This is a genomic window from Alterinioella sp. B-7 (assembly GCF_056857775.1).
In genome coordinates, this window is sequence record NZ_JBSXNT010000018.1 from 1 (window position 1) to 54,747 (window position 54,747).

The following is a 54,747-nucleotide window of genomic DNA, read 5'->3' on the forward strand; positions in this document are numbered from 1 at the left end:
GCAGGACAAACCAATGCGGGCGGGGCTCAAGCCCGGAGACGATGTCTTTGAAAGCTCAAAGCATCTGGATATTTACGAGCTCCCGCCCGCAACCATCATCGCATAATCCAAACGGACTGGATATTTTCGGAACAAAGAAGGTTCGCGAAAAGGGAAGGGGAGAGCGGGGTCAGGCCTCCAGCATCCGGCGCAGCAATTCGGCATCCTCGGCGATCTGGCTGTCGAGCGAGATCAGCTCCTCGATCTTGCGCACCCCGTGCAGGATGGTGGTGTGGTCGCGGCCACCGAACTTGCGCCCGATCTCGGGCAGGGACCGGGTGGTCAGTTTCTTGCACAGATACATCGCCATCTGCCGGGGGCGCGCGATGTTGCGGGCGCGCGACGGGCTCATAAGGTCGGTCTGGCGCAGGTGGTAATGCTCGCAGGTCTTCTTGATGATCTCCTCCATCGTGACCTTGCGGTCGGAGGCGCGCAGGATGTCGGACAGGCATTCCTGCGTCATGTCCATGGTGATCTCGCAACCGATCAGGTCGGCGAAGGCAAAAAGCCGGGTCAGCGCGCCTTCCAGCACCCGTACATTGGAGGAGACGCGATGTGCGATGAACTCCATCACGCCGGGCGCGATCTTGAGGTCGGGGTGGCGTTCGCGCTGTGCCTCGACCTTTTGTTGCAGGATGCCGAGGCGCAATTCATAATCGGTCGGGTGCAGGTCCACCACCAGCCCGCATTGCAGCCGCGAGGCGATGCGGTTGTCGAGCTCCTCCATGTCCACCGGGGCGCGGTCGCCCGAGATGATGATCTGCTTGCCGAGTTCTATGAGCGCGTTGAAGGTGTGGAAAAATTCCTCCTGGGTGGAGTTCTTGCCGGCGATGAACTGCACGTCATCGACCATCAGCACGTCGATCGAGCGGAAGGTTTCCTTGAAGCTGATCGTGTCCTGGTCGCGCAGGGCGCGGATGAAGCGATACATGAACTGTTCGGCGGAAAGGTAGATCACCTTGAGCTGCGGCTGGCTCTGCCGCAATTCCCAGGCAATGGCGTGCATCAGATGGGTCTTGCCGAGGCCGACGCCGCCATAGAGGAAGAGCGGGTTGAAGGACACGGCCCCGCCTTCGGCAACGCGGCGGGCGGCGGCATGGGCCAGTTCATTGGGCTTGCCGACGACGAAATTGGCGAAGGTATGGGCGGGGTTCAGGGCGGATTCGGGCAGGTCCTGCGGCGCGGCCTGAACCGCCCTGCGGGACTGTGGCGCGGGGGCCGGGGCGGGCGTCGGGGTCGGTGCGCTGTTGGAATTTCCCGCGTTCGAGGCCACGGCGGCGGCATTCACGGCAAACTGGACCCGGTCGACATCGACCCCGGCCGAGATCAGGTGGCGCAGGATGACATCGGAAAAATGCTGCGTGACCCAGGTGCCGATGAAATTCGTGGGCACATTGAAATGCGCGGTGCGGTTCTGGACCGTATTGAAGGTGATCGGCTCGATCCAGGCCGAAAAATTGTTCTTGCCGACAGACTTGAGCAGCTCGCCCCGAACCTGGCCCCACGTATCCTGAGTCATTCTATTCCCGTCTTCTTTTCAATTGACGCGGGCGGCCCCGGCCCTGAGCAGCCGATCCTCCGCGCGGGCGATGCGTGCGCCGCCCTGGTTGTCCCTTCGCCTTCCAACTGTTCCGCATCATCCGCGCGCCGGTCCGGGCCTGGTGCCGTTTGCCGACACGCGTGTTGCCCCACCGGGATCCGGTGCGCTGGCCGGTCTTCCGCGACGGAAAAACCAAGAAGCTCCGCCCGACAGACGCCAACCAGCCCCCGGACCCTTCGGCCCGAGCGATTCTGGTGCGGCGCCCCGAAGGGCAAAGGTCTCTGGACATCTCGGAACCTCGCCAGCGCCGACACGTGGCCGGATAGCGAAAGGACCAATGCGATGCGGATGGCCCTGAAGCCCCCGATCACACGGCTTTCCGACTGCGCCTGACCGGACCTTTCCGGTCCGATTGCCCGGTCTCTCTAACGCAGCATGGCAGCGCTGTCGTGGACCCGGTCAATTCTGTCATGACGCAGCTGAATGTCCCCCCAGACAATGTGAATCATTGATCTCAAGCTAGCGGGACTCGGACGCTTGTCGCAATCAATCATTGCGCTTGACTCGGGAGGGGGGTGCAACGAATCCCCGAGGGCCCGGATAAAGGTGCCGAAGATCAGGGAAATTCCGGAAAAGAAAAAAGGCGCCCCGGGTGGGACGCCTTGTAAACAAGGGGTTTGAAGGCCCCGATCAGGCCCCGAGCGCCTTCACGCGCGAGGACAGGCGCGACATTTTCCGCGCAACGGTGTTCTTGTGCAACACCCCCTTGGTGACGCCGCGCATCAGCTCGGGCTGAGCGGCGCGCAGGGCGGCCTGGGCAGCGGCCTGGTCGCCGGAGGCGATGGCCTCCTCGACCTTGCGCAGGTAGGTGCGGATGCGCGAACGGCGGGCTTTGTTGATGGCGAAGCGCGCTTCGTTGTGGCGGGCGCGTTTCTTGGCTTGCGGCGTATTGGCCATATCTCGGGTTCCCTTCGGTGGGCTGTCAGGTGACTGTCGAACGCGAAAGCGATGCCCACACCGGGTTTCTTAAACCGGCCGAATCTGGTCAAGCGGACCTCGCACGCATGTATGGCGGGCCGTTTAGGGGATATTGCGGCGAAAGGAAAGCCCGGAATCGCACCCCCCGCGTCACTTGTCGCGGAACTGTGCCTCGCGCTTTTCGAGGAAGGCGGCCATGCCCTCCTTCTGGTCCTCGGTCGCGAAGAGCGAATGGAACACCCGGCGCTCGAACAGGAGCCCCTCGGAGAGAGTGGTTTCATAGCTGCGGTTGACCGCCTCCTTGGCGGCCTTGATCGAGGCCATGGATTTCTCGGCGATGCGGGCGGCGGCGGCCATTGCCTCGTCCATCAGCTTTTTCGCGGGCACCACGCGGCTGACCAGCCCTGACCGCTCGGCCTCCTCGGCATCCATGAAGCGGCCCGTCAGGTTCATGTCCATCGCCTTGGACTTGCCGACGAACCGTGTCAGGCGCTGGCTGCCGCCCATACCGGCGATGACGCCCAGGTTGATCTCGGGCTGGCCGAACTTGGCGCTGTCGGCGGCGATGATGAAGTCGCAGGCCATCGCCAGCTCGCAGCCGCCGCCAAGCGCGTAGCCCGCCACGGCGGCGATTATCGGCTTGCGGATCGCGGTCAGCCGGTCGGTGCTGTCGGCAAAGAGGTTCTCGTTGTAGACTTCGACGAAGCTCTTGGTCGACATCTCCTTGATATCGGCCCCGGCGGCAAAAGCCTTTTCCGATCCCGTGATGACGATGCAGCGCACCTTGTCATTGGCATCGGCCTTCTCCAGCGCCGTGCACAGTTCCTCCAGAAGCTGCGTGTTCAAGGCGTTCAGCGCGTCGGGCCGATTCAGCTTGATCAGGCAGATGTGGTCCTTGTTCTCGACGTTCAGGGTCTCGTAGGCCATGTCGATCCGTCCCGGTGTTTGGTGTCCTCAAGGAGGCAGGGTTATCAGCCCGCGCGTCCGGTTCAAGCTATCTTTGACAGCCGGGGCAGTAAAAGCTGGAGCGGCCCGATTGCACGATGCGCCGAATGCGCGACCTGCATCCGGGTGTGGCGCAGGGCATGCCCTCGCGGCCATATACCTGAAAACTATGCTGGAAATAGCCAAGCTCTCCGCTGGTCTGGCGATGGTCGCGCAGGGACGATCCGCCTGCGGCAATGGCGTCGTTCAACACATCGCGAATAATCGGGACTAACGCCGCGGCACGGGGGGCTGCGAGTCGGCCCGCGTGGCGTTTGGGCGAGATACCGGCGCGGTAGAGCGTTTCGCAGACATAGATATTGCCCAGGCCCGCCACGATTCGCTGGTCCAGCAGGGCGGATTTGATCGGGGTGCGGCGGCCCTTGAGGGCCGCGGCCAGGTAGGGGCCGTCAAAGCGGTTGCCCAGGGGCTCGGGCCCGAGGCTGGCCAGCAGCGGATGCGCCTCGGCGGTGGCGGTCGCCATCAGGTCCATAGCGCCGAAGCGGCGGGCGTCGTTGAAGGTGATCCGCGCGCCGCCCTCCATGTCCAGCACGACGTGGTCATGCTTGGCGGGGGCGGGCAGGGCGTGAAAGAACGCGGCCAGGGGTTGATCCGCGCCGCGGGTCGAGATCAGCATCCGCCCCGACATGCCGAGATGAATGAGCAGCGTCTCGCCGGTGTCCAGATCGACCAGGATGTATTTCGACCGGCGACGCAAGCGCTCCACCCGCGCGCCCGTCAGCCGCGCGGCCATGTCCGCAGGGAAAGGCCAGCGCAGATCGGGGCGGCGGATATCGGCGGCGGTGATGCGCGCACCTTCCATCACCGGGGCAAGGCCACGGCGCACGGTCTCGACCTCGGGCAGTTCGGGCATCGGCCTTTACCTAACTTTGATACAGGAGGGTCAAAGCGCCATTCCCTAGCAGCACCGGGCGCGCTGCGGCAATTGATGATTTGCCCCTCTGGGCGCAAAGGTATACCCCCGATCTGGATCGGAACAGGGCAGTTTCAAGATGACGAAAGACGACAGGACAACCCATTTCGGGTTCCGCACCGTAGGCGAGGAGGAAAAGGCCGGGATGGTCCACGGCGTCTTTTCCAGTGTCGCGTCGAAATACGATGTCATGAACGATGTCATGTCGATGGGTATCCACCGTGTCTGGAAGGATGCGATGATGGATTGGCTGGCCCCGCGCGACGGGCAGCGCCTCTTGGATGTTGCGGGCGGCACCGGCGATATCTCGTTCCGTTTCCTGCGCCGCGCGCCCGTGGCGCACGCGACCGTGCTGGACATGACCGAAAGCATGTTGGTCGAGGGTCAGAAACGCGCCGAGGCCGAGGATTTTGCCGACCGGCTGGACTGGATCGTCGGCGACGCGATGGCGCTGCCGTTCGAAGCCGGCAGCTTCGACGTCTACACGATCAGCTTCGGCATCCGGAACGTCACCCGCATTGCCGACGCCCTGTCCGAGGCGTTCCGCGTCCTGAAACCCGGTGGCCGGTTGATGGTGCTGGAGTTCAGCCAATTGCCCAACGAGGGACTGCAGAAGCTCTATGATCTCTATTCCTTCAACGTCATCCCCAAGATGGGGCAGGCGATAGCGGGCGATCACGACAGCTATCAATACCTGGTCGAAAGCATCCGCAAATTCCCCGATCAGGAGATCTTCGCAAGCATGATCCGCGAGGCGGGGTTCAGCCAGGTCAAATATCGCAACCTCTCGATGGGCATCGCGGCGTTGCATTCGGGCTGGAAGATCTGAGCGATGCGCGGACCGCATAATATCTGGCGCCTCATCCGCACCGGGGCCACGTTCGAACGCACCGGCGCCATGAAGGTGGCGTTGGAGGCGATGCAGGCCCCGCCCTTCGTGCGGGCGGGCGCGCGGATCCTGGGCTGGCCGTTCAAGTGGCTCGGGCTGAAGGGGGATACCAACCTGCCGCCCGTCACCCGCGCGCTGACCGCACTTGGCCCCGCTTATATCAAGTTCGGGCAGATCCTCTCGACCCGGCCCGATGTGGTCGGCGAAGAGCTGGCGCTGCAATTGCGGGTGTTGCAGGACAAGCTGCCGCCGTTTGACACCGATGTCGCCAAGCGCATGGTCGCGGAGGAGCTGGAAGCGCCGCTTGAGGAGCTGTTCACCGCGTTTTCGCCGCCCGTCGCCGCCGCCTCCATCGCGCAGGTGCATCGCGCGACGCTGCGCGAGACGGGCCAGGAGGTCGCGGTGAAGGTTCTGCGCCCCGGTATCGAGCGTGCCTTTCGCCGCGATATCGACGCCTTCTACCTGATCGCCACGGTGATCGAGACGCTGTCGCCCTCGTCGCGGCGGTTGCGCCCGCATGACGTGATCGAACATTTCGAGGGCGTCGTGCTGCGCGAACTGGACCTGCGCATCGAAAGCTCGGCCGCCGGGGAATTTGCCGCCAATACCGCCGAGGATGACGGGTTCAAGGTGCCGCAGGTCAACTGGTTCCTGTGCTCGCGCCGGGTGATGACACTGGATTGGGCCGAGGGCGCGCCGATGGGCGATGTCGCGGCCATCGACGCGGGCGGCCATGACCGGACAGTGCTGGCCGAACGCGTGTTGCAGATGTTCCTGCGCCACGCCCTGCGCGACGGGTATTTCCATGCCGACATGCACCAGGGCAACCTGAAGGTGGACGCAAGCGGCAATATCGTGGCGCTGGATTTCGGCATCATGGGGCGGCTGGACGAGTTTACCCGCCGCATCTATGCCGAGATCCTGATGGGCTTCATCCGGCGCGATTACCGCCGCGTTGCCGAGGTGCATTTCGAGGCCGGTTACGTCCCTGCCGACCGCGATGTGGGTGAATTCGCGCAGGCCCTGCGATCCGTGGGCGAGCCGATTTTCGGCATGGATGCCAGCAAGATTTCGATGGCACGCCTTCTCAGCTATCTCTTTGACGTAACAGAACAATTCGGGATGGAGACGCGGACCGAGCTGATCCTGCTGCAACGCACCATGGTGGTTGTCGAGGGGGTGGCACGGTCGCTCGATCCCAATATCAACATCTGGAAATCGGCGCGGCCCGTGGTCGAAAGCTACATCACCGAGAATCTCGGCCCCAAGGCGATGGCCCGTGACCTTGTGCGCACGGCGCAGATCCTGGCACGCTTCGGCCCGCGCCTGCCGCAACTGGCCGAGGCGGCGCTGCTTGGCCAGGCCAAGACCCTGCCGCGCCATCCGCCATCCCCCTGGCGGCAACGCATCCCGGCCTTCCTGGTGGGCATCGCTGTCACCGGGGCGGTGGTGATCTTGTGGGAACTGTTGGGCTGATCCGGTCCCCTTGCGCGCGCGCCCCGAGACGGTCCAACCCCCCGGTCGGTTCAAAAATAAATGAGTCGGAAAAATCAGGATTTCGGGGCATAATGCCCGCAATGAATTTTTGATTTGGGAGTTTTCCGCCGTGTCGCTGCTGCGTGGTCTTCGGGCTGAAGCGCTGTCCGTCATCCTGTCAGTCCTGGCCGGACTTGCCCTTGCCGGGGCCGCCAGCGCGGAGCGGGTAGCACTTGTCATCGGCAATTCCAGCTATGCTGCGAACCCGCTGATCAATCCCGTCAACGATGCCGAAGACATGGCCGCCCGGCTGCAGGAGATCGGGTTTCGCCTCTATGGCGACGGCCCTTTGCTGGAACAGGATCTGCGGTCGATGCAGATCGCGATCCGCGACTTTACCCGCACGCTGAACCCCGGCGACCTGGCAGTGTTCTACTTTGCCGGTCATGGCGTGGAATACAAAGGCACCAATTACCTGATCCCCGTCGATGACGAGGAGATCGAGTTCGCCGATGACGTGCCCGACTGGTCCTACCCCGCGCCGCGCTTTCTGGAGCGGCTGGCCGCGACCGGGGCGACAGGCGTGATCATCCTGGATGCCTGCCGCAACAACCCGCTGCCAGAACGCGGCGGCGGCCGCGAGATGGGCACCGGCCTCAGCCCGATGGAAACGCCCGCCGGTGCCTCGGCCTTCATCATGTATGCGGCCGCGCCCGGTCAGACCTCCTCGGACGGGGAGGGGCGCAACGGCCTTTTCACCAGCGCGCTCTTGCGGGCGCTGGAACGGCCCGAGCGGCGCATCGACGACATCATGTACGAGGTCTCGTTCCAGGTGCGCACCGCCACTGGCGGGCGGCAGGTGCCCTGGCTGGAATTCGCCTTCGCCGGGGAGATCCCGCCGCATTTCCAGCCCGGCAACAGCCATGACAACAGCAATGAAGCGCCAGTTCGCGCGGGCGCAAGCCTGCCCACCGGGACCAAGCCGGGGCGCGGCATCCTGACGGGCGGGGTGCCGGCCTATGGCGTGGTCGATCTGGACGGACCGCCGCCGCCGCAGGGGTTGCACCTGAACCTGCTGGCCGGGGGGTATGAGGATTCCGCGCAACTGGATGGCCAGTGCAGCGGCTTTGTCGCCAGCAACCCCGATTACCAGCTGAACTGGACCCCGGAGATCGGCCCGATCAGCCTGCGCACCGCCAGCGACGGGCCCACGACCCTGATGCTCTACGGCCCGGACCAGACCTGGATCTGCACCGCGGGTGCCGCGGATGGTGGCGGGCCGGTGCTGGACCTCGATCAGCAGACGCCGGGCTCCTACCGGATCTGGGTCGGGACCAGGGGCGAGACCGAGATCGCGCCGCCCGCCACGCTGATCATCGAAACGCTGTCCGTCGCGGCGGCCGTGCCTGACGGCGCGGGGGCCGAGGTCAACAACGCGCCCGAGAATCGCGGGTTGCGCAGCGGCGAGGCTTTGGGCTGGAACGTCATCTCCGAAGCGGGCCCCGGCGCGCGGTAGGGGTTTCGAGATTACAGGGCCGCATTGGCGGCTGTCGATGCTGATTGGGAGGTGCAATCACATGTTTACAAAAGCAATTGCGGTTGGGGCCATTGTTCTGGCGTCCTGGACCTTCTTTGCGGGTCGGGCCGAGGCGCAGGAGTTCTGTTCGGGCGACCGGGTGATGGGCGGCTGTCCCGTCTCGATCGGGGATTTTCCCTGGATGGTGTCCCTCAACCGGGCCAATGCGCGCAGCCGGTTCGACGGCCATTTCTGCGGCGCGACCGTGATCGCGGATCGGTGGGTTCTGACGGCGGCGCATTGTGTCGACACGGAATCGCCCAACAATCCGGTGGCGCTGGAAGTCTACGCCAACTCCTCCAGCCTGTCGGGCGGCGGAATCGCCTATGACGTGGACCGGATCTATGTCCATGCCGGGTATCAGGGCGTCGGCATCAACGACATCGCGCTGTTGGAGATGGCGCGCCCGATGGCGGTGACGCCGGTGCGCCTGTCGCAGGCGCCCACGGCGGCGACGGTCGAGGCACCGGGCGGGCAATCGGTGATCATCGGATGGGGCCTGACCCCGCCGCCGAATATCGCGCGCGGGCGCGGTCCGCTGACGGTCGAGGAACGCGGCAGCACCTCGGCCCCGTCACTATGGGACACGTCAGAGGTTCTGTTGGGGGCGGCGGTGCCCATCGTGCAGAGCAGTCTCTGCGATCCCTCCGCCGATGACACCATCATCTGCGCGGGCTTCCGCGAGGCGGTGGCCGATGCCTGCCGGGGCGACAGCGGCGGGCCGCTGCATGCCTATGATGCGCAGGGCTATGTGCAGGTCGGGCTGGTCTCGGGCGGCACCTATTGCCACCAGGACGGTGACCATTACGGCACCTATACCCGCGTGTCGGCCTATACCGACTGGATCAACGCCACCATGGCGGGCGAGACGCCGCAGGTCGATCTGCGCGCGAGCGAGCCCGATTACACCCTGCCGCCGACCTTCGGTTTCGTGCAGCTTTCCGCCGGGTTCCAGCCCGATCCGCACCGTCAGCAATTGCTGGCGGGGGGCAGCCTGCTGGCCTCTTCCGCCGGACAGGGCTGCGTCGGGCACGTCGCGGAAGCGCCGGATTTCCGGGTGCAATACCAGGGCAGTGGCGCACCGCTGAGCTTCGAGGTAACCAGCCAGTTTGACACCACGCTGCTGATCAACGCGCCGGACGGGCGCTGGTATTGCGACGATGACAGCGCGGGCGAGTTGCAGCCCAACATCACCTGGGGCAGCCCGTTGCAGGGTCAGTATGACATCTATGTCGGCACCTCAGCCCCCTCGGATGAGGTCGGCTATCCGCAGGCGGAACTGATCATCGGTGGCGGCGCTGGCGGGCAGGGCGGCACCGCGCCCGATCCGACCAAGTAGACGCGGATAGAAACCGGGGCGGGCATCGCGCCTGTCCGCGCTTGCCTCAGGCGGCCTCGCGCATTGCCTCGACCAGCGCCGATCGCACCTGTACGCCGCCCGGCATCGACAGCCAGACCTCGCCATCCACGATCTGCGCCTCCTCGATCGTGGCGTAGCCTTGCGCGGGCTGGACGCCGATCGGCTCATCCTCGCTGAAGTATTCGACATGGAAGCCATAGACTGCCTGCGGCAGGGGGCTGCCATCGGTGGTGACTCCGGCCCATTCGAAAGGCGTCTCGCTGGTCGGGACGCGCAGGCGCTGCATCTCGTTGCCAGCCCCGTCGGTGACGATCAGCTCCATCCGGTCGGCCAGCGGGTGGCCAGGGGCATAGAGGGTCAGCGGCTCGCCCTGGAAGGCCATCGGCATCTCGGCGCGGGCGTCCATTCCGATCCAGTTCGCGACCTGGCTCATACCCCCCTGCGCCATGCTCTGGCTGAGGCCGGTCAGCAGGTCATTGGTGCGCACCTGCTGTTCCACCCCGGAAAAGGTGGCAAGCTGCGAGGCAAACTCGGTCGAGTCCATCGGGTTCAGCGGATCCTGGTTCTGCATCTGCGTCGTCAGCATGGTCAGGAAGGTCTGGAAATCCGAGTTGATCATGGTTTGACCGGTGCTTCCCGCGCGGGCGGTGGCCGGTGTGGATGCGGGGGTGATCTCCATTTGCTGGGTCTCCTTCAGATGCGGATATCGAGGCCGGTGGCCGCGAGGGGGGGCGTGTCGGTGGACAGGCCGGGGGTGTCCGAAACGGCCCGCTCAGGCGCGCCGGAACCAGTGCCGTGATTGGCCTCACCGCCGCCCCGGCCTGTGAAGCTGAAGCCGGAATGCTCCAACCCCTGGCGCTGGAACTCCTGCGTCAGGAGGCCCGCGTGGCGGCGCATCAGGTCCAGTGTTTCGGGCCGGTCCACCGTCACCGCCAGAAACAGACCGTCATCGCCCTGACTGACCGAGATGCGCAGCTTGCCAAGCTCCGGCGGATCGAGGGCGATTTCCAGCGGTCCATTGCGATCCGGTGCAGCGGCGGACCCGGAGAGAGCGGCGGCCACCTGGGCCGCGACCAGCTCTGCCCGCGTGGGCAGAGGCGTGGCGGTCGGGGCTTGTGAGGTCGCTGTCGGCATGTCGGGCAGTTCCGCCACCGGGGTTGAGAACAGAGTGCTGATCTCCACGGGATCGACCGATGCCGACAGGCTGAGCGTCGGGGGGGGCGATGGGGGAAGAGGCGCGTCCTGTGCCCCGACCGTTTGCAGCTGGATCGGGGGCGACGCGGCCCGCTCCGACGCTGTCACCGAGGCCGTAATCGGCGCGGGTGTCGCCGGGGGCGGGAGGTCGTGATCCGGTCCTGCCGATGCGCCGGGTGTCATTGGCAGGGGCTGCGTCTGAGGGCGCGGTATCCGGGTGGCGCCTGTAGGACCAGGTTTCGGACCGTCCGTCGCGACGGGCGGGATGGCTTGCCGGAACGGCTCGGGTGTAGCGGCAAGGGTCTGGGGGCCGCGCATCGCCGGGGCCACGACCGGGGCGGGCACCTCCGCGGAAATCGCAGCCGGGAGCGATGCGGCCCGCGACAGAATCCTTTCTGGGGCCGGTGCCGCGGAAGGGCCTGCGGCATCGGGATCGGGGGGCACTGACTGGACAGGCCTGAAGGGCGTATGCCCTTGAACGGGTTGCGCGCCCGCGCGCGGCTGTGGAGGCGGCAAGACGTCGGTTCCATCTGGCGCGGATCGTGCGAACGAACTGTCAGCGGCGGCGGGGAGCGCCCCCGGTGCCAGGGCTGGTTTGATCGCCAAGTCAGATGGATGCGGAGGGGACGTCGCCGCTGTGGTGCCGGTCGGGGACAATGCCGCGTGTGCGACGGGTTGAACAGGGGCCGAGGCTGGTGCGACAGGATCGCGTGACAGGGCAAAGGGATGGGTCGCGGCGGGGGCCACGCCCGATGGCGTGGCGCGCGGCAGGGGGGCGTCTGCCTGCTGTGTCATGGCGCGCGGTGACCCGTCGGGGCCTGGCGGCAGGGCGGTGTAAGCCCCCGTATCGACAGCTATGTCGCGTGCCGTGACAGCATCGGACATCCCCTCGGTCGTGGCTGAAGGTGTCGGACCCGACCCGGGCGGGGACGATTCGTCTGCCGGGGGCATTTGCCGGACCTCTTCATGAGGACGGGCAGCATGACGCGCCTCCGGCACGGGGATCTGTTCAATCATCCTCGCGGTCGGGGACGGGGGCACGTTCGTGTTCCCCGCGCGGCGCAGAGCGGACAGGCCGTCACCAGGCGCGATACTGTCGCGTCCGGCTTCCGGTGCCGAGGCGCGATGCTCCTGCCCCGCTGGAATCGGGGCTGGCTGTTGCGGCGCGGGATGGTCTGGTTCGTCCTTCAAGCCAGCACTGGTCAGCCGACGCGGCTGTTGTGTGGGCGGCGTATCTATCCCGGGCGCTTCAGTCAGCAGGTCGGCATCCGGCGCGGTGCCGGCCAGTGACTGGCTTGCCGACGGGATTGATAGGGGGGCAAGTGGCGTCTGACCCGGCAAGTTGACCGAACCGGGGCTCACCTCCGCCGATCCGGCAGTCGGGAATGGCAGCGCGCGCTCGGAGACCGGGGGGGGCGGCTGGTCCGTGATCATCAGACCGGACGGCTGAATGCGGTCGGAGCGATCAGGCAGCAAGAATGACAGGAACGCCCCATCGGACAGGACGCGCGGCACGGTGCCCGACGGGCCGGGGGCCGACAGGAACGGATATTGGGGCAAGGGGACAATGCCGGCTGTCATGCGGTCTCAAATCCAGGCTTCTTCCAGAACTCCGGGGCAGAATTGACCAGATAGCTTACCAAATCTTTACGACCGCGGCGGATAATCGCTCCAACTTGAGGAGGTTTCCCCGTGACCGAGATTGCACAATCCGTCGCCGCCGGACCGCCCCCCACCCCTGAGCGAACCGCGCAATTGCGCCAGGTCGCGCAGGATCTGGAGGCATCTTTCCTGGCCGAGATGCTGCGCCATGCGGGCGCGGGGGCCGCGCGCGATACGTTCGGCGGTGGCGTGGGGGAGGAACAGTTTTCGTCTTTCCTGCGCAATGAACAGGCCCGCGCAATGGCCCAGGGCGGCGGTATCGGCCTGGCCGAATCGCTCTTCCAGGCGCTGGTCGCGCGCGAAGGCGGCGGGCCATGATGCGCGCCGATCCGCTCGAGACGCTCGAGGCCGCGCTGGAGGAGCAGGGCGCCAGGATCATTGCGGGTGCCTTCGACGGCCTGGCCGAGATCGAGGCCCGGTTGACCGGCGCGCTTGCCGCCCTCGCCGCGCATCCGCCCGACAGGGCGCAGGGCGGTCGGCTGGACCGGATCAAGACACGCGCCGCGCGGCAGGGGCAGCTTTTGCAGGCCGCGCTGCGCGGGGTGCAGGATGCGCGCGCCGCACGACAGGGCGGGCGCGGCTTTACCAGCTATGACAGCCTGGGGCGCGCTGACCGGATCGGCGGCACCCGCCCGCGTTTCGAACGGCGCAGCTGAGCCCCGCGATTTTCGCTAAAATCCACGGGAAAAACCATTTTTCCTTAGGGGGTTGTTAGAGCTTTCCGACCCAGTGTGACCCTGCACCTGACCCAGGTGGCGTGACGGACCGAACGAGGACGTTACAGGCGTCAGAAGGACGTTTCGAGTGAGCCTGCGAAAGCAGGTCGGATCAATGGGCGCGGAACCTGCGCCCGGCAACTTGAAGGAAGGGCACTCCATGTCCAGTATTCTGACCAACACCAGCGCCATGGTCGCGCTGCAGACGTTGAAAAGCGTCAACACCGACCTCAACAAGACCCAGACGGAGATTTCCACCGGCAAGCGTGTCGATTCGGCCAAGGACAATTCCGCCGTCTGGGCGATTTCCAAAGTGATGGAGTCCGATGTGAAAGGCTTCAAGGGTATCTCGGAGAGTCTCTCCTTGGGTGAATCGACCGTGGCGGTCGCGCGCAACGCGTCCGAAACGGTCACCGACCTTCTGACTGACATCAAGGGCAAGATCGTCGCCGCGCAGGAGGAGAACGTCGACCGCGCCAAGATCCAGACCGATATCGACGCGCTGCGCGACCAGATCAACTCGGTCGTCGGTGCGGCGCAATTCAACGGGCTGAACCTCGTCAAGGGCACCGATGACGTGAACATCCTGTCCTCGCTGGACCGGTCGGAGAACGGCTCGGTCTCGGCCAGCAACATCACGGTGAACCGCCAGGACCTGACGGCCACGGCGGGCGTCTATGGCAGCGGCGCGTCGCTGGCGACCAACATCACGGCGGCGGCAGGCAGCATCGACAGCACCGCGGCGGCCAATTCCGTGGCGCTGACCTATGCCAACACCTCCGGCGCCGATTCGCTGGAACTTTCGATCAATGGCTCGACCGTCACGGTGGCCTTCGATACCGATGCGGCAACGATGATCGATAATGCCGAGGGGCAGATCAACGCGCTCGGCCTGACCGGGATCACCGCATCCTCGAACGGATCGGGCGTCCTGACCCTGTCGAACACCAACTCCTTCGAGGAATTCACCGTCGGCTGGAACTCGGGCGGCACCGATACAATCGCGATGGCCAATGCCGGCACCGGCGACTCCGCTGTCGCGGCAACGGGCTCCGACACCACCAACCTGACCTATCGCGCCGAAGCGGTGGCGCTGGACACCCAGGCCACCGTCAACGATGGCGACAGCTACCGCATCTCCGTCAACGGCAACGACTACGACTATGTCGCGGGCAAGGGTGAGACCATGGAGGACGTGGCGCGCGGGTTGAAGACCGCGGTGGATGCGGGCGGCGAAACCGGTGTGACCACCAAGGTCACGGGCAACGCCACCGATGGCTGGAACGTGCTGGTCGATTATGACGGCAGCGACGCCACGGGGGGTGCGACCATGACGTTGACCGATAACGGTCAGGCGGGCGGCACCGCCTCGGGCGGGCTCTTCGGTCTCGACAATATCGACGTGACCAGCGATGCCGGGGCCGATTCGGCGCTGGATAACGTGGAAACGCTGATCCAGAACTCGATCGACGCGGCGGCCTCCTTCGGCTCGGCGCAGGGCCGGATCGAGACCCAGACCAACTTCATCGATTCCCTGGTCGATTCGCTGAAGGCGGGGATCGGCACGCTGGTCGATGCCAATATGGAGGAAGCCTCGGCCAAGTTGCAGGCGCTTCAGGTTCAGCAGCAGCTGGCGACGCAATCGCTGTCGATTGCCAACCAGGCGCCGCAGTCGATCCTCTCTCTCTTCCGGTAAGGCCGGGTTCGGGCCGGGGCATGATCCCCGGCCCGGATTTCGCATCCGTGCCCCTGACCTGACCCCCATCGGAAGGACCCCTCGCCGTGACATCCTCATTCCTGGCCCAATCGGCCTACGCCTCCGTCAATTCCGCCGTGAAGACCGAACGCGGCACCGAACACGCCGCCTTTGAACGGGTGACCGCGCAGCTTTCGCGCGCCGCCGGACCCGAGGCCAGCATGGCGGCTCGCGCCGCCGCCCTGCATGACAATCGCAGGCTCTGGACGCTGATGGCCGCCAACGTGGCCGATGCCGAGAACGCCCTGCCGCAACCCCTGCGCGCGCAGATCTTCTACTTGGCCGAATTCACCCTGCAACACAGCCGCAAGGCGCTGAAGGACGGTCTGCCCTTCGCGCCGCTGATCGAGATCAACACCGCCGTCATGCGCGGGTTGCGGGGGGAGGCGCAGGCAGCATGACCGGTCTTGTCCTGAAACTCAGCCCGAAGGAGCGCGTGCTGATCAACGGCGCGGTGATCGAAAACGGCGACCGGCGGTCGCGCCTGTCCATCATGACACCCAATGCCAACATCCTGCGCCTGCGCGACGCCATCCACCCCGAGGAGGTGACAACGCCGGTCCGGCGGGTCTGCTATATCGCACAACTTGTTCTTTCAGGGGACGCCGATGAGGACGAGGCGCGGATGCAGCTTCTGCGCGGGATCGAGCAATTGAGCCAGGTTTTCACCGACCCCGACAGTCGCGGGCAGCTGGCCATCGCCACCGAACATGTCGTGGGCGGCAATGTCTACCAGGCGCTCAAGGCGTTGCGCGTCCTGTTGCCGCGAGAGGAAAGGCTGATGGCGGCGCGCCCGTCGTGAGCTACACGCCCGTCATCCCGCTTGGCGGTTACACCGGCTGGCAATTCCTGCAACGGACCCAGTCCGATCAGAGTGCGGCATTGGCGAACACGCCGTCCCTGCAACGCGACATGCAGTATTTCCGCGACAATATCGGCACGGTCGCGACCGGCGAAGACCTGGTCAAGGATTACCGCCTGCTTCGCGTGGCGCTGACCGCGTTCGGGTTGCAGGACGATCTGCCCAACAAGGCCTTCATCCAGCGTATCCTGGATGATGGCGTTGTCGCGGACGACGCATTGTCCAACCGGCTGGCCGACAAGCGGTATCGCGAGTTTTCCAAGGCGTTCGGGTTCGGCACCGACCTGCCGCCGCTCTCGCGCCTGCCGGGCTTTGCCGACCGCATCCTCGACCGCTTCACCGAGCAGAGCTTCGAGCAGGCCGTGGGCGAGGTCGATGGCGACATGCGCATCGCGCTCAATGCGGCGCGCGAATTGCCCGAAATGGCGGCATCCGGCGGCAGCGAGTCCACCTTGTGGTTCCGCGTCATGGGCAACACACCGTTGCGCACCGTCATGGAAACCGCCTTCGGCCTGCCAAGCTCGATTGGCGGGCTGGACCTGGACCGGCAGCTGGAGATCTTCCAGGATCGGGCCGAATCCGTCCTCGGTTCAAACTCCATCACGCAGTTTTCCGACCCCGAAGCGATGGATGACCTGATCCGCGTGTTCCTTGCCCGCAGCCAGGTGGCGCAGTTTTCCGTCGGCACAAGCTCGGCCTCGATCGCGTTGACGCTGTTGCAGGGCGTCTAACCGGCGGCGGCCAGCACGTCCTGAAGCGCGGCGAAGGCGGCTTCCGGCCCGTCGCTGTCCGCGGTCAGGAACGCATCCAGCCCCGGCCAGACCTTGATCGCGGCGTCGATGGCCGGGTCGGAGCCATCGGCGTAGAGGCCGGCCTGCAGCATCAACTCGGCCCGGTCATAGGCCCCCAGATGCCGGCGGGCGGTGGCGATCTGCAGGTTTTCCTCGGCGCTGGCCGCGCGCGGCAGGCTGCGCGAGACGGAGCGCAAGAGGTCGATCGCCGGGAACCGCCCGCGTTCGGCAATTTCGCGGCTCAGCACGACATGGCCATCCAGCACCCCGCGCAGCGTGTCGGCGACCGGCTCCTCCATGTCAGACCCCGCGACGAGGACCGAGAGGATCGCGGTGATGTCGCCCTGACCCTCTGCCCCCGGGCCGGCGCGTTCGCAAAGCGACATGACGGCCTGCGCCATCGAGGCGGGATAACCTTTGAGCGAGGCGGCCTCGCCCGAGGCCACCGCGACCTCACGATGGGCCTGCGCAAAGCGGGTGATGCTGTCGGCCAGGAGCAGCACATTGGCCCCCTGGTCGCGAAAGAACTCGGCCACCGCCATCGTCGTCCAGGCGGCGCGCTGGCGCACCAGCGGCGAGCGGTCCGAGGTCGCGGCGATCACCACCGCGCGTTGCAGACCGTCTTCGCCAAGTGTTTCCTCGACGAAATCGCGCACTTCGCGGCCGCGTTCGCCGATCAACCCGATCACGATCACATCCGCCGAGACCCCGCGCGCGAGGCGTGACAGGAGGTGCGATTTGCCGACGCCGGAGCCCGCGAAGAGGCCAAGCCGCTGACCTTGCACGATGGGCAGAAGCGTGTCGAACACCGCCAACCCCGTCGGCAGGCGCGCGCCCATGGCGCGGCGGCGCGTGGCGGGTGGGGGCGCGGACTGCAGGCTGCGCGGGGTCGGCCCGGGGAACAGGGGCCGTCCATCCAGCGGCGTGCCATCGGGGTCGATCACCCGACCGATCCAATGCACCCCCGGCGCGATCATGCGTGGCCCCAGGTGACGCACGGCATCGCCGGGGCGCAACCCCTCGACCGGGCCCTCGGGCAGCACCTGCGCACGGGTCCGGCCCATGCGCACGATCTCGGCGCGCATCCCTCCCGCGATCTCGACGCAATCGCCAATGGCCGCAACGCGGTTCAGCCCGGTCACCCAGAGGCTGCCCGACTGGAGTTCCACCACCTGGCCCATCGAATGAACGGGCCGGATGCGCCCGAGCCGGGACAGGAGCGGATCGAAATAGGGCTGCTGCATGGAGACTCTCCGACAAGGCAAATGGGGCGCACTTACGGTTTCTAAACGAATCAGGGTTAAGCCTTGGTGTAGTCAGATCGAGGGAGAAGCCCCGATGTTCAATAATCTGGAAATTCTGGGGCTTGCCCAGGCCCGCGCCCGCCATGCGGCTGCGCGTCAGGCGCAGGTTGCCACGAATATCGCCAATGCCGATACGCCGGGATACCGGGCGCGCGATGTCGCGTCCTTCGATCAGGTGTTCCGCATCGACGGGGGCAGTGCCCGTCTCACGCTCAGGACAATCGACGCGGGCGGCGTGCAATCCCCGAACGGCAATACCGTCAGCCTCGAGACCGAAATGGTCCGCTCGGTCGAGGCGCAGCGCGACCATTCCCGCGCGCTCATGGTCTATCGCTCGGCGATGAACGTGATGCGCGCCGGACTTGGCCGGTAGAGGGGGCGTGACGCATGAGTGAATTCAGCAGCGCGCTTTCGATTGCCGCCAGCGGAATGCGCAGCCAGACCGTGCGGCTCTCCCATGTCTCGGAGAACATCGCCAACGCCGACACGCCCGGCTATCGCCGCAAGCTGACCAGCTTCGAGCCCGGTCGCCGTGACGTGCCCGGCGCCGTCACCACCGGCCCGGTGCGTCTGGACCGGACGGAATTGCCGCAGGTCTATGACCCGTCGCACCCGTTGGCCGATGCCTCGGGGTATTACAACGGGTCGAATGTGGACCTGATCGTCGAGATTGCCGACGCAAGACAGGCACAGCGCAGCTACGAGGCGAATATGCGCGTCTTCGACCAGGTGCGGCAGATGTCATCTTCGCTCAACGATCTCTTGCGCCGGTAAAGGAGGGGTAGATTGGATATCAGAACGTCACTCGCGGCCCAGGGCTATGGCCAGGCCAGGCAGGCCACACATGCGCCGCCCGCACAGCCCGACGCCGGAAATGCCTTTTCCGAGGCCATCCGCAACTTTACCGACACCGTCCAGCAGGGCGAGCGCATGGCGACCGCGGCGATGACCACCGGCGCCGATCCGCACGCTCTGGTCACCGCTCTGGCGCAGACCGAGCTGGCCGTGGAAACCGCCGTAACGGTGCGTGACAAGGTGGTCGAGGCCTACCAGGAGATCCTGAGGATGCCGGTCTGATGGATGAAGCGGTCTTCTTCGACACGCTCCGTCAGGGGCTGTGGGTGGCGGTGATGATTTCCACCCCCATCCTGACCGTGGCGTTGGTTGCGGGCCTGGTCGTGGGCCTCTTCCAGGCGCTGACCTCGATCCAGGAAATGACGCTGACATTTGCGCCGAAACTGGCAGCGATCCTGGCCGTCTTCTGGGTCTCGATGGGGTTCATGACGCAATCTCTGGTCTCCTATTTCACCGACACGCTGGTGCCGCTGATGGAGGGGATGTGATGGATAATTCCGGGATCGTCACCCTGACGCGGCAAGCGGGCCTTCTGCGCGAGATGCAGACCGTGGCCAACAATATCGCCAATATCTCGACCGCCGGGTTCCGCGCCGAGGGCGTGATCTTCGCCGAATATGTGGCGCAGCTTGAGGGGGCGAATGGCGGCAGCCTGTCGATGGCCAATGCCTCGGGGCGCATGATCCGGATGCAGCAGGGCGATATCGACCCCACCGGCGGCAGTTTCGACTTCGCGATCGAGGGCGAGGGGTTCTTCCTGATCCAGACGCCCGAGGGCGACCGCCTGACGCGCGCGGGCAGTTTCTCGCCAAGCGCGACGGGGGAGTTGGTCAATCCTGACGGTCACATGTTGCTGGATGCGGGCGGCGCGCCGATCTTCGTGCCGCCGGACGTCGAAAATGTCAGCCTGGCGCGGGATGGCACGCTGTCTGCCGATGGCCGCCCGCTGGCCCTTCTCGGGCTGTGGCAGCCGGTCGATCCCGCCGATCTCAGCCATCGCGGCGGCGTGCAATTCGCGGTCGATGGCGAGATGCAGCCGGTGCTGGAGGGGGCGACGATCCTTCAGGGCTTCATCGAAAACTCCAATGTCGATCCGGTCGGCCAGATCGCCCGCATGATCGAGGTGCAGCGCGCCTACGAGATGGGCCAGGGCTTCCTGGAACGCGAAGACGAACGGGTGCGCGGGTTCCTGCGTGCCATCGGGTCCACCCAGTAAGGTAGAAGGAGGTCCGCCGATGCGCGCCTTGATGATTGCGGCCACGGGCATGAGCGCCCAACAGATGCGGGTGGAGGTGATCTCCAACAACCTCGCCAACATGAACACGACGGGCTACAATGCGCGGCGCGCCGATTTCGCCGACCTGCATTACCAGCAGGCCACACGGGCCGGCACGATCAGCGCCTCGGACGGGTCGGTGGTGCCCGCGGGCGTGCAGCTTGGCCTTGGCGTGCGGCCCGCCGCGGTGTCGGTGAATGTGGCGCAGGGCAGTCTGAGCCAGACCGGCGGCGACCTGGATGTGGCCATCGAAGGGCGCGGCTATCTTGAGGTGACGCTGCCATCGGGCCTGCCCGCCTATACGCGCGACGGGTCCCTCAACCGCACCGGCGACGGACAGATCGTGACCTCGGACGGCTTCACCGTCGCCCCCGGCATCACCGTGCCGGATGATGCGCGCAGCCTCTCTATCAACGCGCAAGGCGAGGTCTATGCCTATTTCGCCGACCGGGTCGAGCCTGAGCTTCTGGGGCAGTTCACGCTGGTGAATTTTTCCAACGACCGGGGGCTGGAGGCGATGGGGTCGAACCTCTTCCTCGAGACCGCCGCGTCGGGGGCCGCGATCCAGGGCGATCCCGGCGAGGATGGACTCGGCACGCTGAGGCAAGGCTATCTTGAGGACAGCTCGGTCGATTCCGTGCGCGAGATCACCGACCTGATCGAGGCGCAGCGCGGCTATGAGCTCAACGCCAAGGTCATCACCGCCGCCGACCAGATGCTCGGCGCGACGACGCAGATCCGCTGACATGCGCTGGTTGATCGCTCTCCTCTTCGCCGCCACGCCCGCACTGGCCGACACGGTCGTTGCCAATGGCACCATCCGGTCCATGAGCGTGATCGGCCCCGCCGATGTGCGCCTTGTCGCAGGCGACACGCCGGGCGCGATCCTCGACCTCGCGGCCGCCATCGGCATGGAGGCGCGGGTCAACCTCTATCCTGGCCGCCCGATCCGCCCCGGCGACCTGCGCGAACCGGCGGTCATTAACCGCAATGAAATCATTACTTTGCAATATGACGCCAACGGCCTCCTGATCGTGACCGAGGGGCGCGCGCTGGATCGTGCGGGCATCGGCGAACGGCTCAGGGTGCTCAACCTGTCCTCGCGCACCACCGTCACGGCGACGGTTCAGGGCGCGGGTCTCGCCACGGTCGGCCCCAGCTACTGATGAGGAATTCCATGAGATTTCATACCGCCCTGGCCATCGGCCTGATGATCCTTGCCACGATGCTGGTCGGCTGCGGGCGGTTGGCCGATGTCGGGCGCAGGCCGGATTTCAACACAGTGACCGATGGCAATGAGTTCTACGCGATGAACGTGATGTCCTTGCCCCTGACGCTGGAGGATGAAGGGCCCAGCGCCGCCTCCTCGCTCTGGTCGGGCGGGCGGCAATCGCTCCTGGGGGATCGGCGCGCGATGCAGCGCGGCGATATCCTGACCGTGGTGATCGAGATCGACGAAAGCGCCGAGATCTCCAATTCCTCGGACCGGTCCCGGTCGGGGTCGGAACAGATGGGCGTGCCCAATTTCTTCGGTATTCCGCAACGCATCGACCGCGACCTGCCGGAAGGGGCCAGCATGGCCGATGCGGTCGGGCTCAGCTCCTCCAGCCAGTCGGGCGGCCAGGGGTCGGTGCGCCGGAACGAGGAACTGACCTTGCGTATCGCCGCCACGGTGACGGATGTCCTGCCCAACGGCGTCTTGCGCATCGAGGGCAGCCAGGAGGTGCGGGTGAATTTCGAGCTGCGCGAATTGCTGGTCTCGGGCTATGTCCGCCCCGCCGATATCTCGCGCCAGAACGAGATTACCTATGACAAGATCGCCTCGGCGCGCATCTCCTATGGCGGGCGCGGCCAGATCTCGGATGTGCAGCAGCCCCGCTATGGCCAGCAGATCGCCGATGTCCTCCTGCCGTTCTGAAGGGCGCGCGCCATGATCCGCCTGCTCATCCCCGTGATCTTGCTCATTCTCGGCCTTGGCGGCGGCGTCGGGGCCGGGATGATGCTGAACGGCGATGCGGGGGGCGGGGACAGCCAGGTCACCGACGGTGATCGCGCCGACGCGGATAGCGATGGCGAGGAGGCCGCCGATGAGGGTGATGGGGATGGCGGCTATGGCGAGGAAGCCGACCCCGACAGCCCCTATGAATATGTCCGCCTCAACAACCAGTTCATCGTGCCGATCATCCGTCACGGCAGCGTGCGCTCGCTGGTGGTGATCTCGCTGACCGTCGAGGTTCTGAATGGGGAAAATACCCTGGTCTATTCGCGCGAGCCGCGCCTGCGCGATGCCTTTCTGCGGGTCATGTTCAGCCACGCCAATGTCGGCGGATTCGACGGCAGTTTCACCACGGTCGAAGCGATGGCCCCGCTGCGCACCGGCCTGCGCGAGGCGGCGCAGCAGATTCTGGGTGAAATCGTCCACGACGTTCTGATCGTCGATATCGTGCGTCAGGACGCCTGACCGCTGAGCTTGTCCAGAACCTGGCGGCGACCCTCTTCGTAGCGGGCCCTGTCGCGCGCGACCTCCAGGCTCGCGCGCGCATTGGCCATGCCGCGCGACCGCGCCTGCAGGTCGGCCTCGCACCCCACCATCCAGCGCGCCGCCTGCAGCGCGGTTGCGGGATCCTGCAGTGCCGGTTCGATGGCCGCTTTCCGCTTCCTCAATCTGTCGATATCGGCCTGCCGGTCCTGGACCTGTCGCAGCTCGGTCGCGGCCTCGGCCTTGGCGCGGGTGGCCTTGATCTCGGCGATCCCGGCCAGCAGGGCCAGACGTTTCCGGGCCGCGGAAGTCATGTCAGGGCCCGCGCAATCCGGCGCATCCGGTCGGCAAAGCGGATTGCGGCGGCCACGGCGCGGTAGTGATCGGGCGCAATACCCTGGCCGACCTCGATCGTGGCATGGAGCGCGCGGGCCGTGGGCGGGTCGCTGTAAATCGGCACACCGGCCTCCGAGGCGACCTCGCGGATGCGCGCCGCGGCGTGGTCGACGCCCTTGGCGACGCAGACCGGCACCTCGCCCTGGTCGCGTTTCCAACTCAGCGCGACGGCGTAATGTGTCGGGTTGACGACGACCACGTCGGCCCCCGGCACATCGGCAAGCATCTTGTTCAGCGCGATATCGATCCCCTTCTCGCGCCGCTGCTGTTTCATATGCGGATCGCCCTCGGATTTCTTGGTCTCATCGACCAGTTCCTGCCGGTCCATGCGGTGTTTTCGGTGATGCGCGCCGACCTGCCAGACGTAATCGATCAGCGCGAGGAAGGCGGCCAGCATCACGACGGCGGTCAGGAACTCCAGCGACAGCCGCCCCAATTCGCCGGTGATCTGCCCGCCGGAGCTATGTGGTGTCGCAAGAATCCGGTCGCGGCGCGACCAGAGCATCCAGGCCAGAAGCGCGCCGTAGAGGCTGAGCTTGGCCGCGGCCTTGGCGAATTCGAACAGGCCATTGCGCCCGAACTTGTTCTTGGCACCGGACAGGGGCGAGATGCGCGAGAGCTTCGGCGTCAGGTTGGTGGGCGTGAACAGGATCGCCCGCTGCGCGAAGAGCGACAGGATCAGAAGTGCGCCGGGCACGACCAGGATGATCCCCGCAGGCACCCCGATGGCCAGTAGCACGCCGCCGCCCGTGGCCTGCCCGCCGCGCGACAGCATCAGGCGCGACAGGTCGGGGGCCTGGTCCAGCAGGACCGCCAGGCGCGATCCGATCTGCTGCCCGAGCGTGGCGCCGAAAAGCGCCAGCACCAGGAGAAACCCGCCATAGACAATGGCGGTGTTCAGGTCGCTCGACCGGACAATCTCGCCCTTCTTGCGCGCCTCCTCCAACCGCGCGGGCGTCGGGTCATATGGCTTGTCGCCGGGGGGGGTATCCTCGCTCATGGGGTCATCGGGGCGGCCAGAACGGCCTGCATCATCCGCATCCAGACCGGCAGGATGATCGGCGTCGACAGGAACAGGATCGCGAGCCCGCCGAAGGTGATCGCGGGCGCGCCGACAAAGGCGACCATCAGCTGCGGCATGGCCTTGTTGATGACGCCGAGCGCGACATTGTAGAGAACCGAGGCGACCAGGAAGGGCGCGGCCAGCGAAAAGGCCAACCGGAAGGAGGCGGCGACCCTCCCGATGCCCCAGGTGGCGAGGTCGCCTGCGACGGGAACCTCTCCCGCGGGCAAGATATCGTAGCTTTCAAGCAGCATCCGCGCGACATGGACATGCAGGCCCAGAAGCACCGCCAATGCCATGCCCGCAAGCATCAGGAAACCGGCGATGGCCGGTTGCGGATCAGGCGCCGCGCCGCCGGCGATCTGGCTGAGCGATGTCGCCTGCGCGGCCATGGAGCCCGCGATTTGCAGCGCGTGGACCATGAGCCGGATGGCGATGCCAAGAAGCAGCCCCGCCAGCGGTTCGGTGAAAAAGACCCGGGCGTCCAGACGTGCCGCGCTGTCCGTCAGGCTCGGGGCCAGCGCGGGGGCCAGCAGCACCGTCATCGCCACCGCCACGCCAAGCCGGACACGGGCGGGGATGTATTGCTCGGCGATCGTTGGCAGCACCAGGAAACACGCGCCGACGCGCAGGAAGACGAGCAGCGCCAGGGCCAGCCAGGTCTGCGACGTGCCCAGAAGTTCGGCCAGCGCAAGGGTCATGGCGCGGCCACGCCGACGAGGGCGGGTTTCGCCTCCAGCCCGATCTCCTCGAAGGAGAGGACCGGGTTCAGGATGCCGCGCGATAGCAACACGGTGCGCAGAAAGCGGCGGCGCAGGGCCGAGGTGACGATGGCGGGATAGGTGCCGTTCTCGCTGGCCTGTGCGATCTTGTCACCGATGGACCGCGCGAGGGAGTTGAAGGTGTCGGGCGGCAGCGCGATCTCGGGCAGCCCCCCCTCACCGCCGATCTGGTATTCGGCAAAGATATCCTCCCACTGGCCGGCAAGCTGGACCAGCGGCAGGGTACCGTCATCGCGCTTGAGACCCGAGACCAGTTGGAATCCGAGCCGCTGGCGGACATGTTCGCATAGCAGGTTGGGTTGCTGGATCGTGGGCCGCGCCTCGGCGATGGCCTCAAGGATGAGCGGCAGGTTGCGGATCGAGACCTGCTCAGCCAGCAGGAGGCGCAGCACACCATGCAGCACGTCCATCGGCACCTTGTCGGGCACCATTTCATTCAGCAAGCGACGGTTGCCCTCGGACCGAGTCGGGTCGGATAGTTCCACGAAAGCGTCAAGCTGGCGTTGCAGCGCCTTGAAGGTCAGCAGGCGCGAGAGGTTCTTTTTCAGCGTTTCCATCAGATGCGTGGCCAGAACCTCGCCCGGCGCGACCACGGTGGCCCCGGTCATGGCGGCGCGGTCGCGGTCTTGCGGCACGATCCAGCGCGCGGGCGCGCCATAGACGGGTTCGGACACGTCACGGCCCGGTGGCAACGCGCTTTCATCGCCCGATTTGAGCATCAGGAACCCCTCGATCTCCAGGCTGGAGCGGGCATGTTCGACGCCCTGTATACGGATCGAATAGGTGCCGGACGGCAGGTCGTCGCGGTCGGTCAGGCGGATCTCGGGCAGGATCAGGCCGAAGCTGCGCGCGATATGGTCGCGCATGTTGCGGATGCGCGCATCCAGTCCGCTGCCGGGATCGAGCGCCATGGAGACGAGGTCCGGCGCGAATTCGACATGGATATCGTCAAGCTCCAGCACGTCGCCGATGCGTTCCGACGGCCCGGCCGTATCCGTCCCGGTCTCCACCGGGGCAGCCTCACCTTCGCGGCGCAGAGTTGCCGCGCGGAAGAACGCCGCCGCGGCCAGCCCCGCCGCGCCCATCACGAAGGGCAGGAAGGGCAGGCCCGGCACGACCGCGAAAAGCGCCATCAATGCCGCCACCGTGGCCAGGGCCGTGGGGTGGCGGCCAAGCTGCGTCAGCAGCGCCACATCGGTCGCCCCGGATGTGCCGCCGCGCGCCAGCAGCAGCGCCGAGGCAATCGCGATGATCACCGCCGGAATCTGGCTGACCAGCCCGTCGCCCACGGTCAGGACGGAATAGGTTTCAAAGGCCTGTGACAGCGGCATCCCGTGCATGGCAGTGCCGAAGATCAACCCCATGACAAGGTTCAGAAGCGTGATCAGAAGGCCCGCGATCGCGTCACCCTTGACGAATTTCGACGCCCCGTCGAGCGAGCCGAAAAAGGTCGTCTCGGCCTGTTCGACCTCCCGCCGACGCTTGGCCTCGGCATGGTCGATGGCGCCCGCCGACATATCGCTGTCGATGGCCAGTTGCCGCCCCGGCATCCCGTCGAGGGCAAAGCGCGCGCCGACCTCGGCCATGCGGGCGGCCCCCTTGTTGATAACGATGAAATTCACGATCAGGAGGACGCCGAAGACGACCAGCCCCATCACCACGTTGCCGCCCATGACGAACATGGCAAACCCCTCGATCACGCCGCCCGCGGCGGAGGTGCCAGTATGGCCGTTGCCGATAATCAGCTTGGTCGAGGAGACGTTGAGCGAGAGCCGCAGCATCAGCGAGGCGAGCAGCACGGTGGGGAAGGCCGAGAAATCCAGGGGCCGTTCAATGAAGAGCGTGACCGTGAAGATCAGGATCGCGAGGCCGAAGGACATGGCGAGGCCGATATCCAGGACCCAGGACGGGACCGGCAGGATCATCATGACGATGATGGACATCAACGCGAAGGCGAAGAGGATGGTCGGCTGAAAAATGTCCCGGATGCTCATCAGTTTCGCTGGCCTTTCTGACCGAACTCGAACCGGGCCTTCAGCCCCTGCCATCTAGGTATAAAATCAGAGGGTTACCAAAAGCTTAGCTTCCGGGCTCGGCTGTGGTGAGAAGCGCCTGAACCGCGGCACGCCGGGCGCGGCTTTCCTCCAGCAGGGTCGTGATCTCCTCGCTGCCGGTCGCAGGCGCGGGTGGTGGGTTCACCGGGGCGATTCCGGGGTCGGGCGCTGGCCGGTCGGTCCCATCCCGGGTCAAGCGCTCGAAGGCGCGGGTCAGAATCTCCCGATCGGCGGCGCGGTCGGTGCCGCCTGCCATGATGACGTCGCGGGCAAGGTCGGGCAGGCCGTTCGACAGGAAATACTCGGCGACCTGGCGGCGATAGGCGGGTGACGGGAAATGGCCGAACTGGCCAAACTGCGGTGAGGAGAGCAGGATCAGAAGCTGCGCGGTCTGGTCCTGATCCATCAGGATATCGACCACGTCCGTGAAGATCGGCATCGCGGCATCGGCGTCGCGCTGCATCGTCGCCGAGAGGTGCTGCATGATCGGGTCGAGATTGCCGTCGAGCGCATGGGCCAGCGCCGTGACATGGACCAGCCCGTTCCGGTCGGGTTGCGGGTCGGTTTCCAGGATCAGCGCCTCGGCGGCGATCAGGTCGGCGGGGTCGGCACGGCCATCGGTCTCGATCTGGGCGCGCAGACGATGCGTCATCGCCGAGGCCGCATTGCTGGCGCTGACATGGGCGGGCGGGGCGGTCGGAGCGGCCAGTCCGGGGGCGGCCTCGGCCAGGTCGAGATCGAGAAGGGTCAGCGCCTCGGACGGCAGGCGTCCGCCCCGCCCGATATTCTCCCGCACCTCCATCGCGGCGGCGTCATCGCCGGTTTCGACGAAATTGCGGGCCAGGTCCGGGCCGAAGAAATCGCGCAGGATCGCGGGCAGAGCGTAGAAATCCGCGAGGATCCGCGCGCGGACCTCCTCATCCGGCCTGCTTTCGGACGGAGCGGTCAGAAACAGCCAGAAGGCCATCGCAGGCGCGCAACTGTCCTGCATGTCGAAGCTGCCAAGCGTGCCGCGTCGACCCTGTTCGAGATATTGGGCGAGACCGGCATGAAACGGCGCGTCCAGTCCGGCCTGCGACAGCCAGAAGGCGGCCTCGGCCCCGAAACCGTGATAGAGGTAGAACTCTGCCAGCAATTGGGCCTGACCCGCAACCAACTGACCGCGATCGTCATAGAGCCCGACGCGCAAGGCCCCGATGCCGTTGGCGAAACTCATCCCGTCGGACCAGTCCGCCACCGGTCTGGCAGGGGGCGCGATGCAACTGGTGGTCGCAGGGGGGATCAGCCGCTCGGGCACGGTATTGGCATTGAGGTCGAAGGCGTTGGCCATTTCAAGCGGGGGGGCAACCGTGGCCTCGGGCGCGGGGGGGTGCGGGTCGGGCGGGGTGGCCTCGGACGGCTCCGGTTCAGGGGGCGCGACCGCGGGATCCGGGTCGGCGCTGGCGAAGGGCTGGCCGGGGGCGATGTCCAGAAGCCCGGCGGCGGTTGCCCGCGCCAGTTGCTCGGCCAGCGCATTGCCAGCATCGGTGATGTCGATGCCGGGAAACTCCGCGGCAGCGAGAGGCGCAGGAGGCAACGGGGACAGGTCGGGCGCGGCCTCGGCCTCGATGACGAAGGGTAGGCGCAGTTGCGGGGCGGACATGCCGTCGGGGGTCGGCGCGGAAGGCGGAGCCGCAGCCACCTCCGGCTCGGGCTCGGGCGGCGAATAGGGCGTGTCGTTGATATCGATGATGAGGAAATGGTCCTGGTAGCGCTCCAGCGTGACGGTGCAGGCGCAGGCAAGGTCCAGGCGCAAACCGTCCCCGGCGCTGATCTCGGTCAGGCGATTGCGTCCGATCAGGGTGAAGACGCCGGACAGATCGAACCCCGGCGCATCGGGTGTGAACCGGATCAGAACGCTGTCGCCCGTTCGCGTCATCTGCCAGTCCCGATCCGCGCCGACCCGCGCCACCAATCGGGTGAAGCCCGCATGATCGCCCGAGCGTATTGAAATGGCCTGCGCCATGGTCTGCTGTCCGGCCAGGAGCAGGCAGAAGGCGCAGAAACAACCGATCAGCGCCCTCATGCCGCGGCCTGCCGCAGACCTTTGAGCGCGTCCTCGAGATCGTTGAAGGAGGGGCGAATATGGCCCGGCGTGTTCTGGCGCCCGACCTCGATACAGATATTGGTCGCGTGATGGTGCAGATTGGCCACCAGAACCTCGCGGATCAACCCGTAGAAATGATGCTCCTCCTCGATCACGGTCTTGACCTTGGCGGCGAAGGGGCCGACCAGACCATAGGCCAGGAACACGCCCAGAAAGGTGCCGACAAGCGCGCCGCCGATGAGTTTGCCAAGAATTTCCGGAGGTTGGTCGATCGAGCCCATGGTCTTGATCACCCCCAGAACCGCCGCGACGATGCCAAGCGCGGGCAGCCCGTCGGCAATGGTCTGCAACGCGTGCGAAGAGTGCATGGCGTGATGCAGGCTGGCCTCCATCCGCTTTTCAATCACATCCTCGACCTGGTGCGGATCGTCGTAGTTCAGCGAGGCCGAGCGCAGCGTGTCGCAGATCAGATCGACGGCCTCACGGTCGGCGAGAATCCGGGGATAGGTGCTGAAGATTGAGGACTCCGCGGGGTTCTCGGTATGTTCTTCCAGCGCCACGGCGTTTTCGCGCCCCAGGCGGATCAGTTCATAGAGAAGGCAAAGCAGGTCGCGGTAATCCTCGTGCTTCCATTTCGGCCCCTTGAAGACCTTGAACACGTCCTTGACCGTATGCTTCACGCCCGAGAAATCGTTCGACAGGAGGAACGCCCCGACCGCCGCACCACCGATCATGGTCATCTCGTAGGGCAGCGAATAGAGGATGATGTCGAGATTCCCGCCCGAGGCGAGGTAGCCGCCGAAGACCATCCCGAAGATGACCAGGATACCGATAATTCCTATCATGCTGAACCTTCTGTTCCTGCTGATCCGTCAGGGTTGCGTTGCGGGCGGCGTGGCGTTGCGGGTCGCCAGCAGGACCGAGATCGAATAGGCGACGGCGGGGTCCAGCTCGGCCAGCACTCCGGCCGCGGCATCGGACTGCATCCGGCCCAGGAAACCGGCGGCAAAGCTCGGGTCCATCTGGGTGAAGAGGGCGGCGGCGTCGCCCGCATCCATCGTCTCATACATCTCGGTCAGGCGTTCCAGGTCCGATTCGGCGGCCGTATCGGACAGCGACAAAAGCGCCTCCAGGCGAGCCTCGGTCTCCTCCAGCGCGGCGAGCTGGCCGGTGACCATGGCCTCGGCCTCGGCCACGGCCTGCGCGCGGGCGTCAATCGCGGCTTCGCGCGTGTCCAGCCGTTCGGCCCGGCCCTCGACGCGCGAGAGCGCCAGTTCCAGCGGTTCGATCGCGGCGCATTGGCCTGGATCGGATGAATTGGCGGCGGTCTCGCGCTCGGGGTCGCCCGCTGATGCAAAGGCGATGTCGAGCGTGCCGATGCGCAGGGCACCTGAGGCCATGAAAAGCGCGAAGAATGTCACCAGACCGATGCGTTGCCAGAGCTTGCGACGCGGTTTTCCTGTCGATTTGCCCATGGCTCAGCCGATCTCCGCAAGGCGGGATTTCTTTTGCAGAAAGAGAGGGATGGCGTCGTCCTTCTCATCCTCGGGCGGATGGCGGCGCGAGCCGAATGTCACGACCGGTTCGACCGGCTGCACTGTCTTCTCGATATCCCATGCTTCCAGGTTCGCCTCGGTCGGTCGGGCGTCTTCGGGCGGGGCGAGGTCATGGCAGGCCGACATGGTCAGTTCCAGTTCCTCCAGCAGGCGCTGCGCCTCGGCGTTGAGCTCCTCCAGCCGGGTTGCGGAGCCTTCCGAGCCCGATCTCGTCTCGGCCAGTGCCTTGCTCATGTCATCGACCTGCGCCGACAGCACGGCGATGGCACCGCCGAGCCCGTTGTCGATGCGCGACAGCCGGGTCAGGCGGCGCGACAGGATCAAGCAGAACGTCCCCGCCCCCAGGGTCGCAAGGATCAGGAGGATATCGGCTGCGTTGCTCAGGATCAGGTCCATTCAGTTCACCACGAATTCAGTCACGAGAAGGTCACGCACCAGCACATCGCCGGTGACGATCTGGATGCGGCGCAGAAGCTGCGCGCGCAGGCGCACGAGGGTGCGGGGGTCGTTCAGCTCCTCCATGTCGATAACGCGCAGGTAGCTGTTCAGCACGTCGAGGACGCGCGGCAGGAGATGCGTGACCTCTTCTGCATCGTCGGGTGCGACCTCAAGCTCGGCCGAGAACATCAGGTGACGTCCGGCGGTGCCGGGGCCGAGCGAGATCACCAGCGGTTCGAGCGGGACGAAGGCGACCTCCTCCAGCTCGGGGCGGATATGGGTCACGACTTCGTCTTCCTCTTCGTCGCCCTGCCCGTCATCCGAGGCCGACTCGACCGATCCGGCCAGGGGGCCGCTGGTCACCGCCCAGTAGCCGCCCGCGCCGCCGCCGCCCGCCAGCACAAGGCCGACAAGCAGCGGAATCAGAAGACCTTTCTTCTTTTTCGGGCCGTCTTCGGCTGTATCTGTCTCGGCCACGGTCCGCACCTCCTGCGCTTGTCTGGCAATCCGATCATTAGCCGCTCAGCACTAACCAAATCTTAAGCGGCTTGCGTTTTGATCGCCCTCATCAGGCCAGAACGGCTGAGAGGAGATTTCATCGGTGCAGCAGCTCATTGATACCTGGGGGGGCCTGGATCTGCGGCGTCGCGCGACCCTGCTCGGGGGCATAGCGGGTCTTGTCACGATGCTTGTTTTCCTGTCGCGCATGGCCATGGCCCCCAGTTTCGCGCTGCTCTATTCCGGCCTCGATCCCGCCGCCGCAGGTGAGGTCATAACCGCGCTGGAGGCGCGCGGCGCGCGCTATGAGGTGCGGGGTGATTCGATCCATGTCGAGGCGGTGGACCGCGACGCGCTGCGCATGAGCCTGGCGGGTGAGGGGCTGCCCGCGCTTGGTGCGGCGGGCTATGAACTGCTCGATTCGCTGTCGGGGTTCGGCACCACGTCGCAGATGTTCGATGCCGCCTACTGGCGCGCGCGCGAAGGCGAATTGGCCCGCACCATCGCCGCAAGCCCGCGCATCCGCGCCGCCCGCGTGCATCTGGCCACATCCGACAATACGCCCTTCCAGCCCGAAGCCGAGCCGACCGCGTCGGTCAGCATCCGGCCCGTGTCGGGCGGCATCACCTCCAGCCATGCACAGGCGCTGCGCTACCTCGTTGCCTCTGCCGTGCCGGGGTTGCTGCCGGAAAACGTGACCATCATCGATTCCGATTCGGGCCGCGTTCTGGCCGGGACTGACAGCCAGAGCCCGACCTCGGACGCGACCGGGCTCGCCGACGGGCATCGCCGCAATATCGAACGTCTCCTCAATGCGCGCGTCGGCCCCGGCAACGCGGTGGTTGAGGTCAGCGTCGAATTGATCAACGCCTATGAAACCGTCTTCGAGCGCCGGATCGACCCTGACAGCCGCGTCATTATCGGCACCGAATCCGAGGAAATGACCAACAGCTCCTCGGAAAATGGCAGCGGGGCGGTGACCGTCGCCTCCAACCTGCCCGAGGGCGACGCGGCAGGGGGCGAGGGCGGCCGGTCCACCCTGCAGAACTCCGAAACCCGCGAAAGCGTCACCTATGACGTGTCGGAAATCCAGCGCGAAACCGAAAGCGGCCCGGGCACGATTCGCCGCATCAGCGTGGCGGTGCTGGTCAATGCGGTCTCGGCCCCCAATGCGGATGGCATCCTGGAAACCGCACCGCGCGATGCCGCCGAATTGGCCTCGCTGCAGGCGCTGGTGCGCTCGGCAATCGGCTATGACGAGGCGCGCGGCGATGTCGTGACCATCGAATCGATGGCGTTCGAACCGGTGCCGAACCAACTGCCCGATGATGTGGCCGGTGCGGGAATCTTCGCGCGTTTCGACTTGATGAACGCCCTGCAATTGCTGGTCCTGGCCATTGTCGCGCTGACCGTGGCCTTCGGTGTCATCCGACCCCTCTTCGCGCAACAGCCGCGGGGCGAGGGCGGGCCCGACAGCCCCCCCGGTACATTGGCCGGACCCACCCCCGCCCTCGGCATTGCCGCACCGCCCGACAGCACCACGGCCCCCCGCGCCGCGCTGGCCGCGCCCGCGCAGGAGCAAGCCGCAAACGCGCCGGCGCGCGAGGCCCCTCCGCTGGAAAACGCCCCCGCCCTGGTGACGGAAGAACCCCCCGACCCGGTCGCGCGTCTGCGCCGCCTGATCGAGGAACGAGAGGAGGAAACGGTTGAAATCCTGCGCTCCTGGATGGCCGAGGATGAGGAGGCGACATGAGATACCGTGCCCTGAAACTGGAGGTCTTCGGCGCAACCCCTGTAGCCGCCTCGGCCCCGTCCGATGTCGATGTCGAGGAGGTCCGGCTGGCCGGGTACGAGACCGGCTACCAATCGGGATGGGACGATGCGACCACCGAGCGGGAGAAGTCCGACCAGTTGATTGCCGCCGACCTGGAACGCAACCTGCGCGACATTTCCTTTACCTATACCGAGGCGCGGAACGAGGTCCTGACGGGCCTCGGCGGGCTTTTCTCGTCGATCCTGTCGCAATTCCTGCCCGCCATCGCCGCCGAAGCCGTCGGTCCGATTGTCGATGCCGAGCTTGCGGCGCTGACCAACGATCTGGGCGAGGCGAGGTGTGAGCTTCTGGCGGCCCCGCGCACGGTTGAGCAACTGGGCTGGCTGGCCGAACGGCATATGGAGATCGACCTGCGCCTGACCCCAGAGCCCGCCTTTGCAGATGGCCGCGTCGCGTTGCGCTTCGCGGGCGAGGCGCGGGAGATCGACCTGTCCGCCATGGTGGACGCCATGGCGACGGCGATCCGCGACTTCACGCAGCAAGAACCCCAAGAAGAGGAGCGGCGGAATGCCTGACCTTCCCGAATCCCGGAGCGCGGGCCAGACCCGCCTGCGCTCCGTCCCCGTCGAGGTCCGCGTCTGCGTCGGCCATGCCCGGCCCACCGTGGCCGAATTGCTGGAGCTGCGCCAGGACGCGGTGCTGCCGCTCGACCGGCGCATCGAGGATCCGGTGGAACTCTATGTCGGCGACCGGCTGGTCGCCTATGGCGAGTTGGTGGAACCCGACAGCTCCGGCACGGGCGCGCTTGGCGTGCGGCTGACCGGCCTGGTCGATGGCGGTGCGGCATAAGCGTGCGCCCGCCACCGCTGTCCCTGATCCTGGTCCTCCTGATGCTGGCCGCCGCGCCGGCGGCAGCACAGGATATTTCCATCGACCTGGGCGAGGGCGGGTCGCTGACCGCGCGCACCTTGCAGATCATCGCGCTGATCACCGTGCTCAGCCTGGCACCGGGGCTGGCGATCATGATCACCTGCTTTCCCTTCGTGGTCACGGTCCTGTCAATCCTGCGCCAGGCCATCGGCTTGCAGCAATCGCCGCCCAACATGCTGATCGTCAGCCTGGCGCTGTTCCTGACCTATTTCGTCATGTCACCCGTGTTCGAGGCCGCCTACCAGGCCGGGATCGGCCCGCTGATGGAGGGCGACATGGACACGATGGAGGCCCTGGCCCAGGCCTATCAGCCCTTTCGCAGCTTCATGATGGCCCGCGTCGATCCCGACACGCTGCAATCCATGGCCAGCTTGCGCGAGGTCGCGGACCTGGGCGCGCCCGAGCCTTCCATCCTGATCCCCTCCTTCATGCTGAGCGAGGTGGAGCGCGCCTTCCAGATCGGGTTCCTGATCTTCCTGCCGTTCCTGATCATCGACCTCGTGGTAGCGGCGATCCTGATGTCGATGGGCATGATGATGGTGCCGCCCGCGATTGTTTCCTTGCCCTTCAAGCTGGCCTTCTTCGTGGTCGCGGATGGGTGGGCGCTTGTCACCGGCGCATTGGTGCGCAGTTATTTCTGAAGAGGGAGATCCCATGCAATCTGAAGCGTTGAAACAGAGCACCCCGGCCCGAAGCGACCGTTTTGCGCGCAAGGCGCGGGTGCTGCTGGACCTGATCGGCCCCGGCGGGCTGGAACGTCTGCAGGGCGCAGGGCTGGAGCCCGAGATCCTGGCCGCGCTGGAACAGGCCGCCGACGAGCCTGCGAATCCCGGCACGGCCACCTTGCCCGATCCGACCGGCCTGCTGCAGCGCTTTCGCGAGCGTGGCATGCTCGACCGGGAGGTGCCGCCGCTTCGCCCCGCGCCATCGCCACCGAAGGCCGATATCGCATCGACCCTCGGTCAGCGCATCGCGGCGCATCTGCAGGATGACGCGTTGGAGCAGGAGAACCCCGCCGTCATCGCCTATATCCTGCGCGCGCAGCCCAAATCGGTGCAGGCGCGCGTGTTGCGGGCGCTGCCGGGGGCCTGCGCCCGCGCCACCATCCGCCACATGAAGCGCTGAACCTCGCGCCCCGACGACAAAGAGCCCCGGACCGATTGGCCGGGGCTTTCTTCGTGCCGGATACAGGCCCCGTTACCGCACGATCAACTCGGCATGCAGCGCGCCCGAGGCGTTGATCGCGTTCAGGATGTCGATCATGTCGCCGGGCGAAACGCCGAGCGCGTTCAGCCCCGCGATCACCTCGGACAGCGACGTGCCGCCCGGAACCTCGGCGAGGCCCGTCCCCGCCTCCTCGTCGATCCCTACCTGGGTGCGCGGCACGATGACGGTCTCGCCTTCGGAAAACGGGTTGGGCTGGACCGCGATCGGGGCCTCCTCGATCCTCAGCGTCAGGTTGCCCTGTGCGACGGCGACACGGGATATACGCACATTCTCGCCCATCACGATGGTGCCCGAGCGCTGGTCGACCACAACGCGGGCGCGGCTTTCGGGCTCGACCAGGATATTCTCGATCCGGAACACGGAATGTGCCGCCGAAAGATCATTGGTGGCGCTGAGGTCCAGCGCCACGGTGCCCGCGTCCAGCATCAGGGCGACGCGGCGGTTGTAGAAGGCGTTGATCGCGGCCTCGATCCGGGCGGCGGTGGTGAAATCGGGGGTGCGCAGCGCCAGGCGCATCGTGTCCAGGCTGGCCAGCTCGAACTCCACCTCGCGCTCGATCCTTGCCCCTGACGGCACGATCCCGGCGGTCGGCACGCCTTCGACGACGCTGGCGGCCTCGCCCTCGACCGAGGCGCCGCCCGCGATGATGCTGCCCTGCGCGACGGCGTAAATCTCACCGTCGGCGGCGGTCAGCGGCGTCATCACCAATGTGCCGCCCATCAGGCTTTCGCTGTCGCCGATGGCCGAGACCGTGATGTCGATCTGGCTGCCGGCGCGGGCGAAGGCGGGCAGGGTGGCGGTCACGATCACGGCAGCGACATTCTGCGGCCGAAACTGTTCGCCCGAGACGTTGACGCCGAGCCGTTCGAGGATGTTGGTCATGATCTCCTCGGTGAAGGGAGAATTGCGGAGGCCGTCGCCGGTGCCGTTCAGCCCGACGACAAGGCCGTAGCCGATGAGGTCGTTGCCACGCACGCCGTCGAACTCGACCAGATCCTTGATCCGGATCGGGGTGGCGGCGGCGGCCCAGGCCAGGCAGGTCAGGATCAGGGCCAGGATCAATCGGGTCATCGCATGAACTCCGTCAGGCTGAGGCGGGTCAGCCGGGTGGTCAGAAGGTAGAGGCTTTCAAGCCGCGTCTCGGCCTCCTGCAACTGGGTGGCGACGCTGTAGGGGTCGATGGATGTCAGCGCGTTGCGTTCAAGCTCCAGCAGGCCGCGGGCGGTGTCGCCGCGAACCTGTGCGGCTTCGATCCGCGCCTCGACATCGCCCAGGTCGGCGCGCATGTCGGTGATGCCCTCATTGCCCTCGATCATCTGCAGGGCGGCATATTCCAGCATCTCGCGCGTGTTCGCATCGCCGGGCGGCCCCTGGCCGTCCGAGACCAGCGTGGCCAGCGCCATCCCCATCAACGCCGTGCGCAGGGGCGGGTCCAGCGCGGTGAGCGGGTTCGACACGGTCTCGCCTTCGGCGATGGAAAACCCCGCCGCCGAACCGGTGCCGCCCTGATAGGCCAGCGTCTCAAAGCCGCCGCCGGGATCCATGAACCAGCTGTCCAGCGTGGCGATCAGGTCGGCGGCATCCGTGGCCCCGGCGGCGAGCGGAGCAAGTTGGGTGAGCAGCGCGTCGCCGGTGATCAGGGGGGCCGTGTCGGTGGCGGTGCCCGAAAACAGGGCCCGGCCCGCGACCTCCTGGTTGAGCATGGCGATGGCGGTGTTCAGCCGGTCGCCCGCGCTATGGGCGACGATCTCCATCTCGTGGCTGACGCCGACGCCGGTGGCGGCCAGAAGGGACGGGCCGATCTGATCAAGCTCGGCCTGCACGGTGGCGAGCGCCGATTGCGCCGATGACGTGACCAGCGCGGCCTCGGCCCCGGCGGATCTGTAGGCCTCGGTCAGGCGCAGGCTGCGCTCGATCCCGGCCAGCGCCGAATAATCGCCGCCAAGTGTCCGGGTCATGTCTGAAGTCTGGCCGCTGGCAAGCTCCTGCGTGAGGCGGGTGAGGTCGGATTTCACCTGCGCGTGCTGCTGGCGCAGGTGATAGCTGCGGGCCTGGTCGGCGACAGAGGTGATCGGCATGGCTCAGATCCTCATCAATTGGTCGAGCATCTCCTCGACCGTGCTGACCACGCGCGCGTTCGCGGCATAGGATGTCTCGATCTCCAGGAGGCGCTGCATCTCGCCGTCGGTGTCGACGCCGCCGCGCAGTTCGGCCTCGCGCAGGGTGGCATACTGACCGCTGGCATGGCTCAGATCGGCCTCGGCGAAATGGCGGTCGGTGGCGGTGAGCGACAGGAAATCCGCGGAAAGCTCGCTCATGGAGCGGCTGGTGCCGGAAAAGACGGCAGAGGCGGTGGGACGGTCGGCCTGAAGGATCTGCAGGCGCCCCTGCAAGAGAGCGGGGTTGCCGGCGTCGCCCTCGGCCCCCGCGCCGATGCCGTCGCGCAACCGCCAGACCGCGCCGCCCTGGGCCGGGTCGGTGGCGGCGTTGACGCGCAGGCGCGCGGCCAGGCTGGTCTCGTTCAGGGCCGAGGCGCGGGCGCCCGCATCGGTGAAGAGGCCGGGATCGGTGGGCCCGAGCGTCGGGTCGAGACCGGGGTCATCCATGCGCGCGGCCAGGTCCATCGCAACCCCGTCAAGCTGCGCCTGCGCCTTGGTCGTGATGCTGTCGCGCACCTCGAAGAGCGCCGCCAGCCGCCCGCCCTGAAGCGCGCCGTAGCTGCCATCCAAAGTGACCGGGCGGCCATTGACAGTGAGGCCGGAAAGATCGCCATCGGCATAGGTCATGTCGGGCGTGATCGCGGCGGCCGGGGTGAACCCGAACTGCGCCGGGCGGCCATCCAGCAGCGACACGCCATCGCCGGTATAGAGTGTCACCATACCGGCGTCGTTGCGCCGCTCGCGGATGGGCACGAGATCCGAGATCGTGTCGATCAGCGCCTGCTGCTGATCCTGCAGCCCGAGCGCGTCCTCGCCCCGCGACACGGCGGAGCGGATCGAAATGTTGAGGTCGTGAATGGCCGCCAGCGACCGGTTCAGCGTCTCGACTTGGGTGCCGATCTGGCGGTCGGCCTCTAGCCGAATAGACTGGATCCCGTCCGACAGGCCGTTCAGCCGTCCGGCCAGGCGCTGCGCGCTTTGCAGCACGCCCTCCAGCCGCGACTGGCTGTCGGGACGGCTTGCGGCGGAGACCAGCCGCGCCTCGAAATCGTCGAAATGGCCCGAGAGGCTGCCGGGGGTGTCGGGCGTGCCGATCAGCGTCTCGATCCGCGCGAGGTATCCGGCACGGGTGTCGGCATGGCCCTGCGCGGCACCTGCATCGCGGCGCTGTCCGGTCAGGACCGGGTCGCTGTCGCGGGTGATGCCGACAACGCGGACGCCGCCATAGGTGCCATAGGTCATCGAGGTGACCGCCAGGCGCCGCACGCCGTAGCCGTCGGTATTGGCGTTGGCGACGTTGGACGACACCACCGAGGCCGCGCGGGCGCTGGCCGACAGACCGGAGAGCGCCGATCCCAGGGCGTTGGAAATGCTCATGGGTCAGCCCCGCGCATAGCCTGGTTCAGCGCTTGATATTCGTGGTTTCCTGCAACATCTCATCCACCGTCTGGATGATCTTGGCGTTGGAGGAATAGGCCCGCTGCGTCTGGATCAGCTGTGTCAGCTCGCCCGCGACATCGGTGGTCGATTCCTCACGCGCGAAGCCGATCACGTCGCCTGTCGGCCCGTCGCCGGCATCCCACATGAAGAACGATCCGCTATCGGGCGAGATCTGGTAGGCTTGGTTATTCATGGCGATGAGGCCGTTGGGGTTGGGTACGTCGATCACCGGCACCTGGTAGATGACGCGGGTGAAACCGCTGTCATAGATGGCATGGACCATACCCTCGGGATCGACTTCGACCGAGGTGAGGTTGCCGACCGGAGAGCCATCCTTGACCACCGGCGCGAAGGAGAACGTGTCGGACAGCTGCGTCAGGCCCGAGGGATCGCCGATCGCACCGATCTCCACCTCCAGCGGGCCGCCATCGACGGTCAGGGCAATCGAGCCTGTGGTCGCGTTATAGGCCCCGCCGCTGACGGTCGCGACCGACAGGAGGTTGCCGCCATTGCCCGGCGAATCGTCGAAGGTGACGGTGTATTCGCCGACCACGGCATTGCCGGAGGCGGAATCGCGCATCGTCATGGTCCATTCATTGGACGATCCGGTGGCGGGCACCGTGGGTGTATAGGTAATCTCCAGCACCTGACTGGTGCCGAGATTGTCGAAATATTCCGTGGACATGACGACCGGGTCGCCGGGTTGCCCCGCGGCGGTGGCGGTGGCGGGCAGGTTGACCGTCAGGTCCATCTGCGTCGTGCGGTCGCCCGCGAATTGCCCGGTATTGGCGCGCACGGGTTCCAGCGCCTCGGTTGTGTCGCGCGGGAAGGTCGGGATGGTGCCGTCCGCATTGGCGGGCCAGCCCATCAGGACAAGCCCGGTTTCGGTCGTCAGGTAGCCTTCCGAATTGGGCCGGAAGGAGCCGGTCGTGGCCAGCATGACCGTGCCGCTGGCGCTGCCGTTGATCGAGGTTTCCGTCGTCACCGGCAACATGCCGCGCCCGCCGATGGCGAGGTCGGTGGGGTTGTTCGTCGTGATCAGCGTGCCGCGCTGGTCGACCATGCGGTCGGTGATGACCCGCACGCCCCCGGCGGAATAGCTGCCATGGCCCTGGCTGATCACCATTGACTGGAAATCGGTCACCGCGCGCTTGTAGCCGTAGGTGCCGGAATTGGCGATGTTGTCTGAAATCGAGGCAAGGCGGCTGGCGTTCACGTTTAGGCCGGCAACGCCCGCGTTGAGCGAGGAGGAAATGGTCATGAATGCGCCTTTCTGCTGCATCTCGTCGTGTCGGATGCTACACAAGCACGGGTGGCCTTAATGTCGGCCTAACAGGTAAAATTGTCCCGAGATTTTCGGCTACTGCCCTGTTCTCAATAGAACAATTTCCAGCCGGTCATTGCGCACAGCCATCGGATCCGAGGTGGCGGGGCTGCGGTCGGCATGGCCGGTGACGCGGCGAAAGCGCTGCGCGTCTAGCCCGGCCTCCTGCAATTGCTGGCGCAGGATATGGGCCTGCGCGGTGGAGCGGTCCCAGATCGTCTCGCGTGCGATGACGATGGGCTCGGAGCGGACATAGGCGCCGATGGCGACGCTGTTGGTGACGGTGCCGAACAGTTCCGCCATGACCCGACTGAAGGCCACCAACCAAGGCTGCAACGTGTCTTCATCGGTGAAGAGCGGCGCGCCGGGGCGGGCGAAAATCTCGATCACCAGGCCCTGATCGGTCAGGCGGGTCTGCACATGCTCCAACGCCTGGTCGCTGATCCGCGAATCGCCCATGCCTTGCAGGCTGTCCTCGATCTCCTCCAGCACCGCCTGTTCCAGCGCCGCGCTGTTGCCGGTGCCGAGCGCCCCCATTGCCTGGCGTCCCTCGGTCGGGTTTTCCGATGTCGCGCCGGTGCCGCTTTGCGCCAGGTCTTCCTCGGAAAACGGGCTGTCGCCCCCAAAGGAGCCGACGCCGCCGCCCGAGATGCGCGCCACCGGCACGGTCGGGGTGAAGTAGTCGGCCAGGCCCTTGCGCTGTTGCTCCGTGGTTGCGTTCAGAAGCCACATCAGCATGAAGAACGCCATCATCGCGGTGACGAAATCGGCATAGGCGACCTTCCAGGCGCCACCATGATGGCCGCCGCCCGCGATGACCTTCTTCTTCTTGATGATGATCGGACGCAGCGCTTTTGAACCGTCCATTGCGGAGCCTCGGAAACCCGTGATTGGCCCGGACGCTAACAGCGACCTCTGAACAAGCGCTTAAAGCGTCACCGCCTGACCCGTGAGGCCCGATTGCTGCGCCGCCAGCCCCATCCGCACCGCCATCGCGCCATCGTTCAGCGACACGGCGGGTGCGCCTCCTTGCCGGATGGCCTGCGCGAACAGCCGGTGCTGGTAGAAGGTGGAGCCGTTGTGATCGCCCGCCTCCAGCAACGTGGGATCGACCGGAATATCCATCTCGACCGGGCCTTTCGGGTCACGCGGGCTGACGATCAGGCGCGGGACCGGGGCCGCGCCCAGATGCGCGGGCCAGAACCGGCCCGGTCCCGGCACCAGCGCCTCGATCTTGCCGCTCGGGCCGGTGGCGCAGACCTCCTCCTGGTAGCGGCTGCCCTCGGCGAACATGCACAGTTCCAGCATCGCCCGTGCGCCGCTGGCGAAATCGACGATGACATAGCCATTGTCCCAGATATCGGGCGCAGCACCGCCATAGCGCTCGTCCAGATGGTTCACCGATTGCCCGGCCGACGCCATGATCCGCACCGGCTCCGATCGCAGAGCCAGCCGCATGAGGTCGAAGAAATGGCAGCATTTCTCGACCAGGGTGCCGCCGGATTTGGCGTTGAACCGGTTCCAGTCACCGACCTTTTGCAGGAAGGGAAACCGATGCTCGCGGATGGTCAGCATGCGGATTCCGCCGGTGGCCGCCTCCGCCTGTTCCAGGAAGGCGGCAATGGGTGGCATGTAGCGGTATTCCATCGCCACCCAGGTCAGGGCCGGGTAGGCCGCGGCGAAGGCCGCAATCCGGTCGGCATCGTCCGGTGCGGTGTAGAGGGGTTTTTCTATAAGAATGGGCAGCGGGCGGGTGCGCGCGATCTGGTCCAACTGGTCGACATGCAGGTAGTTGGGCGAGGCGATCAGCAGCGTATTCACCGCCTCGACCGCCAGCAAATCGGCAATGGTCTCGACCACCTGCAATCCCGGCACCAAGGCGCGCGCGGCGGCCTGCATCCCCGGATCGGGCTCGCAAATGGCCACCACCTCGGCCCCGTCCACCAGGCCGATATTGCGGATATGTTCCTGCCCCATCATGCCGCAGCCGATGATGCCATAGCGCAGGTCGGTCTTCATGTCTTCTACCTCATTCGGGCGACATAGCGTGCCACGTCGCTGTCAAACCAGTTGCGGGAGACCTCGGCAACGCCGCCATCGCGGGCGTGGCTGTGCCGGGTGACGCAGCCGCAGAGGGTGCCGGGGGCGGGGGCGAATTCGGGCGGGCTCCACTCGGGCGCGGCATCGACACCGACACTGTCGCGGAACCCCGTGATCCAGAGGCCGAGCGCCTTGCGGTAATAGAGATAGAGCGAGTGCGAAAGGTGGTCGGCATCCAGCCGGTCGGCATAGCTGCCATCCAGCCAAATCTCCTCGACCGAGGCGGGTTTGCCGCCCAGGAACCGCAACCGGCGAATCCGGTGGCCCTCGATTGATGCACCGAATTCGGGCAGGTCGGCGGGCTTGGGCAGCCGTTGCACATCCAGGATGCGCGCCGTTGGCAGCCCGCCGCCCTCCAGCAGTTCCAGCCGGTAGAGCGCGTAGATCCCTTCCGGCGCGGAGGATCCCCTGACGTAATTTCCCGACCCCTGCCGCCGTTCCAGCAGGCCCTTTTCCTCAAGCTCCGCCAAGGACTTGCGCAATGTCCCCACCGATGTGTCGAGCGACTTCGCCATCTCGCGCTCGGGCGGCAGGCGGGTGCCCCGGGGCAACCGGCCAGACGCGATATCGCGGATCAGCATCTCGCTGATCTGCAGGTAGAGGGGCAGGGCGCCTGAGGGCTGTTGTGCGGGCATCGGGAAAGGCAGTCGTCCTATTGATACAGTATTGATCTACAAGGTTCGCAATGTTACGCAAGGGAAAAATAACGAACATGACAGCGGGGAGGCTTGCATGACCATCGTTCCCATCACATCGCCCGATCTGGACGCCGCCGAGGTCTCGTGGTTCGCCGCGCTCTGCTCTGACGACTACCAGTTCCTGGGTGTGCCGGATGGCGATCTGCGTTCCAGTTGGGCGCATTGTTCGGGCATCGTGCAGGAGGCCGAGCGGCAAGGCTTCCGCAACATCCTCTGCCCGTCCTCCTACCAGGTGGGGCAGGACACGCTGTCCTTCGTCGCCGGTTGCGCGCCGATCACCGACAAGATCAACATGCTGGCCGCCGTGCGCTGCGGCGAGATGCAGCCGATCATGCTGGCGCGCACCATCGCGACGCTGGATCACATGCTTGAGGGGCGGCTGACGGTCAATATCATCTCCTCCGACTTCCCCGGTGAAGTGGCCGAAAGCAGCCTCCGCTACCAGCGCTCACGCGAGGTGGTGGAGATCCTGAAACAGGCCTGGACGCAGGACGAGATCAATTACCAGGGTGAGGTCTACAATTTCGAGGGGCTGACGACGGACCCCGCGAAACCCTACCAGACCGGCGGGCCGCTGCTCTATTTCGGGGGCTACTCGCCGCCCGCGCTGGACCTCTGTGGCCAGCACTGTGACGTTTACCTGATGTGGCCCGAGCCGAAGGAGCAGCTCGCCGAGCGGATGAAGGCCGTCAACGCGGTGGCCGAGCGCTACGACCGCACGCTGGATTACGGCTTGCGCGTCCACATGATCGTACGCGACACCGAGGTCGAGGCGCGCGAATATGCCGAATACCTGACCTCGAAGCTGGATGACGACTACGGCAAGCTGATCCGCGACCGGGCGCATGATTCCATCTCGCTCGGCGTGTCGCACCAGGCCAAGGCGCGCGAGCTTGCGGACAAGTTCGGCTATGTCGAACCGCATCTGTGGACCGGGATCGGGCGCGCGCGCTCGGGCTGTGGTGCGGCGCTTGTGGGCTCCGCCGATCAGGTGCTGTCCGAGATTGAAGAATACAAGAAGATGGGCATCCGGGCCTTCATCTTCTCGGGCTATCCGCACATGGATGAATGCCGCCATTTCGGCGAGTTGGTCATGCCGCATCTCAAGACCTGCTCGCTGCCGCATGAATATGGCCGCGTTCCGGCGTCCGCGCCCAAGACACCTCTCGGCACGGGAGAGCGTAAATGACCGACCGACTGTCCCTCTCCGGCCAGCTTGAGATTTCGCGCCTCGTCTATGGCATGTGGCGCGTGGCCGATGAAGACGACACCAGCGCGCTCCATGTCCAGGCCAAGATCGAGGCCTGCCTGGATCAGGGCATCACCACGATGGACCAGGCCGACATCTACGGCGACTATGGCGCCGAGGCGGTGCTTGGCGCGGCGCTGAAAGCCGCGCCCGGTCTGCGCGACAAGATCGAGATCGTGACCAAATGCGATATCGTCGCGCCGATCGGCAAATACGCGGATAAGCGCGTGAAATATTATGACACCTCCGCCGCGCATATCACCGCGTCACTGGAGGCGTCGCTCGCCAACATGGCGACGGATCGGGTCGATCTTCTGCTGATCCACCGGCCCGATCCGTTCATGGATCACGAGGAAACGGGCCGCGCGCTGGATGATCTTGTCGCCTCGGGCAAGGTGCAGGCCGTGGGTGTGTCGAATTTCAAGCTCAACGACTGGACCCTCTTGCAATCGGCGATGTCGACGCCGCTCTGCACCAACCAGGTCGAGGTCAGCGTTCTGCACTATGCGCCCTTCGTTGACGGCGACATCGCCTGGATGCAGGAACGCGGCATACGTCCGATGGCGTGGTCGCCGCTTGGCGGCGGGGCGCTTTTCGGGGATGAAGGCGCGGATGTGCGCGCTGCCCTGACGCGGGTAGGCAAGGATCAGGGCGTCGATGCCACCGCCGTGGCCGTGGCCTGGCTGCTGGCCCATCCCGCGAAACTGGCCCCGGTCATGGGCACCAACAACCTGAGCCGGATCGCCGCGATTTCCGATGCGTTGAAGGTCGAGATGGACCGCGAAACATGGTTCGAGATCCTGACCGCCGCCATGGGGGCCGAAGTGCCATGACCCTGCAATGTCAGATGGAGCATTTCAGCCCCGGCCCCGATATGGGGCGCGAGCTGCGCGGCGCGCTGTCGCGGTTCGGAACCGGCGTCACCGTGGTCACCGCGCAATCCGAGGCGGGGCCGGTCGGGATCACCGCCAACAGCTTCTCCTCGGTCTCGCTTGACCCGCCGCTGGTGCTGTGGTCGGCGGCCAAATCCTCCAGCCGCTTTCCGCATTTCACCCGCGCCGAGCATATGGCGATCCATGTGCTGGCCGAGGAACAGATGCCGGTCGCGCGCGCCTTCGCCGCCTCGGCGCATGGCTTCGACCATGCCAATTGGAGCGCGGGCGCGAAAGACCTGCCGTTGCTGGATGGCTGCCTCGCGCGGTTCGAATGCGAGCGCTACGCCGAATATGACGGCGGCGATCACGCGATCATCGTGGCGCGGGTGCTGCGCGCGTCAGTGCGCCAGGGCGAGCCGCTGCTCTTTTTCGGGGGCCGCTTCGGCAATTTCGCGGCGGCGGGCTGAGCAATGACCCTCCGGGACCGGCTGGGGGCGCTTCTGGGGGGCTATCCCGGCGACAGCTTTGCGTTGGTCACGCAAGGGCGCGTGCGAGATTTCGACGGTTGGGTGCTGGAAGACCTGTGCTTTCACCGCGCTGGCGAGGATATTCCCGCCCTCTTTCTGCGCCCGCCAGAGGGGCACCCCCCGGTGCCCGCCGTGATCTATGCCCATGCGCATGGCAACAATTACGCCACCGGGCGCGAGGAACTTGTCGAAGGTCGTCCGGCGCTGATCGGCCCCTATGCCCCTGACCTGAAGGCGCTCGGTTGTGCCGCGCTCTGCCTCGACATGCCTTCCTTTGGCAATCGTCAGGCCTCTGATGAACAGGCCCGTGCCAAGGCGCATCTGTGGCGTGGCGGCACGCTGTTCGGGCAGATGCTGGCCGAGCTTGGGGCCGGGGTCGGTTTTCTTGCGGATCACCACCTGGTTGACGCCACCCGCATCGGCGCGCTCGGGTTTTCGATGGGCAGCACGCATGCCTTCTGGTTGGCGGCGCTGGACGTCCGCATCCGGGCGGCGGCGGCTTTGTGCAGCTTTGCCGATCTCGGGATGCTCGTTGAAAGCGGCGCGCATGAGGGGCACGGGCTTTACATGACCGTGCCGGGCCTGGTGGGGCAGGCGAGCACGGGAGAGATCGCCGGTCTGACCGCCCCGCGTGCGTTGATGATCGCGGCGGGGTTCAGGGATTGGTCCACGCCCGAGCCTGCTTTTCGCAAGGCCGAGGGTGAGCTGCGCGCGGCCTACGCGGCGGAGGGTGCGGTGGAGAAGCTGCGGTTTCATATCGAGCCCGATATCGGCCACCAGGAAACCGCCGCGATGCGCCGCGCCGTGCTGGACTTCCTGCGTCAGGAATTGGTCGGGTAGTCCGCAACCGCCCGCGCAATGGCGCGGGTCCAGCCCTGCGGCGCATCGCCAAGCCCGATATGTTGGGCAAGCGCCGGGACCGGGGCCGCCAGGTTGTCACGAACGGCCTGCACCAGCGCCTCGGCCTTCGGGTCCGCGATGTCCCGGCCCTCCGCCACGGTCTGGCTAAGAAACACCACCCAGGCGGCAATCGCGCGGATGGTCTGCGGTGCGTCGCCCTCCAGCCCGGTCAGGATCGGCACCAGTCTCTCGCGCAGTTTCAGGCTGCCATCCATGCCGATCTGGGCCAGCTCGTGCCGCATTTCGGCAACCTCGAAGCGCTGGATCAGCGCGGCGCGATAGGCGGGCAGGGTCGGGGCGAGGCCGTCGGGAAGGGTCCGCGCGGCCTCGTCCCAAAGCGCCTCGACCCCCGCGCGCAACTCCCCATCGGCCATGGCCTCATGCACATATCTGTGCCCCGCCAACTGCCCGGCATAGGCCAGCCAGGAATGCGCCGCGTTCAGCATCCGCAGCTTGCGCTTCTCGAACGGGGCCACGTCGGGGGTGATCTCGACACCGACGCGGTGCCAGTCGGGGCGGGGGCCTGCGAACCTGTCCTCGATCACCCATTCGCTGAACGCCTCTGTCATGACCGGCGCGGCGTCCGGCTGGCCGGTCACGGCTGCAATCTCGGCGCGAATCTCGGCGCTGGTGGCGGGCGTGATGCGGTCGACCATGGTGTCGGGGAAAGTCGTCGCGAGGTCGATCCGGTCGCCTGCTGCGCGCGCGAACGCTGTCACCGCCGCCGCCAGCTTGCCGCCATTGCCCGAGATGTTGTCGCAGCTGATCACCGTGACCGGGTCTGCCCCGGCCTGGAACCGCCGCGCCAGCCCGCGCGCCAGCAGGCCGATGGCGGTTTGCGGCACGTCAGAGGTCAGGTCGGCGGCAATCTCCGGCGCGTCGAGGTCGAGGCCGCCATCGCCCAGGTGATAGCCCTTCTCGGTCACGGTCACGGTGATGATCCGCATGTCGGGATCGGCAATCGCGTCCAGCACCGCGCCCGCGTCCTCGGACGCCACCAACACCCGGTCATGCACCGCGATCTGGTCGACCCGCAGCCCCTCCGGCCCGCGAATGCCAAGCACGTAGCGCCCGCCCTGCGTCCCCATCGCATCCCGCAGCGCAGCGTTCCGCATCGCGACGCCGGTGATGTGCCACGTCGGCCCGTCGAATGCCTTGGCGCGCGCCGTGTACCAGGCCTGATGCGCGCGGTGGAAATTGCCCAGACCCAGGTGCAACAGGCGCGGCATCCTACGCCTCTCCAAGGCGGTAGGTCTCCACCGCCAGATCATGCGCCAGCAACGGGGCCAGCCGGTCCGCATCTCCCTTCGTCAGCACCCCGCGCCCGATCTGGTCGGCCAGATGTAGGCACACCCCGCGCCGCCACAGATCATGCCGCGCCGGGATCGACAGGAAGGCACGGGTATCGTCGTTGAAGCCCGCCAGGTTACGATAGCCCGCGGTCTCGACCACCTGGTCGAAATAGCGCCGGATGCCGTTCAGGCTGTCATGGAACCACCAGGGCGGGCCGATGCGCAGGCAGGGCCAGTGACCGGCCATCGGGGCCAGTTCGCGGGCATAGGCGCTTTCGTCCAGCGTGAAGAGGATGACACGCAGCCCCGGCGTATTCCCGACCTGGTTGAGCAGCGCCTCCATCCCGCGCACCCAATCGGTTCGCATGGGTATATCCGCGCCCACATCCGGGCCGAAACGGTCCAGGAGGGCGGCGTTGGTGTTGCGGCGGCTGCCTGCGTGGATCTGCATGACAAGCCCGTCCTCGACCGACATCCGCGCCATCTCGACCAGCATGTGACCGTGATAGGCTTGGGCCTCCTGCGCCGTCAGCGTGCCCGCCATCCGGGCCTCATGCAGGCGGGTGATCCCGGCGCGGTCCAGCCAGCAGGTCGCAAGCTCCGGCACGTCGTGATCGGTGGCCGTGGCGCCTAGCGCGCGGAAGGCGGCGCGGCGCTGGCGGATCGCGTCGAGAAAGCCGGGAAAGCTGGCGACATCCAACCCGGTCACGTCGCCAAGTTGGCGCAGCGCGGCGCCAGCGCCCTTGCGCGCCGGGTTCAACAGGTCGTCGGGGCGGAAGGTGGGGACGATGCGCCCCTGCCAGCCGGAGGCGCGGATCGCCTGATGCGCCGAGAGCGGATCGGTGGCCGCATCGGTGGTCGCCAGGGCAGAGATGTTGAACCAGTTGAAGAGGGCGCGGGGGCGAAACTCCGGCAGAGCCAGCCTGGCGGCGATTTGGTCGTGGACCTCGTCGGCAGTCTCGGTAGTCAAGACGGTCTCCACCCCGAGCGTGCGGTAGAGCGTATGCTCCAGCCAGAGACGGCTTGGCGTGCCGAGGAACGCATCCCAATGGCGCGCGAAAATGCGGAACACCTCCGCCGGGTTGCGGTCCGCGCCGATCCCCAGATCCTCCAGCGCAACGCCCTGCGAATAGAGCATCCGGAACACGTAGTGATCGGGCGTGATCAGAAGCGCGGCGGGGTTGGGGAAGGCCGTATCCTCGGCCCACCAGGCCGGGTCGCAATGCCCATGCGGCGAGACGATGGGCAGGTCCGCCACGGCCTCGTACAACGCACGGGCGGGGCCGGGAAGGCTTGGGCTGATCGGGTCCGGCATCGGCCGCTCCTGCAAGGGCTCAGGCTTCGAAATAATCCTGGTTCTCATCCACCAGCGTGGACAGCGTGTCGAGGATGCGCCGCAGATGACGGCGCATCCGGTCCATCGCCTGTCCGGTATAGCCCGCGTGCACCGCGTCGAAGATACCGCGATGCTCGGCCAGCAGCTTGGCCATCTGATCCGCGTCATTCAGGCTGAGCACGCGCAGCCGGTCCAGCACCGCCTTTTCGCGGGTCAGCAGCGTGGCGGCACGGTCATAGCCGGTGGCGTCGGCAAGGATGGTGTGGAACCGGTCATCCTGCACCTGGAAGGCGGCTTTGTCCCCGGCGTGCAGGGCGGCCTCCTGCCGGGCCAGGCACTCGGTTATCTCTGCCGCTGCCGTATCGGGCAACCCTTGGGTGCAGAGCCGCTCGACAACCGCGACCTCCAGCGCCTCGCGCAGGAACTGCGCGCCGCGCACCTGCTGTTCCGAGATGCGCGAGACATAGGTGCCGCGACTCGGGCGGGTCAGGATCAATCCTTCCTCGCGCAAATGAGTGAACGCCTCGCGCACCGGCGTGCGGCTGGCCCCGAAGAGCGCGCCGACCTCGTTTTCCGAGATCATCCGGCCCGGATGCAGCGAGGTGTCCATGATCGCGGATTTGACCGCCGCGAAGATCTGATCGGCGGCGGGGCGGGTCAGGTCCAGCGGTGGCACCGGCATCGCCGATGCGTCGATTGCGGGCGTCTTGCGGTTCACGCCGGCCCCTCCTGGTCTCAATACGGCTCAATTGCCGGTATACCGGTATACGAATGTGTTGACAACCGGTATACCGGTGTGGATCACTGGCGCTTGCGAGATGACAGGGAGACGCGAAGGCCGATGGCCGAACCGCAGCAGATGACAGCAGCCTTGATCGGGGCGGGCATGGTAGCCCGCACCCATGTCGCGGCCTGTGCCGATGCGCGTGGGGTGCGCCTCAAGGGGATCATGTCGCGCACACCGGCCCGGGCGGAGGCGTTGGCGCCGGGGGGGGCGGTCTATGCCGACCTTGATGCCGTCGCCGCCGATCCGGAGGTCGATTTCGCCATCATCGTCACGCCGCCTGACGCGCGCGCCGACATTGTGGCACCCCTGGCCGCCGCCGGGAAACACATCCTGCTGGAAAAGCCGCTTGGCCGGACGGCGGAGGAGGCGCGGGCCGTCTGCAAGCTCTGCGCGGATGCGGGCGTGACGCTTGGCGTCGTGTTCCAGCACCGGATGCGCGCGGCATCCCGCAAGGCGGCGAAGCTGGTCGCGGGCGGCAGCCTCGGCGCGCTCGGGCTGGTGGAAATCGCCGTGCCCTGGTGGCGCGATCAGGGCTATTATGACGAACCCGGTCGCGGCACCTATGCGCGCGACGGCGGCGGCGTCCTGATCAGTCAGGCGATCCACACGATCGACCTGGCGCTCAGCCTCGCCGGTCCCGTCGCCCGCACTCGCGCCATGGCAACGACGACCCGGTTTCACGCCATGGAGGCCGAGGATTTTGTCACCGCCGGGGTGGAGTTTGCAAACGGGGCCGTCGGTTCGCTGGTCGCCAGCACGGCCAGCTATCCGGGCCGGGCCGAAACGATCACTCTGCATTTTGACGCCGCCAGCCTGCGCCTTGCCTCCGGTCAGTTGCATGTCCACTGGCGCGATGGCCGCGAGGAAACCCATGGCGAAGAGGCCGGGACCGGCGGCGGGGCCGATCCGATGGCCTTCACCCATGCCTGGCACCAATCGGTGATCGAGGATTTCGCCGATGCGCTGCGCGAGGGCCGCGCGCCTGCCGCGACCGGGGCCGATGCTGTGGCCGCGCAGGCGCTGATCGACGCGATGATCCGATCCTCCAAATCCGGCGCACCCGAGGAGGTGACCCCATGACCCGCCCGATCCGCTTTGCCGGTATCGGCATCGACCACCGCCATATCTTCGGCATGGCCGCCAACATGATGGAGGCCGGGGCCGAGTTCGTCGGCTGGTGGACCGATGGCGACCCCGAAACGCTGGCGGGGTTCCAGAAGCGTTTTCCCGACGTGCCGCGCGAGGGGCGCGCCGAGGCGCTGCTTGACGACCCGGAGATCGACCTGATCCTGATCTCCTGCATCCCGCGCGACCGCGCCGGATGGGCCATTCGCGCGATGGAGGCGGGCAAGGACGTGATGAGCGACAAGCCCGGCTGCACGACGCTGGACCAGTTGGCGCAGATCCGCGCCTGTGTCGCGCGCACCGGGCGCATCTGGTCGGTCGACTTCTCGGAGCGTTTCGAGGTGCCCGCCGTCACCCGCGCCGAAGAATTGATTGTCGAGGGTGCGATCGGCCGCGTGGTGCAGACGCTCGGGATCGGCCCGCACCGCCTCAACCGCGCGACGCGGCCCGACTGGTTCTTCGACCGCGATGCCTATGGCGGCATCCTGACCGATATCGCCAGCCACCAGATCGACCAGTTCCTGTGGTTCACCGGCGCGCGTGACGCCGAAGTGACCCTGGCCAGTGTCGGCAATTTTGCCAATCCCGACGATCCCGGTTTGCAGGATTTCGGCGAGATCGCGCTGCGCGCCCCCGAGGGCCACGGCTATATCCGGGTCGATTGGTACACGCCCGATGCGCTGCCGACCTGGGGCGACGGGCGACTGACCATCCTCGGGACCGAGGGCTATATCGAGCTGCGCAAATATGTCGATGTGGGCGGGGCGGACGGCACCGATCACCTGATCCTCGTCAATGGCACACGCTGCGAGAAGATCGACGCATCGGATGCGGGCCTGCCCTATTTCGCGCGCCTCGCCGCGGACATCCGCGACCGGACGGAAACGGCGATGCCGCAGGAGCACGCGTTCAAGGTCTGCGAACTGGCGCTACAGGCGCAGGCCATGGCGGAGGACACTCACGGATGATCAAGGTCGCCATCATCGGGGCCGGGATCGGGGCCAAGCACCTGGTGGGCTACCGCGCGCTGCCGGACCGCTTCGCCGTGCGGCAAGTCTGCGATCTGGACCTCACGCGCGCGGCGCAGGCCACCGGCGATGACCCGGACATCACCCTGACCGACGATCTGGACGCCGTGCTGGCCGATCCTGAGATCGACCTTGTCGACATCTGCCTGCCGCCGCATCTGCATGTGCCGGTCGCGGTGCGCGCGCTTGAGGCGGGCAAGCATGTGATCTGCGAGAAGCCGCTGGCGCGCTCGCTGGCGGAAATGGACCTGCTGGAGGACGCGGCGCTGAAGGCGGGCAAGCAGGTCTTCCCGATCTTCCAGTATCGCTATGGCCTGGCAACCGCGCAGCTTCATGCGCTGATCGAGGCGGGGCTGGCGGGCAAGCCCTATGTCGCCAGTGCCGAGACGCATTGGAACCGGCAGCCCGATTACTACGCGATTGCCTGGCGCGGCACCTGGGCCGGGGAGGCCGGGGGGGCCGCCCTTGGCCATGCCATCCACGCGCATGATCTTCTGTGCCATTTCCTCGGCCCCGCGCGCGAGGTCTTCGCGCAGACCGCTACAGCCGTGAACGAGATCGAGACCGAGGATTGCGCCGCCATCGCGCTGCGCATGGAATCAGGTGCATTGGCGACAAGCTCTGTTACGCTCGGCGCGGGAGATGACACCAGCCGGATCAGGATTTGCTTTCAGGGGCTCACAGCACAAAGCGGCAGCGCGCCCTATACCCCGGCGGAAGATGCCTGGACCTTCACCGCGCGCGCGCCGGTGACGCAAGGCCAGGTCGATGCGGTGCTGGCGAAGGTTGCGCGCGAGGTTCCGGGCGGCTTTGCCGGGTATCTGGCGGCGGTGGCCGATGCGCTGGCGGGTCAGCCGGGGCGCGAGGTGACGCTGGCCGATGGCCGCGCCTCCATCGAACTGGTCAGCGCGATCTACAGCTCGGCCCGGCAGGGCGGCATGGTCCGCCTGCCAATTGCGCGAGACGATCCCATCTACACGGGCTGGCAGCCTGACGACCGGTAAAACACAAGAAAACCAATCAATTCCAAGGGAGGAAATGGAAATGAAAATGACGACAATGACCACGACGGCGATTGCCGCACTGGTGGCGGGGGCCGGAATGGCCTCGGCCCAGGAAGTGCGGTTCATGTGCTATTCGGACGGCAATGAATGCGAGGTCTACGAGGATGTTCTGGGCCGGTTCGAGGCCGAGAACCCCGGTATCGACGTGGTGATCGACGTGGTGCCCTACCAGTCGATCCTGGAAAACCTGCCGGTGCAGCTGGCCGCCGGGACCGGGCCCGATATCGCCAAGGTCACCGATCTGGGTGGCTTGAACGAATACTACCTCGACCTCGCCCCTTACGTGGATCGCGAATATTGGGAAGAGAGCTTTGGCGACACGCTGGACTGGTATCGCGCCGGTGGCGACGATGACGGCATCTACGGGATGCACAGCCAGTTGACCATCACCGGGGCCTTCGTCAACGCCACGCTCTTCGAGCAGGCCAGCGTCGAGATGCCGGGCGAGGGCGCGACCTGGGAAGACTGGGCGGCAGCCTCGCGCGAAGTGGCCGAGGCGACCGAGGCCAGCTTCCCCATGGCCATCGACCGCTCGGGCCACCGGGTGGCGGGACCGGCGATTTCCTATGGCGCGCTCTATTTCGATGACGAGGGCAACGGCTCCTTCGAGGGCTTCCAGCCCTTCGCCGAAGCCTTCGTCGCCTGGAATGAAGATGGCACAATGGCGCGCGATGTCTGGGCGAGCCAGGGCGGCTCGACGTACCAGGACGCCGCGCAGGAATTCATCAACGGCGATCTGGTGTTCTACTATTCCGGCTCGTGGCAGGTAGGCCGCATGGATGAGCAGGTCGGCGATTTCTTCGACTGGCAGGTCATCGGCTCGCCCTGTGGTCCGGCTGGCCCCTGCTCCGGCATGCCGGGCGGCGCGGGTATCGTCGGGTTCGAGCAGACCGAGAACCCCGAGGCCGTGGCCGCGGTGATCGACTACCTCGCACAGGAGGATGTCTATGCCGAAGTGACGGCCCGCACCCGCAACCTGCCCGCGCATCTGGGTGTTGCCGCCGCAGGTGTCGAGTTCGAGAACGCCTCACCGGCCGCGCAGGATGCGCTCAATGCCTTCGCTGCGTCGCTGCCCGACGTGTCGCCGATTGCCTTCGCCTATCAGGGCTATGCCGGCAACCGGGCCATGTTCGGCATCACGGTCGAGCGTCTGAGCCAGGCCATCGTCGGTGAACTGACCGTGGCCGAGGCCATGGAGCGCGCCGAGGACGACCTTGAGGCCGCGATGGCCGAAGCCAACTGATCCGACCAACGCCCCCCGCGCCAATGCGTGCGGGGGGCATCCTTTCGGCAAAGGACGCGCCCATGCTCAGCATCATCTCACCGCTCATGCGGCTGATCGAGATCCCCATGCTGGCCCTGCAGCGG

The 54,747-nt window shown here is 66.4% G+C and carries 59 protein-coding genes (1 of these 59 only partly in view); 33 read left to right on the forward strand and 26 right to left on the reverse strand.

Translation table 11 applies throughout. The annotated features are described in order from the left end of the window. Window positions 1-169 precede the first annotated feature (169 nt). From dnaA to mutM, 4 genes are all read right to left on the reverse strand, one after another. Entirely contained in the window at window positions 170-1,558 is a 1,389-nt protein-coding gene (gene dnaA / locus AC13C7_RS01910) for a chromosomal replication initiator protein DnaA (protein ID WP_172320375.1), read from the reverse strand. Window positions 1,559-2,269: 711 nt separating this feature from the next. Next, entirely contained in the window at window positions 2,270-2,536 is a 267-nt protein-coding gene (gene rpsT, locus AC13C7_RS01915; protein ID WP_172320374.1) for a 30S ribosomal protein S20, read from the reverse strand. A 171-nt stretch (window positions 2,537-2,707) separates the two neighbouring features. Then, complete coding sequence (locus tag AC13C7_RS01920) at window positions 2,708-3,484, reverse strand: enoyl-CoA hydratase (RefSeq protein ID WP_446118046.1); 777 nt, start codon at window positions 3,482-3,484, stop codon at window positions 2,708-2,710. A gap of 67 nt (window positions 3,485-3,551) precedes the next feature. Continuing rightward, the gene (mutM, locus tag AC13C7_RS01925) at window positions 3,552-4,415 is read right to left on the reverse strand and encodes a bifunctional DNA-formamidopyrimidine glycosylase/DNA-(apurinic or apyrimidinic site) lyase (protein ID WP_482866446.1); all 864 of its coding nucleotides are present in this window, start codon (window positions 4,413-4,415) and stop codon (window positions 3,552-3,554) included. Window positions 4,416-4,554: 139 nt separating this feature from the next. On the opposite strand from mutM, the gene ubiE reads away from it, so the two are divergent. From ubiE to AC13C7_RS01945, 4 genes are all read left to right on the forward strand, one after another. Then, window positions 4,555-5,304, forward strand: coding sequence for a bifunctional demethylmenaquinone methyltransferase/2-methoxy-6-polyprenyl-1,4-benzoquinol methylase UbiE (ubiE, locus tag AC13C7_RS01930; protein ID WP_172320371.1), 750 nt, complete (start codon window positions 4,555-4,557; stop codon window positions 5,302-5,304). A 3-nt stretch (window positions 5,305-5,307) separates the two neighbouring features. Continuing rightward, on the forward strand, window positions 5,308-6,840 hold the full coding sequence (gene ubiB / locus AC13C7_RS01935) for a 2-polyprenylphenol 6-hydroxylase (protein ID WP_172320370.1): 1,533 nt from the start codon (window positions 5,308-5,310) through the stop codon (window positions 6,838-6,840). A gap of 130 nt (window positions 6,841-6,970) precedes the next feature. Then, on the forward strand, window positions 6,971-8,356 hold the full coding sequence (locus tag AC13C7_RS01940; protein ID WP_482866447.1) for a caspase family protein: 1,386 nt from the start codon (window positions 6,971-6,973) through the stop codon (window positions 8,354-8,356). Between the two features lie 61 nt (window positions 8,357-8,417). Next, entirely contained in the window at window positions 8,418-9,755 is a 1,338-nt protein-coding gene (locus AC13C7_RS01945; protein ID WP_482866448.1) for a S1 family peptidase, read from the forward strand. Between the two features lie 46 nt (window positions 9,756-9,801). On the opposite strand, the gene AC13C7_RS01950 is transcribed toward AC13C7_RS01945, so the two are convergent. Together AC13C7_RS01950 and fliK are read right to left on the reverse strand one after the other, a co-directional pair. After that, window positions 9,802-10,455, reverse strand: a complete 654-nt coding sequence (locus tag AC13C7_RS01950; RefSeq protein ID WP_172320367.1) for a flagellar hook capping FlgD N-terminal domain-containing protein — start codon at window positions 10,453-10,455, stop codon at window positions 9,802-9,804. Window positions 10,456-10,469: 14 nt separating this feature from the next. Beyond that, on the reverse strand, window positions 10,470-10,958 hold the full coding sequence (gene fliK / locus AC13C7_RS01955; RefSeq protein ID WP_482866449.1) for a flagellar hook-length control protein FliK: 489 nt from the start codon (window positions 10,956-10,958) through the stop codon (window positions 10,470-10,472). 1,704 nt (window positions 10,959-12,662) lie between these two features. On the opposite strand from fliK, the gene AC13C7_RS01960 reads away from it, so the two are divergent. The 6 genes from AC13C7_RS01960 (at window position 12,663) to AC13C7_RS01985 (ending at window position 16,697) form a co-directional block, all read left to right on the forward strand. Continuing rightward, window positions 12,663-12,950, forward strand: a complete 288-nt coding sequence (locus AC13C7_RS01960) for a rod-binding protein (RefSeq protein WP_407925861.1) — start codon at window positions 12,663-12,665, stop codon at window positions 12,948-12,950. Continuing rightward, on the forward strand, window positions 12,947-13,288 hold the full coding sequence (locus AC13C7_RS01965) for a hypothetical protein (RefSeq protein ID WP_474888984.1): 342 nt from the start codon (window positions 12,947-12,949) through the stop codon (window positions 13,286-13,288). Before AC13C7_RS01960 ends, AC13C7_RS01965 begins: the two co-directional genes overlap by 4 nt. A 220-nt stretch (window positions 13,289-13,508) precedes the next feature. After that, window positions 13,509-15,044 (forward strand): flagellin N-terminal helical domain-containing protein, encoded by a 1,536-nt coding sequence (locus tag AC13C7_RS01970; RefSeq protein ID WP_482866450.1) that lies wholly within the window; start codon window positions 13,509-13,511, stop codon window positions 15,042-15,044. An 86-nt stretch (window positions 15,045-15,130) separates the two neighbouring features. Next, the gene (gene flaF, locus AC13C7_RS01975; RefSeq protein WP_172320363.1) at window positions 15,131-15,505 is read left to right on the forward strand and encodes a flagellar biosynthesis regulator FlaF; all 375 of its coding nucleotides are present in this window, start codon (window positions 15,131-15,133) and stop codon (window positions 15,503-15,505) included. After that, a complete protein-coding gene (flbT, locus tag AC13C7_RS01980) occupies window positions 15,502-15,906 on the forward strand; it encodes a flagellar biosynthesis repressor FlbT (RefSeq protein WP_172320362.1) in 405 nt (134 codons plus the stop codon). Before flaF ends, flbT begins: the two co-directional genes overlap by 4 nt. Beyond that, window positions 15,903-16,697, forward strand: a complete 795-nt coding sequence (locus tag AC13C7_RS01985; protein ID WP_482866451.1) for a DUF1217 domain-containing protein — start codon at window positions 15,903-15,905, stop codon at window positions 16,695-16,697. The genes flbT and AC13C7_RS01985 overlap by 4 nt, the downstream gene beginning before the upstream one ends. Here AC13C7_RS01985 and AC13C7_RS01990 read toward each other — a convergent pair. After that, window positions 16,694-18,001 (reverse strand): FliI/YscN family ATPase, encoded by a 1,308-nt coding sequence (locus AC13C7_RS01990; protein ID WP_482866452.1) that lies wholly within the window; start codon window positions 17,999-18,001, stop codon window positions 16,694-16,696. The genes AC13C7_RS01985 and AC13C7_RS01990 overlap by 4 nt on opposite strands. A 94-nt stretch (window positions 18,002-18,095) precedes the next feature. Here AC13C7_RS01990 and AC13C7_RS01995 point away from each other — a divergent pair, with 94 nt between their 5' ends. Genes AC13C7_RS01995 through AC13C7_RS02035 form a run of 9 tightly spaced genes read left to right on the forward strand, consistent with a single transcriptional unit; the run spans window position 18,096 to window position 22,653 of the window. Continuing rightward, complete coding sequence (locus AC13C7_RS01995; protein ID WP_172320359.1) at window positions 18,096-18,434, forward strand: flagellar basal body protein; 339 nt, start codon at window positions 18,096-18,098, stop codon at window positions 18,432-18,434. Between the two features lie 14 nt (window positions 18,435-18,448). Next, window positions 18,449-18,835 (forward strand): flagellar basal body rod protein FlgC, encoded by a 387-nt coding sequence (gene flgC, locus AC13C7_RS02000; RefSeq protein WP_482866453.1) that lies wholly within the window; start codon window positions 18,449-18,451, stop codon window positions 18,833-18,835. Between the two features lie 12 nt (window positions 18,836-18,847). After that, the gene (gene fliE / locus AC13C7_RS02005) at window positions 18,848-19,138 is read left to right on the forward strand and encodes a flagellar hook-basal body complex protein FliE (protein ID WP_172320357.1); all 291 of its coding nucleotides are present in this window, start codon (window positions 18,848-18,850) and stop codon (window positions 19,136-19,138) included. Next, window positions 19,138-19,404: a flagellar biosynthetic protein FliQ gene (locus tag AC13C7_RS02010; RefSeq protein WP_407925860.1), complete on the forward strand. Its 267-nt coding sequence runs from the start codon at window positions 19,138-19,140 to the stop codon at window positions 19,402-19,404. Before fliE ends, AC13C7_RS02010 begins: the two co-directional genes overlap by 1 nt. Continuing rightward, window positions 19,404-20,132, forward strand: a complete 729-nt coding sequence (locus AC13C7_RS02015; RefSeq protein ID WP_474888990.1) for a flagellar hook-basal body complex protein — start codon at window positions 19,404-19,406, stop codon at window positions 20,130-20,132. The genes AC13C7_RS02010 and AC13C7_RS02015 overlap by 1 nt, the downstream gene beginning before the upstream one ends. Window positions 20,133-20,151: 19 nt before the next feature. Further along, window positions 20,152-20,937 (forward strand): flagellar basal-body rod protein FlgG, encoded by a 786-nt coding sequence (gene flgG, locus AC13C7_RS02020; protein WP_172320355.1) that lies wholly within the window; start codon window positions 20,152-20,154, stop codon window positions 20,935-20,937. 1 nt (window position 20,938) lies between these two features. Next, a complete protein-coding gene (gene flgA, locus AC13C7_RS02025; RefSeq protein ID WP_482866454.1) occupies window positions 20,939-21,358 on the forward strand; it encodes a flagellar basal body P-ring formation chaperone FlgA in 420 nt (139 codons plus the stop codon). A gap of 11 nt (window positions 21,359-21,369) precedes the next feature. Beyond that, entirely contained in the window at window positions 21,370-22,110 is a 741-nt protein-coding gene (flgH, locus tag AC13C7_RS02030) for a flagellar basal body L-ring protein FlgH (RefSeq protein WP_446119309.1), read from the forward strand. A gap of 12 nt (window positions 22,111-22,122) precedes the next feature. Beyond that, complete coding sequence (locus AC13C7_RS02035; RefSeq protein ID WP_446119307.1) at window positions 22,123-22,653, forward strand: flagellar basal body-associated FliL family protein; 531 nt, start codon at window positions 22,123-22,125, stop codon at window positions 22,651-22,653. Here AC13C7_RS02035 and AC13C7_RS02040 read toward each other — a convergent pair. From AC13C7_RS02040 to AC13C7_RS02080, 9 genes are all read right to left on the reverse strand, one after another. After that, on the reverse strand, window positions 22,641-22,985 hold the full coding sequence (locus AC13C7_RS02040) for a TraB/GumN family protein (protein WP_172320352.1): 345 nt from the start codon (window positions 22,983-22,985) through the stop codon (window positions 22,641-22,643). The genes AC13C7_RS02035 and AC13C7_RS02040 overlap by 13 nt on opposite strands. Next, entirely contained in the window at window positions 22,982-24,067 is a 1,086-nt protein-coding gene (gene flhB / locus AC13C7_RS02045) for a flagellar type III secretion system protein FlhB (RefSeq protein WP_172320351.1), read from the reverse strand. Before flhB ends, AC13C7_RS02040 begins: the two co-directional genes overlap by 4 nt. Then, a complete protein-coding gene (locus tag AC13C7_RS02050; protein WP_482866455.1) occupies window positions 24,064-24,831 on the reverse strand; it encodes a flagellar biosynthetic protein FliR in 768 nt (255 codons plus the stop codon). The genes flhB and AC13C7_RS02050 overlap by 4 nt, the downstream gene beginning before the upstream one ends. Further along, entirely contained in the window at window positions 24,828-26,906 is a 2,079-nt protein-coding gene (gene flhA / locus AC13C7_RS02055) for a flagellar biosynthesis protein FlhA (protein ID WP_482866456.1), read from the reverse strand. The genes AC13C7_RS02050 and flhA overlap by 4 nt, the downstream gene beginning before the upstream one ends. A gap of 85 nt (window positions 26,907-26,991) precedes the next feature. Beyond that, window positions 26,992-29,031, reverse strand: a complete 2,040-nt coding sequence (locus AC13C7_RS02060) for a hypothetical protein (protein WP_482866457.1) — start codon at window positions 29,029-29,031, stop codon at window positions 26,992-26,994. Beyond that, window positions 29,028-29,897 (reverse strand): flagellar motor stator protein MotA, encoded by an 870-nt coding sequence (gene motA / locus AC13C7_RS02065; RefSeq protein ID WP_446170082.1) that lies wholly within the window; start codon window positions 29,895-29,897, stop codon window positions 29,028-29,030. Before motA ends, AC13C7_RS02060 begins: the two co-directional genes overlap by 4 nt. 27 nt (window positions 29,898-29,924) lie before the next feature. Next, window positions 29,925-30,527, reverse strand: coding sequence for a MotE family protein (locus AC13C7_RS02070; RefSeq protein ID WP_482866458.1), 603 nt, complete (start codon window positions 30,525-30,527; stop codon window positions 29,925-29,927). A gap of 3 nt (window positions 30,528-30,530) precedes the next feature. Further along, entirely contained in the window at window positions 30,531-31,004 is a 474-nt protein-coding gene (locus AC13C7_RS02075) for a hypothetical protein (RefSeq protein ID WP_482866459.1), read from the reverse strand. After that, a complete protein-coding gene (locus tag AC13C7_RS02080) occupies window positions 31,005-31,523 on the reverse strand; it encodes a flagellar basal body-associated FliL family protein (protein WP_446170084.1) in 519 nt (172 codons plus the stop codon). Between the two features lie 124 nt (window positions 31,524-31,647). Between AC13C7_RS02080 and fliF the strand changes: the two genes are divergently transcribed. Genes fliF through AC13C7_RS02105 form a run of 5 tightly spaced genes read left to right on the forward strand, consistent with a single transcriptional unit; the run spans window position 31,648 to window position 35,373 of the window. Further along, window positions 31,648-33,297, forward strand: a complete 1,650-nt coding sequence (gene fliF / locus AC13C7_RS02085) for a flagellar basal-body MS-ring/collar protein FliF (protein ID WP_482866460.1) — start codon at window positions 31,648-31,650, stop codon at window positions 33,295-33,297. Further along, window positions 33,294-33,893: a hypothetical protein gene (locus AC13C7_RS02090; RefSeq protein WP_446120054.1), complete on the forward strand. Its 600-nt coding sequence runs from the start codon at window positions 33,294-33,296 to the stop codon at window positions 33,891-33,893. Before fliF ends, AC13C7_RS02090 begins: the two co-directional genes overlap by 4 nt. After that, window positions 33,886-34,167, forward strand: a complete 282-nt coding sequence (locus AC13C7_RS02095) for a FliM/FliN family flagellar motor switch protein (protein ID WP_172320341.1) — start codon at window positions 33,886-33,888, stop codon at window positions 34,165-34,167. Before AC13C7_RS02090 ends, AC13C7_RS02095 begins: the two co-directional genes overlap by 8 nt. A 41-nt stretch (window positions 34,168-34,208) precedes the next feature. Further along, window positions 34,209-34,889, forward strand: coding sequence for a flagellar type III secretion system pore protein FliP (gene fliP, locus AC13C7_RS02100; protein ID WP_172320389.1), 681 nt, complete (start codon window positions 34,209-34,211; stop codon window positions 34,887-34,889). Window positions 34,890-34,917: 28 nt separating this feature from the next. After that, entirely contained in the window at window positions 34,918-35,373 is a 456-nt protein-coding gene (locus AC13C7_RS02105) for a hypothetical protein (protein WP_482866461.1), read from the forward strand. A gap of 72 nt (window positions 35,374-35,445) precedes the next feature. On the opposite strand, the gene AC13C7_RS02110 is transcribed toward AC13C7_RS02105, so the two are convergent. The 7 genes from AC13C7_RS02110 to AC13C7_RS02140 form a co-directional block, all read right to left on the reverse strand. Then, window positions 35,446-36,546 (reverse strand): flagellar basal body P-ring protein FlgI, encoded by a 1,101-nt coding sequence (locus AC13C7_RS02110; RefSeq protein ID WP_172320339.1) that lies wholly within the window; start codon window positions 36,544-36,546, stop codon window positions 35,446-35,448. Next, window positions 36,543-37,553, reverse strand: a complete 1,011-nt coding sequence (locus AC13C7_RS02115) for a hypothetical protein (protein WP_482866462.1) — start codon at window positions 37,551-37,553, stop codon at window positions 36,543-36,545. Before AC13C7_RS02115 ends, AC13C7_RS02110 begins: the two co-directional genes overlap by 4 nt. A 3-nt stretch (window positions 37,554-37,556) precedes the next feature. Continuing rightward, window positions 37,557-39,011: a flagellar hook-associated protein FlgK gene (flgK, locus tag AC13C7_RS02120; protein ID WP_482866463.1), complete on the reverse strand. Its 1,455-nt coding sequence runs from the start codon at window positions 39,009-39,011 to the stop codon at window positions 37,557-37,559. A gap of 25 nt (window positions 39,012-39,036) precedes the next feature. Then, the gene (locus tag AC13C7_RS02125) at window positions 39,037-40,335 is read right to left on the reverse strand and encodes a flagellar hook protein FlgE (RefSeq protein WP_172320336.1); all 1,299 of its coding nucleotides are present in this window, start codon (window positions 40,333-40,335) and stop codon (window positions 39,037-39,039) included. Between the two features lie 99 nt (window positions 40,336-40,434). Beyond that, window positions 40,435-41,265: a flagellar motor protein MotB gene (locus tag AC13C7_RS02130; RefSeq protein ID WP_482866464.1), complete on the reverse strand. Its 831-nt coding sequence runs from the start codon at window positions 41,263-41,265 to the stop codon at window positions 40,435-40,437. A 60-nt stretch (window positions 41,266-41,325) separates the two neighbouring features. After that, the gene (locus tag AC13C7_RS02135) at window positions 41,326-42,417 is read right to left on the reverse strand and encodes a Gfo/Idh/MocA family protein (RefSeq protein WP_482866465.1); all 1,092 of its coding nucleotides are present in this window, start codon (window positions 42,415-42,417) and stop codon (window positions 41,326-41,328) included. A gap of 5 nt (window positions 42,418-42,422) precedes the next feature. After that, window positions 42,423-43,133, reverse strand: a complete 711-nt coding sequence (locus tag AC13C7_RS02140; protein WP_482866466.1) for a GntR family transcriptional regulator — start codon at window positions 43,131-43,133, stop codon at window positions 42,423-42,425. 97 nt (window positions 43,134-43,230) lie between these two features. On the opposite strand from AC13C7_RS02140, the gene AC13C7_RS02145 reads away from it, so the two are divergent. The 4 genes from AC13C7_RS02145 to AC13C7_RS02160 are packed head-to-tail and all read left to right on the forward strand — an operon-like array spanning window position 43,231 to window position 46,687. Further along, window positions 43,231-44,385 carry an LLM class flavin-dependent oxidoreductase gene (locus AC13C7_RS02145; protein WP_482866467.1) on the forward strand — a complete coding sequence of 385 codons (1,155 nt, stop codon included), beginning with the start codon at window positions 43,231-43,233 and terminating at the stop codon, window positions 44,383-44,385. Further along, entirely contained in the window at window positions 44,382-45,278 is an 897-nt protein-coding gene (locus AC13C7_RS02150; protein WP_172320331.1) for an aldo/keto reductase, read from the forward strand. Before AC13C7_RS02145 ends, AC13C7_RS02150 begins: the two co-directional genes overlap by 4 nt. Then, entirely contained in the window at window positions 45,275-45,787 is a 513-nt protein-coding gene (locus tag AC13C7_RS02155; protein ID WP_172320330.1) for a flavin reductase family protein, read from the forward strand. The genes AC13C7_RS02150 and AC13C7_RS02155 overlap by 4 nt, the downstream gene beginning before the upstream one ends. A gap of 3 nt (window positions 45,788-45,790) precedes the next feature. After that, complete coding sequence (locus tag AC13C7_RS02160) at window positions 45,791-46,687, forward strand: alpha/beta hydrolase family protein (protein WP_482866468.1); 897 nt, start codon at window positions 45,791-45,793, stop codon at window positions 46,685-46,687. Here the strand turns inward: AC13C7_RS02160 and AC13C7_RS02165 are convergent. From AC13C7_RS02165 to AC13C7_RS02175, 3 genes are read right to left on the reverse strand one after another with little or no spacing between them, the layout of a single operon-like run. Beyond that, entirely contained in the window at window positions 46,669-47,976 is a 1,308-nt protein-coding gene (locus tag AC13C7_RS02165) for a mannitol dehydrogenase family protein (RefSeq protein WP_482866469.1), read from the reverse strand. The two genes, AC13C7_RS02160 and AC13C7_RS02165, sit on opposite strands and share 19 nt — an antisense overlap. 1 nt (window position 47,977) lies before the next feature. Further along, a complete protein-coding gene (uxaC, locus tag AC13C7_RS02170; protein ID WP_482866470.1) occupies window positions 47,978-49,354 on the reverse strand; it encodes a glucuronate isomerase in 1,377 nt (458 codons plus the stop codon). A 19-nt stretch (window positions 49,355-49,373) separates the two neighbouring features. Beyond that, entirely contained in the window at window positions 49,374-50,093 is a 720-nt protein-coding gene (locus AC13C7_RS02175) for a GntR family transcriptional regulator (protein WP_214647473.1), read from the reverse strand. A gap of 141 nt (window positions 50,094-50,234) precedes the next feature. On the opposite strand from AC13C7_RS02175, the gene AC13C7_RS02180 reads away from it, so the two are divergent. From AC13C7_RS02180 to AC13C7_RS02200, 5 genes are all read left to right on the forward strand, one after another. Beyond that, window positions 50,235-51,242: a Gfo/Idh/MocA family protein gene (locus tag AC13C7_RS02180; RefSeq protein WP_172320326.1), complete on the forward strand. Its 1,008-nt coding sequence runs from the start codon at window positions 50,235-50,237 to the stop codon at window positions 51,240-51,242. After that, entirely contained in the window at window positions 51,239-52,255 is a 1,017-nt protein-coding gene (locus tag AC13C7_RS02185) for a Gfo/Idh/MocA family protein (RefSeq protein ID WP_172320325.1), read from the forward strand. The genes AC13C7_RS02180 and AC13C7_RS02185 overlap by 4 nt, the downstream gene beginning before the upstream one ends. Next, window positions 52,252-53,319, forward strand: a complete 1,068-nt coding sequence (locus AC13C7_RS02190; RefSeq protein ID WP_482866471.1) for a Gfo/Idh/MocA family protein — start codon at window positions 52,252-52,254, stop codon at window positions 53,317-53,319. Before AC13C7_RS02185 ends, AC13C7_RS02190 begins: the two co-directional genes overlap by 4 nt. A gap of 40 nt (window positions 53,320-53,359) precedes the next feature. Next, the gene (locus tag AC13C7_RS02195; protein ID WP_482866472.1) at window positions 53,360-54,622 is read left to right on the forward strand and encodes an ABC transporter substrate-binding protein; all 1,263 of its coding nucleotides are present in this window, start codon (window positions 53,360-53,362) and stop codon (window positions 54,620-54,622) included. 62 nt (window positions 54,623-54,684) lie between these two features. Continuing rightward, window positions 54,685-54,747, forward strand: partial view of a carbohydrate ABC transporter permease gene (locus AC13C7_RS02200; RefSeq protein ID WP_172320322.1) — the 5' portion only. 906 nt of this gene lie beyond the right edge of the window; only the first 63 of its 969 coding nucleotides appear in the window; the start codon lies at window positions 54,685-54,687; its stop codon lies off the right edge, out of view.

What these genes read in the sequence shown, in the direction of transcription:
- dnaA (WP_172320375.1), bottom strand. Translation starts at nt 1,558, where the DNA reads ATGACTCAGGATACGTGGGGCCAGGTTCGGGGCGAGCTGCTCAAGTCT.
- rpsT (WP_172320374.1), bottom strand. Translation starts at nt 2,536, where the DNA reads ATGGCCAATACGCCGCAAGCCAAGAAACGCGCCCGCCACAACGAAGCG.
- AC13C7_RS01920 (WP_446118046.1), bottom strand. Translation starts at nt 3,484, where the DNA reads ATGGCCTACGAGACCCTGAACGTCGAGAACAAGGACCACATCTGCCTG.
- mutM (WP_482866446.1), bottom strand. Translation starts at nt 4,415, where the DNA reads ATGCCCGAACTGCCCGAGGTCGAGACCGTGCGCCGTGGCCTTGCCCCG.
- ubiE (WP_172320371.1), top strand. Translation starts at nt 4,555, where the DNA reads ATGACGAAAGACGACAGGACAACCCATTTCGGGTTCCGCACCGTAGGC.
- ubiB (WP_172320370.1), top strand. Translation starts at nt 5,308, where the DNA reads ATGCGCGGACCGCATAATATCTGGCGCCTCATCCGCACCGGGGCCACG.
- AC13C7_RS01945 (WP_482866448.1), top strand. Translation starts at nt 8,418, where the DNA reads ATGTTTACAAAAGCAATTGCGGTTGGGGCCATTGTTCTGGCGTCCTGG.
- AC13C7_RS01950 (WP_172320367.1), bottom strand. Translation starts at nt 10,455, where the DNA reads ATGGAGATCACCCCCGCATCCACACCGGCCACCGCCCGCGCGGGAAGC.
- AC13C7_RS01965 (WP_474888984.1), top strand. Translation starts at nt 12,947, where the DNA reads ATGATGCGCGCCGATCCGCTCGAGACGCTCGAGGCCGCGCTGGAGGAG.
- AC13C7_RS01970 (WP_482866450.1), top strand. Translation starts at nt 13,509, where the DNA reads ATGTCCAGTATTCTGACCAACACCAGCGCCATGGTCGCGCTGCAGACG.
- flbT (WP_172320362.1), top strand. Translation starts at nt 15,502, where the DNA reads ATGACCGGTCTTGTCCTGAAACTCAGCCCGAAGGAGCGCGTGCTGATC.
- AC13C7_RS01990 (WP_482866452.1), bottom strand. Translation starts at nt 18,001, where the DNA reads ATGCAGCAGCCCTATTTCGATCCGCTCCTGTCCCGGCTCGGGCGCATC.
- AC13C7_RS01995 (WP_172320359.1), top strand. Translation starts at nt 18,096, where the DNA reads ATGTTCAATAATCTGGAAATTCTGGGGCTTGCCCAGGCCCGCGCCCGC.
- flgC (WP_482866453.1), top strand. Translation starts at nt 18,449, where the DNA reads ATGAGTGAATTCAGCAGCGCGCTTTCGATTGCCGCCAGCGGAATGCGC.
- AC13C7_RS02010 (WP_407925860.1), top strand. Translation starts at nt 19,138, where the DNA reads ATGGATGAAGCGGTCTTCTTCGACACGCTCCGTCAGGGGCTGTGGGTG.
- AC13C7_RS02015 (WP_474888990.1), top strand. Translation starts at nt 19,404, where the DNA reads ATGGATAATTCCGGGATCGTCACCCTGACGCGGCAAGCGGGCCTTCTG.
- flgG (WP_172320355.1), top strand. Translation starts at nt 20,152, where the DNA reads ATGCGCGCCTTGATGATTGCGGCCACGGGCATGAGCGCCCAACAGATG.
- flgA (WP_482866454.1), top strand. Translation starts at nt 20,939, where the DNA reads ATGCGCTGGTTGATCGCTCTCCTCTTCGCCGCCACGCCCGCACTGGCC.
- flgH (WP_446119309.1), top strand. Translation starts at nt 21,370, where the DNA reads ATGAGATTTCATACCGCCCTGGCCATCGGCCTGATGATCCTTGCCACG.
- AC13C7_RS02035 (WP_446119307.1), top strand. Translation starts at nt 22,123, where the DNA reads ATGATCCGCCTGCTCATCCCCGTGATCTTGCTCATTCTCGGCCTTGGC.
- AC13C7_RS02040 (WP_172320352.1), bottom strand. Translation starts at nt 22,985, where the DNA reads ATGACTTCCGCGGCCCGGAAACGTCTGGCCCTGCTGGCCGGGATCGCC.
- flhB (WP_172320351.1), bottom strand. Translation starts at nt 24,067, where the DNA reads ATGAGCGAGGATACCCCCCCCGGCGACAAGCCATATGACCCGACGCCC.
- AC13C7_RS02050 (WP_482866455.1), bottom strand. Translation starts at nt 24,831, where the DNA reads ATGACCCTTGCGCTGGCCGAACTTCTGGGCACGTCGCAGACCTGGCTG.
- flhA (WP_482866456.1), bottom strand. Translation starts at nt 26,906, where the DNA reads ATGAGCATCCGGGACATTTTTCAGCCGACCATCCTCTTCGCCTTCGCG.
- AC13C7_RS02060 (WP_482866457.1), bottom strand. Translation starts at nt 29,031, where the DNA reads ATGAGGGCGCTGATCGGTTGTTTCTGCGCCTTCTGCCTGCTCCTGGCC.
- motA (WP_446170082.1), bottom strand. Translation starts at nt 29,897, where the DNA reads ATGATAGGAATTATCGGTATCCTGGTCATCTTCGGGATGGTCTTCGGC.
- AC13C7_RS02070 (WP_482866458.1), bottom strand. Translation starts at nt 30,527, where the DNA reads ATGGGCAAATCGACAGGAAAACCGCGTCGCAAGCTCTGGCAACGCATC.
- AC13C7_RS02075 (WP_482866459.1), bottom strand. Translation starts at nt 31,004, where the DNA reads ATGGACCTGATCCTGAGCAACGCAGCCGATATCCTCCTGATCCTTGCG.
- AC13C7_RS02090 (WP_446120054.1), top strand. Translation starts at nt 33,294, where the DNA reads ATGAGATACCGTGCCCTGAAACTGGAGGTCTTCGGCGCAACCCCTGTA.
- AC13C7_RS02095 (WP_172320341.1), top strand. Translation starts at nt 33,886, where the DNA reads ATGCCTGACCTTCCCGAATCCCGGAGCGCGGGCCAGACCCGCCTGCGC.
- fliP (WP_172320389.1), top strand. Translation starts at nt 34,209, where the DNA reads ATGCTGGCCGCCGCGCCGGCGGCAGCACAGGATATTTCCATCGACCTG.
- AC13C7_RS02110 (WP_172320339.1), bottom strand. Translation starts at nt 36,546, where the DNA reads ATGACCCGATTGATCCTGGCCCTGATCCTGACCTGCCTGGCCTGGGCC.
- AC13C7_RS02115 (WP_482866462.1), bottom strand. Translation starts at nt 37,553, where the DNA reads ATGCCGATCACCTCTGTCGCCGACCAGGCCCGCAGCTATCACCTGCGC.
- flgK (WP_482866463.1), bottom strand. Translation starts at nt 39,011, where the DNA reads ATGAGCATTTCCAACGCCCTGGGATCGGCGCTCTCCGGTCTGTCGGCC.
- AC13C7_RS02125 (WP_172320336.1), bottom strand. Translation starts at nt 40,335, where the DNA reads ATGACCATTTCCTCCTCGCTCAACGCGGGCGTTGCCGGCCTAAACGTG.
- AC13C7_RS02130 (WP_482866464.1), bottom strand. Translation starts at nt 41,265, where the DNA reads ATGGACGGTTCAAAAGCGCTGCGTCCGATCATCATCAAGAAGAAGAAG.
- AC13C7_RS02135 (WP_482866465.1), bottom strand. Translation starts at nt 42,417, where the DNA reads ATGAAGACCGACCTGCGCTATGGCATCATCGGCTGCGGCATGATGGGG.
- AC13C7_RS02140 (WP_482866466.1), bottom strand. Translation starts at nt 43,133, where the DNA reads ATGCCCGCACAACAGCCCTCAGGCGCCCTGCCCCTCTACCTGCAGATC.
- AC13C7_RS02145 (WP_482866467.1), top strand. Translation starts at nt 43,231, where the DNA reads ATGACCATCGTTCCCATCACATCGCCCGATCTGGACGCCGCCGAGGTC.
- AC13C7_RS02150 (WP_172320331.1), top strand. Translation starts at nt 44,382, where the DNA reads ATGACCGACCGACTGTCCCTCTCCGGCCAGCTTGAGATTTCGCGCCTC.
- AC13C7_RS02155 (WP_172320330.1), top strand. Translation starts at nt 45,275, where the DNA reads ATGACCCTGCAATGTCAGATGGAGCATTTCAGCCCCGGCCCCGATATG.
- AC13C7_RS02160 (WP_482866468.1), top strand. Translation starts at nt 45,791, where the DNA reads ATGACCCTCCGGGACCGGCTGGGGGCGCTTCTGGGGGGCTATCCCGGC.
- AC13C7_RS02165 (WP_482866469.1), bottom strand. Translation starts at nt 47,976, where the DNA reads ATGCCGCGCCTGTTGCACCTGGGTCTGGGCAATTTCCACCGCGCGCAT.
- uxaC (WP_482866470.1), bottom strand. Translation starts at nt 49,354, where the DNA reads ATGCCGGACCCGATCAGCCCAAGCCTTCCCGGCCCCGCCCGTGCGTTG.
- AC13C7_RS02180 (WP_172320326.1), top strand. Translation starts at nt 50,235, where the DNA reads ATGACAGCAGCCTTGATCGGGGCGGGCATGGTAGCCCGCACCCATGTC.
- AC13C7_RS02185 (WP_172320325.1), top strand. Translation starts at nt 51,239, where the DNA reads ATGACCCGCCCGATCCGCTTTGCCGGTATCGGCATCGACCACCGCCAT.
- AC13C7_RS02190 (WP_482866471.1), top strand. Translation starts at nt 52,252, where the DNA reads ATGATCAAGGTCGCCATCATCGGGGCCGGGATCGGGGCCAAGCACCTG.
- AC13C7_RS02195 (WP_482866472.1), top strand. Translation starts at nt 53,360, where the DNA reads ATGAAAATGACGACAATGACCACGACGGCGATTGCCGCACTGGTGGCG.